Origin of the sequence: Pseudomonas sp. MG-9 (assembly GCF_018729515.1) — a bacterium.
Lineage (GTDB): Bacteria > Pseudomonadota > Gammaproteobacteria > Pseudomonadales > Pseudomonadaceae > Aquipseudomonas > Aquipseudomonas serboccidentalis.
Genome location: NZ_JAHHZH010000001.1, coordinates 853768 through 910161, shown reverse-complemented (window position 1 = coordinate 910161; position 56394 = coordinate 853768). Strand labels below are relative to the sequence as shown.

Genomic DNA, 56394 nt, shown 5'->3' with positions numbered 1-56394 from the left:
TCGTAGCATCAGCGGCATAGATAAGGAGCCTTCCATGCGTATCAATCCACCACTTGTCGCACTCGCCATCGGTGCCTTTGGCATCGGCGTAACAGAATTCGCCCCCATGGGCATGTTGCCGGGTATCGCTGCGGATCTGGGCGTTTCCATTCCCGCCGCCGGTTTGCTGGTCAGCGCTTACGCGCTGGGCGTATTGCTCGGCGCACCGCTGATGACCCTGACCACCGGCAGGATTCCCCGGCGCTATCTGCTGATCGGGCTCATGGCGATTTTCACCCTGGGTAATCTGATGTCAGCCCTGGCCACCGATTACTACAGCCTCATGGTCGCCAGGGTGGTGACCTCACTGAACCATGGTGCATTTTTTGGCGTTGGCTCTATCGTCGCCGCCAGCGTGGTCGCCCCGGAGAAACGTGCCGGGGCGGTTGCGGCGATGTTCATGGGCCTGACCCTGGCGACCATCGGCGGTGTGCCGCTGGCCGCCTGGTTTGGCGAACTGTTCGGTTGGCGCACCGCTTTCTGGGGTATTACCGGCCTCGGCGTGGTGACCATGGCCGCGCTGTGGTTCGCCCTGCCTAACCTGAAGACGCCGCAAAGCGTCGGAGCCATGGCGGAAATTCGGGTGTTGGGGCGTGGCCCGGTGCTGGGCGCGCTGGCCCTGACCGTCGTCGGTTCGAGTGCCATGTTCACCGTCTTCACCTACATCGCGCCGATCCTCAGCAGCGAGACCCATGCGTCCACCGCCTTCATCACCGCGATGCTGGTGCTATTCGGTGTCGGGTTGACGCTGGGCAACATGTGGGGCGGCAAGGCCGCCGACCGTTCGATAGATCGCACCTTGATTGTCTCGTTGAGCGTGCTGATTCTCGTCTTGTTGGCGTTCACCGTACTGATGCGTTGGCCGCTGCCGGCCGCCATAGCCATCCTGATTTGGGGTGTCGCCAGCTTTGCCCTGGTGCCGCCGCTACAAATGCGCGTCATGGAAGCAGCGAAGGACGCGCCCAATCTGGCCTCTGCGGTGAACATTGGCGCCTTCAATTTTGGCAATGCGATTGGCGCAGCACTGGGCGGAGCGGTGATCAACGCGGGTCTGGGTTATCCGGCGATTTCCCTGGCCGGAGCGGCGATGGCAGGCCTGGGGCTGCTGATGGTGTTGGCTTTTGCCTGGCGTTCCAGAACGATTGAAGCCGCAGCGGTGTGACGAAGATGAGGGGAGTCGTTCGTTGCCATCGATGAATGGCGGAGGCGATGGGATTCGAACTCACGAACCTGTTACAGACGACGGTTTTCAAAACCGCGATAGAAACCAGTAAATACGCGGCTTATAGCGATTTTTCGTTCCATTATTCTGATTTTCGAGCACCTTTACATGCCGCATTCTACAAGGGGCACGTTTCGAGTTATGGAACTCTTTTTAGTCTATTTTGACGGCTTCGCGATGGCGCCGACGCGGCAATGAACTCGCTCAGTAATGTCGCCTTTTGTGTGCTCAAGCAGCAGGCTGGTGTCACCCATATCGCTGATTTCCGAGGCCGCTTTCGGAGGTCCGGCCAGGTCTGTCGGCAGCGCTGGTGCGCCCGCTTGATTGATCGTTTCACTGAGGCCCCGGTAGGCACATGCTGTTCTTGCGAGTGATGACGCGGCGGCCAATTTCGGTGGGCACCTGATCGTGCTGTCGGACGTATGCGCGGGGGCTATTCAGGGATTTCTCCAGCCAGGCGCCGCCCTCCGTGACCGATGGTGGCAATTTGGTTTGGATTAGGGTATTTGTGTTCGGCCCGGCATGGAGCCGGAACGAGGAGAATTTATGGGTGATGTTGTCGCGGATGCGCGTGCCAAGGCACTGGTTTCGTTTATGGAAGCTGCAAAGGAGCTGGGTATTGATCTCTTTGCTTTAGCTGAGCAAGCGGAAAGAGACGTGATGAAGAACTACGATGGCGGTCAGGCCTTGTACATCATTAACGAGATCAGAATCGCGCAGGTGGAGGTAGTGGGGAGGGGTAAAAAGGATGCTTCTGTAGGTCTGGCCGTTTAGGCGTCGTTCCGTGACCGGTTGTGGCAAGGTTTGATAACGAAGGTGGGCGTTGTGTAAAATCGCGTCGTCGCCCAGGTCCCGCTGTAGTTCCGCCAGACTCGATCTTGAAATGCTCGTGACACTTTCTCGCCAGGTTCATATGGTGTCGCGACACGCCTGAGCATCCAATCCCGAGTTTCGAAATCGGCTCCGATCAGAATCATCGGCAACCGCTGGTGAATGTTTGAACACCTTGGCCAGGTGTGCAAAATCCCGCCGTCTTCCCGCCTGATCAGCCTACGTATCGAGAAAGTCGTCTTCCGGGATAGGCTTGCGTAGAGCTGACATGGTCGTCTCCAGAGTGGGGGGGATCCTACAACAGTCGGATGCACTCATCCGCTCCGCTGGTTGCCGTTAGGCACGGAGGGGAGTGTGTCGGGGATGGGTGACTAACTTTGCGTGGCTGCGTCTACGCAGTTCTGCGCAAAGAAGTAATAAGGACGTTACGTGATTCGAAAGGCGATTTTTCTGGTGCTGATTGCCAGCTTGAGCGGGTGCATGGCAACCGCTATGCGGATGGATTACGACAAGCACCGATGCCCCTACATCGGATTGCGGTTTGACTGGTGGCTGGTAGGCACATCCAAGGGAAAGCTGATTCCCTTTTTACTAATCGATGCGCCGTTTTCTTTGGTGGTCGACACCGTCTTTTTCCCTTTCGAATATCAATACAGCTGCAACCTTTAAGCTGCCGGGGCGGCCGCATTGGGGGAGGTGATTTGTCCGGGGCTCAACCGGCATTCGGCGGAAAGGGTAGCCCTATAGTCGACCTGTACGGAAGGCCATCGGAGGTCATTGTTTTCGGTGTGCCATGGCTCGATCGTACTCACCTGATCCTTAGGCACGGCAGTACAAATACGACAACTATCTGGACAACACGCCGATCCGCGATGCCAAGCCATATTTTAATCGGCGAATTGTATCGTCAGGCTTGTGTCTGAGCCGTAGAAACAAGGCTAAACGCCCCAATAGTTGCCCGCCACTGAGCGGGTATTTTTTTGCCTGGAGAAAAGTGATGGCTGTCACCGAAAAAGACCGCGACATCCTCGCTCGCGCAATCTGAGGTGAGGCTCGCGGTGAAGGGACGGCCGGCCAAGTGGCCGTGGCCTGGACGATCCGCAACCGTGTGTTTGATGGAAAGGAAAAGTCTTGGTGGGGCGAGGGCTACGCCGGCGTTTGCCAGAAGCCGTATCAGTTCAGTTGCTGGAACAAGACCGACCCGAACTACCAGTTCCTGATCGGCGTGAAGGAAATCCCGTTTCGCGAGCTGGTGCAATGTCGGATCGCTGCTGACCAGGTGATCGACGGCAAGGTGCCAGATCCCACCGGCGGCGCCACGCATTACTACGCCACCAGCATCGAGGCGCCAGCTTGGGCGGCGAAGGCGAAGCAGACCCTCAAGCTGGGCGGGCACGTCTTCTTCAAGGATGTGCCGTGATGGTCGTTCCGTGGAAGACGGTGGGCGCAGTGGTGCTGGTGCTGATCGGTGCCGGAAGCGCCTGGCAGTTTCAGGACTGGCGCTACGGGAAGCAATTGGCCCAGCAAGCCCAGCAGCACGCCGAAACCCTCAATCAACTGACCCAGACCGCCGCGACAGTGCAGCAGGTCGAGCAGGACAAGCGTTTGGCGCTTGAGCAGCGGCGGGCTGTCAGTGAGCAAACCCACTTCGAGAAAATGACCGATGCCCAACGTGACCAAGATCGCCTGCGCGATCGTCTTGCCACTTCTGATCTGCGGCTGTCAGTCCTACTCGACGCAACCGACACTGCCAAAGGCTGTGGGGTGTCAGCCACCGCTGGTGCCGGCGGCGTGGATCATGCAGCCGTACGCGCCCGACTTGACCCCGCGCATGCTCAACGAATTATCGCCATCACTGACGACGGTGACCAAGGACTGATCGCACTGGGCGCGTGCCAAGCCTATGTCAAAGAGGTTGCCACAGATAAGTAGTAGTTGTTTTCGAACATTATGCCAAATCTTAGCACTCAGCCGAAAAAACTCCTGCTGGGTAAGTCAGATGAGGGACTTCAGTGTTACTCCACACAGGAATGACCAACATCATGTACGATGTTGGTCATTTGGTATGTCTATTTATTGATTTTAAAGCTTTTCGATACTATTGAGCCTGCAAAGATAGTCGGGTAAGGGTTTCGCCGCGGTCCTTTACACGGTTGTCTTCTATGAGGATTTCGCTGTCAAAGGCAACGTAATATACACCTGCTTGGGATTGGCCTTTTATGGTCATCAAGTAACCTCTTGAGTCATTGCGTTTCCATCCTTCACCATCGCCGGGCTTCAGTGGGTAATAGGTATCACTGACGTCACTATCTGTATACCAAAAGCTGACTGCGACTTGAACCTCTCTGGTGGCCCCATTTGTGATTTTGATGCTCATATTCATATTCCTTTTTGAATTGAGTGTTCCATGAGTAGGCTCCCTATTTAAAATTCTGCAGACTTGCCATCTCCACTGATAATCAGTAGTTAGGTTGACTCGTCGAGGACTTTTATCTAGGGAAAAATGGAATGCATTTCTGTGGCTTTTTTAACCTGTAACTTTTATTGCATTGCACAGTTAAGACCATATACGAGTGAATGCAAGGCGCTCTGTGGTTTTCCCCGGTCTTGGTGTCTGCCGGCATGTTGAAGTGCGCCGATCAGGGCCGGCGCAGGGGCGTGACGTATCAGCAGGCCTGCGTGGCCTATGCACTGCTCAAGCCCCTACTGCAGCAATATCAGCCGTTATTCACGAATGCCCCGCCGTGAATTTCACCGACAGGGTCGATCAAGTGCGCCCCTTGGTTCCAAGGTCTCAGCGTTCGAGGGGCGACGATTGAGTTTCTCGGGATTTCGTACAGAACCTGGCATAGGTCGACACGAAGCACGCTCACGATCTGAGTATTAGCTAAAGCTTTGTATATTAATCCGTAGCTATGCGCAGAGGAGATGGGCGATGGTGATCGAAGTGTTTGTCGCCGCCGACGCAGCGCGAGGGTTGACGCTGTCGAGCATGTACGCTCGGAACTCGTTCGGGGGAGGGTCGTCGGGTGTTGCGTGGATCTCATGTGCTGCCGCGTGCGCAACGTCTTCCTGCTGACCTGATCTTCTGCGCAGCGATGCGCAAGCTGTAACATTTGGTCTATGGAGAGCTCAAGTCAGGCGTACCGTTTGACCCAAACTTCGCGCTTGCGCGATGAGAGAGTCAAGACGGTATCTACAGGTACAGCACTATTCCTATGGGAGCGAGCAGGGCCGCCGCAATCTACGCCCAGGTCGGCAGCGGCGAAGGCCGCGCTTCGCGTAAGCGCTCAAAGCTCGCGGTGGTGCCGCGATGGCAGGCGAAGCGCATGTCCATACTTACCCGCGTGACCTCGGTATGGTTGTGCACCGTGCCATGCGCCAGATACCCTCCATCGAAGATCAACGCCTGCCCATAACGCAGTGTTACCGGTGCGAAATCGCCCCGGCCATACCCAGTTTCGACATGCATCGCGCAACCCTCGTCAACATCGACAAAAGGCACCCACAGGGTCAACTGATCGCTGCGCCGGGTAACCTGGGCGTCGCAGTGCCAGGCACTGACACTGCAGGTATGCGCAAGGTGCACCCGCCATTTCGGCTGGTTCGCATAGGCGATCTTTCCGCCAAACGCGGCCGCAATCACGCTCCGGGCAAAACCATGGTAGGCCTGGTACAACTGGCAGTCCTCGGCCAGCCCCTTCATCCGCTCGCGCAGGCGCAGGTTGGCGTGATAGCCGGCGCGCTCATCTCCGCGCCACTGTTCACACTCAGCCTGCGCCCGATGCAGTAGGGCCAGTTCGCTCACGCCATAAATGTCCCGCGCGACGATCTGCTGAAACGGGAAGGCCACGGTGTCGTACTCTACCCTGGCCATCCACACCCCAGCCGGCCCGCCGGCCCGTTGGTGACGAAACAGGTCCATGGCCTGCCACCCTTTAGCGCAGCACGGCATGCAACTGACGGTTCATAACCGCCGTGCTGCACGCATACTTCTGCCACTTCTGCCAGAGCATCAACCCGCCGCCTTCCTTGTTGGCCGCGGCGCAAAGCCGGTACAGCCACTCCCAGGCCTGCGCGGACAGCCCTTGATCGGACCATGGATTAACCGTCGGCAGCCTCCGCGCGCCCAGCCGCGCGCCGATGCAGTTGACCTTGCCGTTGGCCGGTAAGCCGATGCTACCGAACAGCACCACGTCGAGGGTGATCGGGTCCCAGAGCAGCTCCAGCGTGCCACTGGCAGCCATCGCAGGGCCGCCGCTCCAACTCAGGCGATAGTCCGCGAAGCGGCTTTCCCCCACGACCAGGCTATTTACCGTCAGGCCCTGCTCCGACCAGTTGAGGACGACGGCCGGGCTGTCAGCGAGCTGGTTCCTCAGCACATAGCTGCCCCAGTATTCATCGGCGAGCGGCGCCTGCCGCTGGTAGAGCTGGCCCAGCTGCGGCGGCGCGCCCAGTGCCTGCAGGTCGAAGCGCGCGTCACCCACGCACAGCGACCAGCCGCTGATACTCAGCCCCGCACCTAGCGGCCGGCCATTGAGTTGGGCGACCACCTGCTGATCGCGCACGGCAATCTGCAGGCAGTCGCCCAACTGGTTGCGATGCGCGCCCACCAGATGCACCGGCGTCAGCCCGCCCGGATGCAGTTCGTTGGCGATCAGCGCATGCTCGGCCGGCAGGTTGTCCTGCTCGCCCCAGATCGAGCCGATCAGCCGGCGCTTGCGCCCAGGCCCGAGGTCGGTGCGCAGGAACCCGTTATGCGGGTTGCCGCTGGCCGCCGTCCACTTAAGAATGCCTTTCTCGTAGCGCGCCTGACACACCGGCTGGCCGTCGACGTATAGCAAGCACTGCTCGGGCTTGCCCAGGTCGCCGATGATCACGATCAGCCGCTGCGCCGCGGCGCTGAAATAGACTCCGGTCCAGGGCAGACTGTCGTGACGGTTGAGCAGGACGATGTCCTGCGCCAGGCTGCCGGCATCGAACTGCCAGCCCTGGAAGCGCGCGACTTCTTCCAGGTGCTGGCTGCCGGTGCTCTTGTCACAGGCCAGGCAGGCCTTGCGCACCTCGCCGGCGAGGCGTTTGCTGCGAAGCATCTGCAAGAGGAATGCCTTGTTGTTCGAGTCCTTGGCGAACACGCCCTTGGCGGCGATCTGCATGGCGCCGGGGTCGCCGGTGGCCAGCAGGCGTTTCTCGCGCCCGCTCAGACCGGGAAACACATCGCTGTCGACGGTGCCTCCCGGGTCGTCGGCAAAACGCTGGCGCAGGCCGATGTCGTTTTTAAGGGCGAGGATGAAATGGCTGGCGGGGGTAGACTCCTGCCAGTGATAGTCCAGCGGTACCTTGAAACTCTCGAACTGGCGGATCGCGGCCAGCTCGCGCGGGCCATAGCGGTCGACCTCGCGCTGCGGGTTGGTCGGGGTCTTGAGGATTTCGTGGTCCTTGAGCAGGCCCAGTCGAATTGCCATCTCGCGGTTGCTCGGCCGGCTGACCTTGGGTGCGATGTAGAAGGTGGAGATGCCGGTAAAGCGTACTTGCACTTGCGGGTCATGCAGGGCACTCAGCGGGAAATGCTCGACGATCGGCGCGACCCCCGGGTAGCGAGAGGCGATGTAATGGGTGATCGAGTAGTCGTCGCCATAATGCTGCTGCAGGTACTGCACCAGAATCGAGAAGTTCTCGTTGAGGTAGCCTTCACGGCGAAAGCCCATTTCTCCGATCAGCCCGACCTGCCACAGCACCACGTGCAGGCTAGTGTCCGGCACCCGATCGCGCACCAGCATGTCGGTGGCTTCGTGGGTTTGCAGGCCGGGATGACAGGGGTCGATGCCGAGGTCGGCGCACAGACAGTCAAGGGCGCAGATGCCGGCACGCATTACCGCCCCGTAACCCTCGCGGCGGGCGATGGCGATCGCCCGGTGGGTCGACAGCACGAAGATCCCCGGGTGGCCATAGAACACAGCCACCACGTTCTCGCCCTGGCGCACTGGGTGCAGCATCGCCTCGCTCATCTGCATGTAGGTGTGATAGCGCACCTTGTTGTCGTCATAGAGCACGTAGAGGTCGAAGGCGTCCGGGCGCAGATGTTTGAGCCAGACCGTGGTGGCCGGGTCGGCGACACAATAGAAGACCTTGTCGGCAGCCTTGAGCAGTGCTTCGTCGCCGACGCTGAAGCCCATGGCCTCGATACCCGAGCCGATGATGGTCAACTGCCCGGCAGCTTGGCGCGTGGTAGTGGCCGGCGGCGTTTCCGAGGCCGGAAGTTGGCGGGCGATGTCGCGGGCCAGAGCTTCCCAGGCCTGGGCGTGTTCCTGCTTACTGGCATAGGCGGGTGCCGCCTCGGCTGACGTTGCTGTAGAACGGATCATGGGAAATTCCTCTCCTAAGGCTTAGCCGGCAACCCGATTAAGGTATTTGAGCGCGACGCTGCAACCGACCTTGATCGGCAACACCTGGCCCTTGTAGGTGTTGCCACCGAGCAGGATGTAGGCCTGGTCGGCGCTGCTGCAGGCGGCCATCTGGCCGACTAACGCGTTCTCGTCATCACTCGACCAGCGCCAGGCCTGCTGGGCATTGTCGGCGGCAGCATTGGCGGTCATCAGCACAGTGGCGATGTTCATCTGCTGGGTGGTGTTGTCCGGCTCGGCTTCCTTGACGTACTGGGCGAAGGTGGTCCAGCGTATCTGCACCGAGTTGGCTTCGTTGAGCATGCTGTTGACCAGCAGGCCGACGCCGGTCGACTGCTGTGGCGCAAGCGAGGCCAGGTACTGCTCGGAGGAGCTTTTCCAGGCGTTGAGCAACTGCCCGGCGGTCTGGAAGGCGACCATGATGGTGAGGTTCTCGACCAGTGCCGGGAAGCCTTTGGTCATGATCCAGTTGCCGACCTTGTTGACCAGGCCCTGGACCATTCCCGGTTCGACGTTGACGTCGGTGTCGATGTCAACGTCGACATCGGTGTCGGTCACGTCAACGTTGTCCACCACGTTGTCGGTGTCGATGTCGATATCGATGTCCACGTCGATGTCCACCACCAGCACATCGATGTCGATGTCGATGTCGATATCCACGTCGATGTCCACGTCAACATCAATGTCCACGTCAATATCGATATCCACGTCGACGTCCACATCCACATCGACGTTGATTGGGTCGACCGGGTCGCCGATATCGCCCAGCGGGTTGGCGTTTTCGCCCACCGACTGCAGGCGCTGTGACACGTTCTGGTAAAGCGTCTGGGCATTCTGTCCCAGCCATTTCAGGCCACTGGCTGCGCCTTGCAGCACGTGCACGGCCATGTCCACGGTCATGGCGATCTGCACACCCTCGAAGGCGATGAAGGCCATGTCGTAGGCCGCCGCCCACCAGGGAATGGTCGGCTGCTGGTAGGGCTGGGCGATGAATACGTTGCCGTTGTAGGTACCGGACCAGCACATCGCCAACTGATCGGGTTTGCCTTCCCAACTGAGGTCGCGCAGGGTGCCGGTGACGATCAGTCCGGAGGTTTTACCGGCGCCGCTGGAACTGAGTTGCAGGTTATACAAGGTCACGCTGGTCTTGGCGCCGAGACTGTCGGTGAAGGTCGCGCTGCCGTCCTGGATTAGCAAGGTGCCGACCGTGGTTTGCGGGAGTACCAATTGCCCTCCATTGGTGGTCGGTTCGTAGCAGTAGTAGGTGCCGCTCCAGGCGTAGAGCGAGTTGCCGGCCCAGAACGAGACGATGTTGAAGGCGTCGTAGTCGGCGCCTTTGTATGGGCTGGTGGAGAGCAGCCCGGAGACTTGCTGGTCGAGCGTGAGCATGTTCGCCGGGTCGGTCACCAGCGCACTGAACTGCAGCGCCAGCGGCCCATAGGGCTGGCTGACATAGCTTTGGTAGAAGGCCCAGGCGGCGTTGGTCGAGGCGAGGTCGGTGCTGGTGACGGTGGTGCTGAAGTTCTCATGGACCAGATCTGGAACGAACAGCTGTACCGGGAAGTCATCGCTCTGCCGGGTCATTACCAGCCGCGGGAGGATTTCCGGGCTGGGGATCTGCGCGCTCTGCCCTGGGGCGACTGTGCCCAGTTGCTTGTACACCGGGTAGTAATCAGCGGGGTTGGTGCTTGGCGGATCGCCGACGGGTTGTGACATCGTGTCATAGACAACCAGGGTAAAATCCAGTTGGTTGACCACTGTGATCATTGTATTGGTCATGTTGGCGCTTCCATGTGCGCGACCAGCTACCCGACAGGTAGCCGATCTGGGGGAAATGAAGGGGGAGGGTCAGATTTCGATCGGCTTGAGGTCTTCATCGAACTCGCCGTCCTTGACGCCGTCTTTTTCCGCTTCGGTGTCTTCGTTCAGCTTCTGCGCGTCTTCGACCGCGATCTGTGCCTCGTCGAGTTGTTGCTTGAGTTCCTGGTTCAAGTGCTGGGCATTGGTCTCGATCGATTCGCCGATGGTCGTATGCGCGTCATTCACCGCGGTGGTGGCTTCGTTCAGTGCTTGCTGCATCTCGTCGGGAGTGAAGGCATCGTTCAGGTCGTCACGCGCCTGGGCGAGTTTGCTGGCCGCTTCGTTGAGCGCCGGGGTGTCGGAGATCCTCGCCAGATCCTCGATCTGCCCCAGTTGGGTATCGATGGAGTCGTTCAGACGATCGCGCTGCACGTCCGACAGTTCGGCAACCTGGTTGGCGCGCAGTTCCTCGATACTTGGGCCAAGCGCTGCGGGTTCTGGCACGTTCACTGGGTCCTGCGGGCCGAAGCGCTCGGCCATCTTGTCGAAGAATTCCTTCTGGTTGGCTTCCAGGCGGTCGGTGACCTCCTTGAGTTGCTGCTCCTGGGTTTTAGGCACTTCGCCGTTCCACTTGTTCTTGATGTATTTGCCCAGGGCGACGAGCTTGCTGCCGATCCATTCGGTGGCCATCAGCACGCCGACGATGAATGCGGTCGATTGCAGGAACTGGTAGAAATTCTTCGGGTGGAATAGCGCGTACCACTCGTTGCTGTCGTCGTTGGCCGGCAGCTGGAAGTTCAGACCGAGCACCGTGACACCGTTGATCGAACCGTGCAGGATCGGTAGCACCTCGGTGTCGTCGGTGTTGCCGCTGATCTGGCTCTTCACCGTGAACAGGCCCTTGAAGCACAGCGCTGGCACGTCGTCGGTGAGGCTGGAAACGAACTGTCCGTTGGAATAGAACAGTGGCGTGACCTGCTTGTGACTGTCGATGAAGCTGAGGATGTAGCCGCCGGAATGATCGGTGGGGTCGGCGGGTACTGGCAGGTTGCTCTTCTGCACCATGGTCAGGGTGCCGAGCTGGCTAGGCGAAGCGCTGTCACTACCACTACTGGCGGTACCGGGCGCGTATAAGAAATAGGTGTACTTGGCTTGACTCTGCGCCCAGCCGAAAGGGAAGGCGCTGAGGTAGGTCTGGGCGGTGGTCACTGTGACCACGTCGAGATCCTTGAACTTGCTGGTGCTGGCGAAGAACGCGCTCATCGCCGAGTCGATGCCCTGGTTCGAGGTGCTGTTGGAGGCGCTCTGCGCCGCCGCCGCGTAGTTCTGCGCCAGGCTCGAGGACGGGTAGGCGGAGAGGGTCTGGATGAAGGTAAATGCGTTGGTCATGGTGGCGGCGTTTTGCGCCGTCACTGTTAGCGCCTGGGGGGAGCTGCCGATGGCTAGTAGCGAGGCGTTACACACCGGATAGAGGTTGGCCGGGCGGGAATACAGCAGGTCGAAGATCACCTGGCCAGTTGCGCCGACCAGTACTACGTCGGCGGCCGCGGTGCTGGCGATGGTGCTATTGCCGCTGCTGGTTTTCAGCAGGCTCAAGGTCTGGTTGTAGACCTGCTGGGCGCTGGCGTCATCGTCGCTGTAGGCGCTGACTACGGCAAGGTCGCCGCCGCTCTGGTTGGTCACGGTGATAGTTGGGGTGTTGGTTCCGGATTTTTCGGCAACAGTCATTGCAGATCTCCTTTCCTTGGAAATGCTGAACCATCAGCACAGGAAAGGAAGTGTAGTGTGGCGTTTTGCCCGTATTGGGCCCGGATCAGACCGATTAGCGATTAGTTCGGCCGCTCCTTATTGCTGGCCCTGGGCGACACCTCACACATAGCGCTTAAAAGTGCGGAGCAGAACATCCGGGGCAGCAGCCAGTACGCAAAGCCGTCACCAGCGTCAATACCGAGGCAAACGCCAGATTGCGCATGGTGTTCCATTGGCGCGAGGCTGCAGCTTGGCGCGGATCGCGGCTTTCGTTGGCCCCAATGGTCAGGAGAGACCGTTTTCGACCCAAAGCTGACGGTCGGCTTGGCTCAGATTCAGATTCAGATTCACTTTGAGCAAGCCGGTCGCTCACCCAACCTCTCTACCAGCCTTACGAGATAACCGTCGGGATCTTGGACGATGAATTCGCGCTGGCCTACTTCTACATTGTCAGCCCGATACCAGGTGTCCTTGCATTCTCGATAGAGCGGACATCCAGCCTGATCAAGTTTTTGAATGATGGGTGCGACAGCCTCAACATCAATCTGCAGGTTGATGCCTCTTCCAAACGGCTTGGTCAACGTCGCAGTCAGCCATTGACCCGCGTCCGAATCAACTTGCTCAAGCATTACTTGAGCACCATTCAAATCAAGGTATGCAAATCCATCTTCCGGGCGTTGATAAGTTACTTTGAACCCCAAACGAGAAACCCAAAAAGCCAGGCTGCTATCCAGGTTGGTGACCATTAACTCCGGAACCAGTTTGTTACGTTCGAACATGAGATGACTTCCACTTCAAAAGGCTCGTTTTGGCGGGCGGGCAGGTTCTGCACTGATGGCTTCGATACCACGACGGGATCGTGGCGAGCGCGATGATGCACGCTCGGGTGGGAGTTATGGAGTCGTGTTGCGTCGACCGGTTGAATCCACAGCAGAAAGTAGCCTTGCGCCTCTCTCTAAACTCGTCCATCTCATCAAATCTGGCGCTTGAAAAATTGACGGGAAGAGGGCGGTCTGGAATGTAGGGTTGCGGAAATGCCCGAAAAGATGCGGAAACGATCCAGGAAGCGAGAACCCACAATCTCAAACCCCAGAAACGACAAAGCCCTGAATAATCAGGGCTTTGTCGTACATAAGATGGCGGAGGCGATGGGATTCGAACTCATGGACCTGTTACAGTCGACGGTTTTCAAGACCGTTGCCTTAAACCACTCGGCCACACCTCCGTTTGCGTTGCGGGCGCCATAATACCTGAATGAAACACACTGTCAAACTCTGTGCATGGCTTGTTACAGAGCGTCTGTTATGATCTTTGCGACTGAACGTTTCAAACCAACAGGAGTGTCGCCATGCGCGAACAGGATTACGCAGTTCACAACAGCGTGCAGGCTGAGCAGCTAGAGGTTAGCCGCGTCCTGCGCAACACATACGGCTTGCTCGCACTCACCCTCGCATTCAGCGGTGTGATGGCTTTCGTGGCCCAGCAGATGCGCGTCGGCTACCCGAACATTTTCGTGGTGCTGATCGGTTTCTACGGGCTGTTCTTTCTCACCAACAAACTCCGTGATTCCGCGTGGGGCCTGGTGTCCGCGTTCGCGCTGACCGGTTTCATGGGTTTCCTGCTCGGCCCGATCCTCAACCGTTACCTGGGCATGCAGGGCGGCGCTGAAGTGGTCAGCTCGGCATTCGCGATGACCGCGCTGGTGTTCGGCGGTCTGTCGGCTTACGTGTTGATCACCCGCAAGGACATGAGCTTCCTCGGTGGCTTCATCACCGCGGGTTTCTTCGTGTTGCTGGGTGCAACGCTGGCGAGCATGTTCTTCCAGATCAGCGGTCTGCAGCTGGCGATCAGCGCAGGTTTCGTGCTGTTCTCGTCGGTGTGCATCCTGTTCCAGACCAGCGCCATCATCCACGGTGGCGAGCGTAACTACATCATGGCGACCATCAGCCTGTACGTATCGATCTACAACCTGTTCATCAGCTTGTTGCAGATCTTCGGCATCATGAGCCGTGACGACTGATCGCTGTCCTGAAATAACGAAAAACCCGCTTAGGCGGGTTTTTTGTTGTCTGCGAAAAACAACAGGCGCGATCAGTTGATCACGATGCTGCCATCGGTCTGTTGCTTGTAAATCGTGTAGGGCAGCAACAAGGTATCGAGCACCCCCGACACCGCTGCATCGACCACCAGGCCGGGGGAGGCGTTGTTGTAGTTGAACGCATCGACGTCATCCGGTCGTTCTGCGTGCAGCATGCAAAAGTCGTAGGTTGCTCCGCTGTAGATTCGCGGTACGGCGCCGCAGTAGGTTTTTTTTGCCTTCAACTGGTCTACGGAGGCTTTGTCGCTGAATGCTACGGTCTGCACCGTCCCGCACCCGGTGAGCATCAATGCCGCCAGTAGCACTGTCTGAATGTTCATTACCGCCAATCCTTCGCCGGAAAAACCTCAATCTACGCCGAACATGCGTTAAAAGCACTCACGCCATCGGCGGCAACCGGCGTTTGACCGGGGTTTTCTTGACGATCGCGGTGTTGGTCTCTGCCAGGGTGTTGAGCCGGTCAAGCAGGGTGTCCAACTGCTCCATCGAACGCACGTGCAGACGGGCAATGAAGCAGTCTTCGCCCGTGACTTTGTCGCATTCGGTGAACTCCGGAATCGACATAATCTGCCGCTCCACTTCCTGTAATTGCCCAGGCAGTGGCCGTACCCGGACGATGGCCTGCAATTGATAACCGAAGCATTTGGGGTCGATTTCGACGGTATAGCCCTTGAGCACGCCGCGCTCTTCCAGGCGGCGTAACCGTTCGGCCACGCTGGGTGACGACAGGCCGCTGATCTGCGCCAAAGCCTTGAGCGAGCGGCGCGAGTCTTCCATCAAGGCACTGATGAGGATCTGGTCGATATCGTCGGTCATGGGGCAACTCCGGTATTAGGCATTTGAAGGAAACCACCCGCGATAAAAAAGGCAGAAATCGAGTTTAGCCTGCTTTTTGCGCTGGAGACGTGTGCTGTCGGCTTGGCATACTTTTGCCACGCTTTCGTCAAACGCTTAGGGAGAACGATGATGGACAACACAATCCGGCGCGGCTCGTTTGAAATGACCGCTGCCATGCTGATTTCCGGGACCATCGGCTGGTTCGTGCTGGTGTCCGGGCAACCGGTGCTGGACGTGGTGTTCTGGCGCTGTGTGTTTGGTGCCGGCACCTTGCTGCTGATTTGCGCCGCGTTCGGCTTCCTGCGCCCGGGCATTCTGACCCGCACCACGTTCCTGTTGGCGGTGCTCAGCGGCGTCGCGATTGTCGGCAACTGGGTGCTGTTGTTCGCCTCGTATTCCCGGGCTTCGATTGCCATCGGCACCGCGGTCTATAACGTGCAGCCGTTCATGCTGGTCGGCCTGGCGGCGCTGTTTCTCGGTGAGAAGATCACTCTGCAGAAGCTGTTCTGGCTGGCGATTTCCTTTCTCGGCATGTTGGCGATCGTCAGCGCCCACGGCGGGCAGGGCGAGAGTGGTGGCGACTATCTGTTGGGGATTGCGCTGGCGCTGGGGGCGGCGTTGCTCTATGCGATAGCGGCGCTGATCATCAAGCGCCTGACCGGCACACCGCCGCATCTGATCGCGCTGATTCAGGTCTGCACCGGGGTGTTGTTGCTCGCGCCATTTGCTCACTTCAATGGCTTGCCGCAAACGGGCGGCGCGTGGGCCAGCCTGGTGACGCTGGGCATCGTCCACACCGGCCTGATGTACGTGCTGCTGTACGGCGCGATCCAGAAACTGCCGACGGCCCTGACCGGTGCGCTGTCGTTCATCTACCCGATTGCGGCGATCTTCGTCGACTGGTTCGCCTTCGGCCATCGCCTGGAACCGCTGCAATGGCTGGGTGTGGCCGCGATTCTGCTGGCCGCCGCCGGGATGCAGCAAGGCTGGGGTCTGAAAGCCCGGCGTCAGCTCAAATCGGTTTGATCAGATCGCGGAACAGTCCTTTCAACTGCTGGTTGCCGGCATCCACCAGATGGTTGTCATCAAAGTACAGCGGCACGCCGTTCCTGGAACCCATGCAATTGCCGTCGGGGCACAGATACGGCGTCGGGTCGATTACCGTCGCGTGGCAGCGCCTGGCCGCCTCTTCAATTGTTGCGATGGCGATGCGGTTGCGCTTCTCATACGCCTGCAACGGCAGTGAAATGTCGCTGATTTGTCGAAACAATCGCTGATTCAGGTTCAAGCCCTTGTAGACGCTGAATGGCATTTCCGGGATCGGTTTGACGATATAGACCGGGTGGTTTTCTGCGATCGAGCAGACGGTGCTGACGTACTCTTCGGTGTAAGCCTCGGCAAACGGCACCGGCCGCTCGGGAAAGGAAATCCGATAGCTGTTTTCCCGACCCGAATCCGCATACAGCGCCGCACGACTGAACAGCACCACGGGAATGCCCGTGTAGGCGGTTTTGAGCTGCTGCAGCTTTTCCTGATTGAAGCCCCGGCATTGGCTTTCGACGGTTTTGTCGTGCATTGCAAAATGGGCCAGGGTCGGGCAACCGCCCCGCGACCATGACAGTGCCGCCTGAGGGTTTTCCATCTGCACCGCCGCCGCCGTGGATTGTGCATGACTGTCGCCGTACAGAATCACCGACACTTCGCCCGTGCCCAGTTTGCAATCCGCCGCCGCATAGGTGTTGGCGTAGCACTCCTGCGGATACAGTTTGCTGGTGTATTGCGGCTGGCCGAGTTCGACCAGCGCCGGGCGCCAATCGGGGTGTTGCTTGACCAGCGAAGACATCACTGCCGACAGGGCAACCACACCCACCGTCAGCGAAGCGAACTTGATTACCGTGCGTGTCGCTGTCGGACCTTTTCTCACCTTCGATTCAACCAGGTAGAAGGAGAGGGCGCCGAGAGCGAGCGACGCGATGACCGCGCCGATCACGTGCGGCCAACTGGTCAACAGCCCGCACAGGTACAGCAACACCACCAGCGGCCAATGCCACAGGTACACCGAGTAGGAAATGCTCCCGATAAATTGCAGCGCAGGATTGCTGCTGAACAGCGACCGGGTATTGCCGTGAATCACCAGCATCGTCCCGAGCACCGGAACCAGTGCCAGATAACCCGGCCATAGATCCTGTTCGGAGAAGCACAGCACACTGGCGGCAATCGCCGCCAGTCCAAGCACCTCGCCGATCAAACCGCCGCGCAGGCTGAGCCGCAGGGGAAACAGAAAGACCAGCCCGCCAGCGATCATTTCCCACGCCCGGGTGGGCAGCATGTAGAACGCGAAGGTCGGGTTGAGGCCGGTCACAACGATGGACGCACAGAGCGAGGTCAGCGCCAGGGCGATCAAGGCAAAGCGGGTTCTGTCGGCGCCGAAAAACCGGTGCAAGCCCATGATCAACACCGGATACAACATATAGAACTGCCACTCCACCGACAGCGACCAGGTGTGCAGCAACCAGTTTTCATGCAGCGGCGCCGCAAAATAGTTGCCGCTCTGGGCGAAGCTGAAGTTCGAGCTGAACAGCAGGCTGCTCTTGATCGTGCGGATCGTCTCGCGCAAGTCGTCCAGTGGCAGATACACGTAGCCGAAGATCAGCAGCGCAATGCACAGGGTCAGCAGGGCGGGAATGATGCGTCGGGCACGCGAGGCGTAGAAACCGAGGAGGGAAAAATTCTGTTGTTGCACGCCGTTGAAGATGATGCCGGTCATCAGGAAGCCGGAAATGACGAAGAACACGTCTACGCCAACGAACCCGCCCTCAAAACCTGGAATCCTGAAATGGAACAGCACGACCGCCAAAACGGCGAGCGCACGTAACGCATTGATATTCGTCCTGAACTGCATTTTGCATCCATGTACACATCCGTTGTGAGCCGCATTGTAGTGATGATGTCGGCTTTGTTACATGGGTTTTTTCCGAGAACTCAGATGTTCCAGCGCGGCGCGGTTTTCCCCAGGCGTTGGCGCAGTTCGCCGATGTTGGCCGCCAGTTGCCGGGTCAGCAGACGGTAGCCGTCCAGGGTGCTGTAGACCGGCGTGTCGCGGCTGGCGTCGGGCAGCTCGAGCGGGCGCTCCAGGCGTTGCGCCGCGCCGGACTTCAAGGCCCGGGCCATGCCGATCAGTTGCACGCGAATCACCCGGTGCTCGGCCCGCAGCGCCGATTGCAGGTGCGCCATGGCGTCGGGGTCATTGGCATCCGGTCGAGTGTTGCCGAGGATTTCCAGGGTGCTGACGCACATGCGCAGGTTGCGTTGAATCGCATCCAGCTCAGTCATGGAAATCTTCACTTCCTTGGACACCGAAGGCATCAGCGAGCGCAGTTGCACCATCACCGTGGTCACCCGGCCCATCAGCTTCAGGTGTTCATCGGCGCTGACCGGTTGGCCGCTGATGATCCGCCCGTACAGCGTGGCGCAGTCGCGCAAGGCATCGGCCAGGTTGTAGCGCCACGAATACACCGCGTACAGCGGCAGGGCGAAGGAGAATGCGAGGGCCAGGGCGATGCCGATCAGGATGTCGACCCCGCGCCACAAGCCGTCGGTGATCGGATTGTCGCCATGCCCGGCGACAATGAACACGGTGATCGCCGAGAGCAGGGCGGTATAACCACCCTTGCCGATGGCGTGATAGGAGAAAAATCCGCAGACCACTGCCATGGCAAAGTACGTCAGCCATGGCAGGCCCAGCCACGCCTGTTGCGCCACCAGCACCAGACCGACGCCGGCACCGATCAGCGTGCCGGTGGCGCGTTCGGCGGCTTTCTTGCCGATGTTGCCGTGGTGTTGCAGACCGCCGATCACCACCAGCATGGTCACCGAGGCCCACTCACCGTGGGGCAGGTTGATGCCGGTGGTCAGCAGGATGGTCGCCAGCAACCCCAAGGCCACGCGCACCGCGTGAATGAGCCGGGCGTGCTGGTAGCGGCGGTACGGGTCCAGCAGCGGACGCAGGATTCGCCGCAACAGCGGTGGCAGTCGGTGGGTGCTGAATATACTCAGTGCAAGGTCCTCGTCAGAAGATGTAGTCGGTGGTCAGGAAGCTCGAATCGCGGCCGCGAATGATCTCGCTGAGCAGATCCTTGTTGCTGTCCTGGAATTTGGTCGCCACCAGCGTGCGGATCGAAAACACCCGCAATGCATCATGTACCGACAGCGTGCCTTCGGCGGAGTTCTTGCGCCCGTTGAACGGGTAGGTGTCCGGGCCGCGCTGGCACTGGGCGTTGAGGTTGATCCGCCCGACCTGGTTGGCGAAGGTGTCGACCAGTCGGCCGATCGCCACCGGGTTGGTGCCGAACAGGCTCAGTTGCTGGCCGAAATCCGATTCCAGTACGTAGTCGATTACGGTATCGAGGTGACGGTACGGCACGATCGGCACCACCGGGCCAAATTGTTCCTCGTTGTACACGCGCATCTGCGGCGTCACCGGGTACAGCACGGCCGGGTAGAAGAACGATTCGCGACTTTCGCCGCCGTTCGGGTTGACCACTTGCGCGCCCTTGCTCTGCGCATCGGCCACCAGGCTGTGCAGGTAATCGACCTTGCCCGACTCCGGCAATGGCGTCAGTGCCACGCCGCTGTCCCACGGCATGCCTGGTTTCAGCGTCGCCAGCTTGGCGTTGAATTTCTCGATGAAGGTGTCGACCACGTCTTCATGCACGAAGAGGATCTTCAGCGCGGTGCAGCGCTGGCCGTTGAACGACAGCGAACCGGTCACCGCTTCACTGACGGCGTTGTCCAGATCGACTTCCGGCAACACGATGCCGGGGTTCTTCGCATCCAGCCCCAGCGCAGCGCGCAAACGGTGCGGTTTCGGGTGCAGCTTTTTCAGGTCGCTGGCGGCCTTGTTGGTGCCGATGAAGGCGAAGATGTCGATCTTGCCGCTGGCCATCAGTGCGCTGACCGTTTCGCGGCCGCTGCCGTAGATCACGTTGATCACACCAGTGGGGAAGCTGTCGCGGAACGCTTCGAGCAACGGGCGAATCAGCAGCACACCGAGCTTGGCCGGCTTGAACACCACGGTGTTGCCCATGATCAGCGCCGGAATCAGCGTGGTGAAGGTTTCGTTGAGTGGATAGTTGTAAGGCCCCATGCACAATGCCACGCCAAGCGGCACGCGGCGGATCTGGCCGAGGGTGTCCTGTTCCAGCTCGAAACGGCTGGAGCGGCGGTCGAGTTCTTTCAGTGCGTTGATGGTGTCGACGATGTAGTCGCAGGTGCGATCGAACTCTTTCTCCGAGTCCTTGAGGTTCTTGCCGATCTCCCACATCAGCAGCTTCACCACCGCATCGCGCTGCTGGCGCATGCGCCCGAGAAACGCTTCAACGTGCTGGATGCGTTCGGCCACACGCATGGTCGGCCACAGGCCCTGACCACGATCGTAGGCCCGCACGGCGGCGTCGAGGGCGGTGAGGGCCGTGTCGGCGTCGAGCAGCGGCGTGCTGCCGAGGATCACTTGTTCAGCGCCATTTTCGCCGTGCAGGTACACAGGGCTGCGCACCTGGGCGAGCGGGCCGTCCCAGCGCCGCAACTGACCATCGACGAGGTATTCGCGTTGCTCGACCTGACCGTCGAGGCGGTATTTTTCCGGGATGTCGCTGACAGAAGGGAACAGGTTGCCAAGGATGTTTGCTGTGGTCATGTCGCTACCCCGTGTTGATGTCCGCATACAGATCAAAAAGTCTTTACAGGTTATACGCCTGAATACGTTGAAATTTAAACCCGCGAATGTCACGCGAATGTCACGCGAAGGCCCGGAACAGAGCGGCAATGCCCACACCCAACCCTGTAGGAGCTGCCGAAGGCTGCGATCTTTTGATCTTGCTCCTGAAAAACAAAGTCAAAAGATCGCAGCCTTCGGCAGCTCCTACTGGGGGATGTCCCCGGATGGCCCCCTCGTTGTCCCGCAATGCCCTCAACCCGCTGACGTCGCTGCCTTAAGGTGTGATCACAACAATAAGCGATGCCACCCTTGAGGATCGTTATGCGGGCCATCCGATTCACTTTACTGCTGGCGCTGTCCATGACGCTGTGCGGCTGCGGCGAAAAAGCCGAGCCGCCAGCGACCACTCGCAACGCCACACCGTCCGACCCGGCACTGGCGCAGATCTACACCAACAGCTGCCAGCTGTGCCACGCCAACCCGGCCGCCAACGCACCGCTCACTGGCGATCGCAAAGCCTGGGAACCGCGAATTCGGCAGGGCGTCGACACGCTGCTCGACCACGCCATCAATGGCTACAACGGCATGCCGCCGATGGGGCAGTGCATCGAATGTTCGGAAGAACAATTCCTGCAACTGATCGGCTTCATGGCCGACCAGCCCCTCCCACAGTAAGGGCCCGCGCATGACCATGGATCTGACACGGCGTCAGTTGTTGCAACGGGCAAGCATCGTTGGCGCGTTCAGTGCGCTGGCGGCGAACCCGGCATTGGGCCAGTTGATGCGCGCACCGCGACTGATCCCCTGGCGTAACTGGTCAGGCGGGCAGAGTTGCCTGCCGGCAGCGCGACTGGCGCCGAAAAATCTCGATGAACTGACGACGGTAATTCGCCAGGCCCAGGGCAAGATTCGCCCGGTCGGTTCGGCGCATTCCTTCAGCGCCCTGGTGCCCACCGACGGCACGCTGTTGTCGCTGAGCTACTTCACCGGCCTGCTTGATCACGACGCGAAAACCCTGCAAGCCGAATTCGCCGCCGGCACGCCGATGTCGCGCATGGGCGTGCCGTTGAAGGGCGTCGGTCAGGCGCTGCAAAACATGGCCGACATCGATTACCAGACCCTCGCCGGAGCCATCGCCACGTCCACCCATGGCACCGGCAAAACCTTTCAGTCTTACTCGGCGCACGTCTGCGGCATGCAACTGGTGACGGCCAGCGGCGAGGTGCTCGACTGCGACAGCCAGCGCCATCCCGAGGTATTCAACGCCGCGCGCGTCTCCCTCGGTGCACTGGGCGTGGCGACGAAAATCCGCCTGCAAAATCGCCCGGCCTATCGTCTGCGTGAACGGCAGTGGATCTCCAAGACCGAAGAATTGCTGGAAGACCTCGACAAGAACACCCGGGAAAACCAGCACTGGGAAATGCTTGTGGTCACCCATTCCGACTACGCACTGTCCATCGCCCTCAACGAAACCAGCGACCCGGCCACACCGCCGATTCCGCCCGAAGAGGAGGGCGGCAACGAGTTCGTGACCCTGATCGAGAAGATCGACAAATACGGCAGCGACTTCCCTGACATGCGCCGCACGCTGCTCAACAGCCTGCGCCATCTGGCCAGCTTCGATGATCGGGTGGGCGACTCGTTCGACATCTACGCCAACGTGCGCACCGTGCGTTTCAATGAGATGGAGTACTCGGTGCCCGCCGAACACGGCCCGGCCTGCCTGCGCGAAATCCTCAAGCTGATTCAGGACAAGGACCTGCGCACCTGGTTTCCCATCGAGTACCGCTACGTCAAGGCCGACGACATACCGCTGAGCATGTTCGAGGGCCGCGACAGCTGTTCGATCTCGGTGCACCAGCATTACCAGATGGATCATCACAACTTCTTCGCGGCGGTCGAGCCGATCTTCTGGAAGTACAACGGCCGGCCGCACTGGGGCAAGTTGCACACGCTCAATGCAAAAAACCTGCAGCCGCTGTATCCGCGCTGGCGCGAGTTTATCGATGTGCGTCAGGCGCTCGATCCAAGCGGGCGCTTTCTCAATGCGCATCTGTCGTCGATTCTGGGGGTGAACTGATGGCGGTCAATCGACGCAATTTTCTCCTTGGCACGTTGGGTGTCGGTGCGTTGCTGGCAGGCGTTGGCGCATGGCTGAGGCCGGGCGATCATGGCGCGCCGTACAGCGATTATTTTCGTGCGCTGAACAATGAGTTGAAGGACAAAGGGCCGATGCGCCCGGTGTTGCTGATCGACCTGGATCGCCTCGATCACAACATTGATGTGGTGATGCAGTCGGTCAGACGCGGCGGCAAGCAACTGCGTCTGGTGGAAAAGTCGCTGCCATCGCCGGGGCTGTTGAACTACATCGCGCAGCGTGCCGGGACGCAGAAACTGATGTCGTTTCATCAGCCGTTTCTCAATCACGATGCGCAGGTGTTCCCGCAGTCCGACATTTTGCTGGGCAAGCCATTGCCGGTGCGCTCGGCCGAGCTGTTCTATCAAACCCACAAAGGCCCGTTCGATCCCGCGAAACAGCTGCAATGGCTGCTCGACGGCCCCGAACGATTGCAGCAATACCTCGCGCTGGCTCAGGGTTTGGGCACGCGGATGCGCATCAACATCGAACTGGGCGTCGGCCTGCACCGCGGCGGGATCAGTGATGTGATGGTGCTTGGGCAGATGCTCACGCTGATCAGCGCCAACCCGCAGCATCTGGAATTCTCCGGGTTCATGGGCTACGACCCGTTCGTGGGCATGGGCGTGCCGGGGATTCTCGGCTCGCCCGACGAACTGTTTGCCAAGGTCATGGTGATTTACCAAAACTGCGTTGATTACACCCGGCAGCAGTTTCCCGCGTTGTGGCATGACGGTTTGTGTCTGAACACCGCTGGCAGCCCGAGTTATCGTATCCATGAAAACGAAAAGCTCAGCAGCGAGGTTTCAGTCGGAACCGCGATGCTCAAACCGACGCACTATGACCTGCCGTCGCTGAGCGAGCATGTGCCCGCGGTCTACATCGCCACGCCCGTTCTAAAAAGCACCGGCCCAGTGAACATCCCGGCGCTGGACAACAAGTCCAAGCTGTTCTCGTGGTGGGACACCAACCAGCGCCAGACCTTTTTCATCTACGGCGGCAACTGGATGGCCGAGTTCGAATCGCCGCCGGGATTGCAGAGCAACGGCGTGTACGGGCGCAGTTCCAATCAGGAGATGGTCAACGGATCCAGCGCCGTCGGACTCACTGTGGAAGACCAGGTCTTCCTGCGCCCGACCCAGACCGAAGCCGTACTTCTGCAATTCGGCGATCTGCTCGCCGTGCGCAACGGCAAGATCGTCGACACCTGGCCGGTCTACACCTGAACAGCAAAGATCAAAAGATCGCAGCCTGCGGCAGCTCCTACATTGAAATGCGATCCATGTAGGAGCTGCCGCAGGCTGCGATCTTTTGATCTTGATCCCCATTCAGTAATGAAGCTTTTATGACAAAAGTTCGGTAGCACATAGCCAGTCCGGTCATGCCTATGTAACGCGCTTGAGGGGCCCAACGGGGCGCTTTTCACAAGCCGAGGCGGGACGCCGGGAGTGAGGCAATGGGGACTATGGAACGCTACTCGAAAGTGGGTATGCAGGAGCTTGATCAGCGCCTGTCGAAGATCGTCGAAGCGGCGCGCAAGAAGCCGGTGTCGGTGTATCGCTACGGTGCGCCGTGGGTCTGGATCGTGTCGCAGGATGACTGGCAGGGCGCCTTGAAAGAGGTTTCCAGCTACATTCCGCCAGGCCATTCGCTGGTACTGCTGCGCCCGCAGATCGACGACCTGCTCGACGCCCACCAAGGCCTTCTGCACGACCTCAATGCCGAGCCCGGCATGCTCATTCCCGCGCAAACGGTCATGCACATTCTGCTCCTGCAACTGCTGTATTCGGTGCCCAGCGAGCAGCAGTTGTATGAACAGCTCAATTACAACCTGCTGTTCCGCTGGTTCGTCGGCCTCGGTCTGAACCAGAAAGTCTGGAGCTTCAACGTCCTCAGTCGCGACATCGCCACGCTGCTCAACGAGCCGCGTGCGGTGCTGCTCATTCAAAAAATCATCGGCGAAGTGTTCTGCGGTGCCTTGCTGCAAATGCCCGAGTTCTCCTTGAACTTCGCGTTGCTGCACACCTGGCTTGGCAGGCACAGCGGTGCCGCGCACATCAGCAACTAGCCGCGCCAGCCATTGACGCAACACACAAGGCGCGCGACAGCGCCAACAGGTCATCGCGAATTCAGGGGGTAGTGTGGATCAGATTTTCACGTCACGGCTGGCGCTGTGCGGCTGGCTGCTGGTGACGGCCGGCGCTCAGCCAGCGTTCGCCGATGAGGCTACCGAAAACGCCGCGCCGCAGCGTCTGGTGGACGTCAACGAATACTTCGTGCGCGGCAACACCGTGCTCGATGCCCGGGCGATTGAAGAGGCGGTGTACCCGTTTCTCGGCCCGCAAAAGGCCATGAGCGACATCGAAGGCGCTCGCGATGCGTTGCAGAAGGCCTATCAGGAACGCGGCTACCAATCGGTGTTCGTCGAACTGCCGGAGCAAGCGGTGGCCGACGGCATCGTCTACCTGCAAGTCAGCGAAACCAAGGTCGGACGGGTGCGCGTGGTCGGCGCCAAACACTATTCACCGCTGGACATCCGCGACAACGTCCCGGCGCTGAAAGAGGGCGAGGTGCCGGACTTCGCCAAGGTCCAGGGCGAACTGGCGCAACTGAACAAGACCCCGGGCCGCCAGGTCATGCCGCTGGTGCGCGAAGGCCAGCGCCCCGGCACCATGGACGTCGATTTGCAGGTCGAGGACCAGAACCCGTGGAGCGCCAGCGTCGGCCTCAACAACGACTACAGCGCCGACACCGAAAAACTGCGCGCCGTAACCAGCCTCGGCTACAACAACCTCTGGCAGCTCGGCCACAGCATCAACCTGACGTACTTCACCGCGCCGCAGGACACCGACAACGCCAAGGTCTGGTCGGGCTCCTACACCGCGCCCCTGACCGATCGCTGGAGCGTGCAGTTCTCCGGTTACCAGTCCGACAGCAACGTCGCCACCATCGGCGGCAGCAACGTGTTGGGCAAGGGCCATTCCTACGGCGTGTCGGCGATCTACACGCTGCCGTCCAGCGGCAGTTGGTCGAACTCGTTGTCGGCCGGCATCGACTTCAAGGACTTCGACGAACGCCTGACCCTGTCTGGCGAGAGCGACAAGGTGCCGCTGAAATACGCACCGTTCACCTTCGCCTACAACGGCTTCCGCTACACCGAAAAGAGCCAGCTGGGCCTCGGTCTGAGCCTGGTGGCGGCCACCCGCAGCCTCTTCGGCTACGGCAGCTCCGACGAAGATTTCGACTACAAGCGCTACCGCGCCAAGCCCAGTTTTGCCGTGCTCAAGGGCGACAGCAACTTCACCTGGACCTTCGACAACGACTGGCAGAGCGCGAGCAAAGGCGCGTTCCAGCTGGCGTCGGGGCCACTGGTCTCCAACGAGCAATTCTCCGCCGGCGGCGCGACCTCGGTGCGCGGTTATCTGGCCGCCGAACGCACCGCTGACGACGGCGTGCTGCTCAGCCAGGAACTGCGCACCCCGTCGCTGGCCAGGTTCGCCGGCAGCTGGATGCAGGAGTGGCGCTTCTACGCCTTTGCCGAAGGCGCGCAACTGTACCTGCGCGACGAACTGCCGGACCAGGACGCCAGTTACGCCCTGGCCAGCGTCGGCCTCGGCACCCGCGCCAACCTCAGCAAATGGCTGTCCGGCAGCGTCGACTGGGGCTATCCGCTGCTCGAAGGGCCGAACACCTCGAAGCAGGAATCGCGCCTGCACTTCAACCTTCAAGCCACTTTCTAAAGGAGCACGTTCATGCAGCGCCTCATTCTTTCGTTGTTGATCTGCCTGGGCTTCGTGCTCCCGGCCACGGCTCAGGCCTGGTGGCAGGACGACTGGCACTACCGCAAACAGATCGCCGTCGACACCACGCCACAAGGCGCCGGGATCAATCAGGCCCTGGGCCGCACCGCGCTGCTAGTGCGTCTGCACACCGGCAACTTCACCTTCGATGGCGTCAAGGAAGACGGCTCGGACCTGCGCTTTGTCGCCGCCGATGACAAAACCGTGCTCAACCACCAGATCGAAAGCTTCGATGCGCTGATGGGCATGGCGCTGATCTGGGTCGATGTGCCGAATGTCGAGGGCGGGCAACGTCAGGACATCTGGATGTATTACGGCAATCAGAAAGCCCCGGCTACCGGCAACGGTCAACTGACGTTCGATCCGAATTACACCGCGCTGTATCACTTTGAAGGCGCCACCGGCACCCCGGCCAAAGACACCACCGCCTACGGCAACACCGCGCAAAGTGCCACCGGCGCGGCGATTGACGGTGTCGTCGGGCGCGCCTTGCAGTTCAGCGGTCAGCCGTTGCTGCTGCCGGCCAGCCCGTCGTTGCAGCACAGCGCTGGCAGCGCGTTCACCTTCAGCGCCTGGTTGCGGCTGGATCAGGCCAATGGCGAGCAACTGATCCTCGCCCGTCGTGAAGGCGCCAGCAGCCTGTTGGTCGGTGTGAATCAGGGCGTGCCGTTCGTGGAAATCGACGGCCAGCGCGCGGTTGCCACTCAGGCGCTGAATCCCGGCCAATGGCAACACGTCGCGCTGACCGCCGAGGGGGCGAAAGTCAGCCTGTTCATCAATGGTCGTGAAGGCGCGACGCTCGCTCAGGCGATGCCGGCGTTCAACTCGGTGATGGCCATGGGGGCGGATCTGCACGAAGGTCCGTTCCAGCCGTTCGTGGGCGCCATCGACGAACTGCGCCTGTCGAAAGTCGCCCGTCCGGCGGCGTTACTGCTGGCTGATGCCACCTCGCAAGGCGCCGAGTCGAAACTGGTGACCTACGGCGTTGACGAAGAGCAGTCCGGTTTCGGCTTCGGCAGCCTCGGTTTCCTGCTCAATGCGGTGCCGGTGGATGCCTGGGTGATCATCGCCGTGCTGGTGCTGATGATGTTCCAGTCGTGGATCATCATGCTGCGCAAGAACCACACCCTCAGCCGTGTCAGCAAGGCCAACGAAGACTTCCGCGAACAGTTCGCCAAGGTCGGCACGCGCCTGGAAATGTTCGCCGACGACGCGCAACTGGCCCAGCGCCTGCAGCATTCGCCGCTGTGGCGTCTGTACTCGGTGGCGGTCAAGGAGATCCGCACCCGCCGCGAGCAGGGCGCTGATACCTCTTCTGTGTCTGCCGCAACCATCGAAGCCATCCGCTGCTCGATGGACGGCGTGCGCACCCGCGAGAACCAGGCCCTCAGCTCGAAACTCTCGACCCTGTCCAACGCGATCGCCGGCGGCCCGTACATCGGCCTTCTCGGCACCGTGCTGGGGATCATGGTGGTGTTCCTCGGCACCGCCATGGCCGGTGACGTCAACATCAACGCCATCGCTCCGGGTATGGCCGCAGCGTTGCTCGCCACCGCGATGGGCCTGTTCGTCGCGATCCCGGCGCTGTTTGGCTACAACCGCCTGATCACCCGCAACAAGGAAGTCAGCGCCGACATGCGCGTGTTCGTCGACGAGTTCATCACGCGCCTGGCGGAGATGCACGGCGAAGGCCAGTCCAGTGAAGCGGCGCATCAGCGCGGTCATCACGCCAACCACTCCGTACCGGCCTGAGGAGCACTGACATGGCGTCTGTAAATGCCTCCCACGACGATGACGAAGATGCAGCGGTGGACAGCATCAACATCACCCCGCTGGTGGATGTGCTGATGGTGGTGCTGGTGATGTTCATCCTCACCGCCACCGCGCAGGTCTCGGGGATCCAGATCAACCTGCCCAAGGCCAGCGCTTCGGTGTCGCTGTCCGAAGCCAAGACCAAAGCGATTTCAGTCAACGACGGCGGTCAGGTGTTCCTCGATGCCTACCCGGTGACCCTGGCCGAGCTGGAAGAACGCCTGCGCATCGAGAAGGCGCAGAACCCTGACTTCCCGGTGATCGTGCGCGGTGACGCCACGGTGCAATACCAGAAAGTCATCGAAGTGCTGGATCTGCTGCGCCGGCTCGAACTGTCCCAGGTCGGTCTGGTGACCGGCAAACCGACGCAGGGCTGAGTGATGACCGCACAACTTCCGATCGAGCCACTGCCGGTGAAACGCTCGCCGCTGCGTTACGTGAAGTGGGGCGCCGGGCTGCTGCTCGGCGCGCTGGCCGCGTACTGGCTGTGGCAGTGGGCTAACGACATGAGCGGCATCCGCCGTGAAGCGCCGAAGGTGCCGACGATCATTCCGTTGCCGCCACCACCGCCGCCGCCCCCGGAAAAGCCACCGGAACCGGAAACCCCGGTGGAAGAAAAAATCGTCGAGCCCGAGCCCACACCCGAGCCGCAAGAGGTCAAGCCCGAAGAGGAAGTACCGCCATCGCCGGCGGACGATCTGGCCAACCCGATGCAAATGGACGGCGACGCCCAGAGCGGCAACGACGCGTTCAACATCGGCGCGGGCAAGGGCGGCGGCATGGCCGGTGCCGGAGGCGGGCGGTTGGGCACCGGCACCTACAGCCAGTTCCTCGCGTTCACCTTTCAGAAGCTGCTGCGTGAGAACCCGGACCTGCGCAACCTCGCGTTTTCGCTGCAGGCCGATGTGTGGCTGAGCAGCGTTGGCGAGATCACTCGCGTGGAGCTGATCAAGTCCAGCGGCAACCCCGAGATCGACACCCAGGTGCTGGCGGCGCTGCGCAACGCGCCGCATTTAAGCGAACGGCCTCCGGCCTCCATGACCTTGCCCGTGCGCCTGTCCCTGCAAGGGCGGCGTCCGGGTTAACCCACTTTAATTCATTGCCAAGCATTCAAGCTTTGCCAAAAGGAGTTGTGTGCAGATGATTTCCAATGTGAATCGATTGTCCCTGGCGGTCGGCATGGTCATCGCGACCCTGGTCGGTCAGGCCGGGGCAGCGCCTGCGCCCTCGGAGAACGCCACGATCAATCTGATCCGCTTGCTGGTCGAGCAGGGCATTTTGAAACAGGACAAGGCCGACGCGCTGATCGCCCAGGCCCAGAACGAAGCCGCGCAGGCCAAACAGGCCGCAGCGTCCACAGCGGTCGCAGCCGGTCCGGTGGCCGCACCGGGCGATGTGCGTGTGCAGTACGTGCCAGCCGCTGTGCGTGATCAGATTCGCGATCAGGTCAAGGCTGAGGTCATGGCTACCGCCAAACAGGAAAACTGGGCGGCGCCCAACACCTTCCCGGACTGGGCGTCGCGCATCAGCTTCGACGGCGACATCCGCCTGCGTGACGAATCACGCTACTACTCGGGCAGCAACAGCAACGAAATCGTCGACTTCGCCAAACTCAACAACAACGGCCCGTACGACGTGAACCCCAACAGCAGCACCAGCCTGCCGCCGTTGCTCAACACCCGCGAAGATCGCACCAATCAGTTCCGCATTCGTGCGCGGCTGGGCATGAAAGCGGTGATTTCGCCGGACTGGACCGCCGGCATTCGTATCGGCACCGGTTCGGACAACAACCCGGTGTCGACTACCCAGAACCTCGGTGGTGGTTTCGCCAAGAAAGACATCTGGCTCGATCAGGGCTACCTGAACTGGAAGCCCACGGATGAGTTGACCCTGACCGGCGGGCGTTTCGCCAACCCGTTCATGTCCACCGACATGCTCTATTCCAACGACCTGAATTTCGACGGCGTGGCAGCGATTTTCGACCATAAGCTCAACCGCGATTGGGGCGTGTTCGGCACCGTCGGCGCGTTCCCGGTGGATTACACCAACGACACCACCACCAGCAACGGCTTCGACAAGGAAGAAAGCGACAACAAGTGGCTGTATGGCGCGCAGCTCGGCGCCAAATGGGCAATCAACAGCAACAACCGCCTCAAAGGTGCGTTGGCCTACTACCGATTCGACGACATTCAGGGGCAGCGTTCCAGCCCCTGCACACCGTGGGCCGGCGCCCCGGGCTGCGATACCGACGGCACCCGCGCAGCGTTCATGCAGAAGGGCAACAGCGTGTTCCTGCTGCGCGACATCACGCCGAACCCGGCCAACCCGACCACCACGCCGCAGCCGCAATTCGTCGGCCTCGCGTCGGAGTTCAACCTGCTCGACCTTAACCTGGTGTGGGACGCCGATCTGCCGCAAGACTTCAAATTGCGCAGCCAGGGCAACTACATCCACAACCTCGGTTACGACGAAGGCGACATGCGCAAGCGCTCCGAGGGGCAGATCGTCAACAACCTCAACAGCAATGGCGAGATCGAAAGCGGCGCCAACGCGTGGATGGTGCAGTTCACCCTCGGCAACGCGCTGGACCTGCACAAGCAGGGTGACTGGAACCTGTTCGCCGGCTACAAGTACATCCAGCCGGACGCCTTGCCGGACGGCTTCAACGATTCCTCGTTCCACCTCGGCGGCACCAACGCCAAGGGCTATTTCCTCGGCGGCAATTACGGTCTGGCGAAGAACGTCTACGCCACCGGCCGCTGGATGAGTACCGAGGCGGTGTACGGCGCGCCGTTCGACATCGACGTCTTGCAGCTTGAGATCAATACGCGCTTCTAAGGCGCCGGGAGTACGGTCATGCACGCACGAGTTTTACTGTTGGGGCTGAGTCTGTTCATCGCGCAGGGGGCCAGTGCCGAAGGCATGGAGGAGCGTCTGCGCACCCAGTTGCGCAGCACCACCCAGCAATTGCAGGCCCTGCAAAGCCAGCAGGCCCAGGCCAGCGCCGCGCAACTGGCGGCGCAGAACGAGGCCCGGGCCGCGCAGGCGCAGATCAAGCAATTGACCGCCGAGCTGGCCAAGGCCAAGGGCGTTGCCGAGCAGTTGGTCGACCAGCAGCAGAACCAGCACAGCCAGGCCCAGGCGCAAGTCGCGGCGAGCAACGAGCAGGTCGGCAAGTTCAAGAAGGCCTACGACGAGTTGCTGGTCATGGCCCGTGCCAAAGAGACAGAACGGTCTAAGCTTCAGGCGCAATTGGCTGAACGTGACACACAAGTGCAGCAATGTTCAGTCAAGAATCAGCAGATGTACGGCGTCGCCAAGCAGATCCTCACCGCCTACGAAAACATCGATGTGGCCGAGGTGATGAAAATCCGCCAGCCCTTTGCGGGCAGCGCCCGGGTCAAGTTCGAGGAACTGGCCCAGGGCTTTGGTGACGAGCTCTACAAGACTCAATTCGACGCGCCGCAAGCCGCGCTCGCGCACTGATTTAAAAGACTGATAAACAAGGAAGAAGTCATGACTCAATTGATCACCCACGTTTCCCCGCAATCGCTGACCGAAGTCCTGCAAGCGGCCGGTTATCGCGTCAACCAGACCGAACAGAACGGCATCGTGCAGTTGCTCAGCGCCAGCCAGGGCATCGGCTATGCCGTGCGTTTCGGCAACCCGGCGGTGGAGCAGGGCAGCTACGTCGATTTCACTTTCAGCTGCGCGCTGCGGGTGCAAGGTGAGTTGCCACAGGGTGTGGCCGAGCAGTGGAACGCCACTCGGCGTTTTGCGCGATTATCGTTGCAGGGCGAGTTTCTGGTGATGGAAATGGACGTGGTGGTGGCGGCCGGTGTGAGCAACGATCACCTGCGTGGCAATCTGGAATTGTGGGATCGCCTGCTGCAGGAGTTCATCGTCTATCTGCGTGATTTCAGCCAGGCCGCGCAAACCTCGACGGCCAAGGTCGCTGTCGCCGAGCAAGAGGAAGTCGCGCTGTGAAAAAGCCTGCCATGGTGATCGGCGCCGGAGCAGTGGCGCTGTTGGTGGTAGCCGTCGCGCTGGTGCTGCGACCGGGCACAGACCCGGTCGCCGCGCAGCAATCGTCGCCTTTGGCGGCGGTTGCTGCGGGTCCGGCAGTGGCGCGGTTGGGCAATCAGCAGGTAACGCCGCAGGAGTTGCAGGCGTTGCTGGCGACCGTCCCGCCGGCAACCCGCGAGCAACTGCGCGGCAACCGTGAAGCACTGGAGCGCTGGTTGCGCACACGTCTGGCGGAGAAGGCCGTGCTGGAGCAGGCTGATGCCCAAGGCTGGGCGCAGCGTCCTGACGTGGTGCGGCAAACCCGAGCGGCCACCGAGCAGATCGTCTTCCGTGATTACCTGCGCTCGGTCAGCGAAGTGCCGTCGGACTACCCGAATGCGGCCGAGTTGCAACAGGCCTACGACGCCGGCAAGGCCGAATGGCAAACCCCGGCGTTGTTCCGGGTGAGCCAGATTTTCCTCGCCGTGAATGACCCGCAGAACCTCGAAGCGGTGCGCAAACAGGCGATGGAGCTGAGCAAAAAGGCTCAGGCCGCGCCGGGGGATTTTGCCGCGCTGGCGAGCCAATATTCGCAGGACCGACTGACCGCCGAGCGCGGCGGCGATACCGGCCTGCAACCGTTGCAGCAACTGGTGCCGCAGGTGCGGGGCGCGGTGGCGCGGCTCAAGGTCGGCGGTGTTTCCGAGCCGCTGCAGAGTGGCGCCGGGTTCCATGTGATCAAACTCACCGAACAGCAACCGGCGCGCACCGCGACCCTCGACGAGCTGCGTGACCCACTGACCCAGGCCTTGCGCGCCCAGCGTCAGGAGCAGATTGCCCAAGCGTATCTGGATGGCATGCTTGACACGGCGACGCTGAGTATTGATGGGGCCGAGCTGAACAAAGTCATGGAAACCAAGCTCTAGAAAACCGGCACACCACAACCCCCTGTAGGAGTGAGCCTGCTCGCGATAGCGGTGTGTCAGCAAAGAGATGTCAGCTGTGCCGACGCTATCGCGAGCAGGCTCACTCCTACAAGGGATCTGCGCAATGTCTAAATACAAAGATCGACAGGGAGTCATCGATGTCATTCACCGAACCCGCAGGACGACAGGGTAGCCCCGATTACCGCTGGGCACAGGACGAGCGCGAGCCGTGGCTGGCGCAAGCCGCGACCATCGATGCCGATGTCGCACAATACTTTCTGGTCAGTGCCCGCTGTGGCTGTTTCATGCAGGCGGCGCGCAGCCTTAACGTGCGTTCGACCTTGCTGCGCAAACAACTGGCGCAACTGGAGCAAGCGCTGCAGCACTCGCTGTTCACCTTTCAGGGCAGCGCCCTGAGCCTGACCCGCGAGGGCCAGCAACTTCAGGCGCAACTGGTGGCGCTGGCCCACGAACGCAAACTGCCGGTGGTCGAGCAGCCACTGATTCGGCTGGCCGTCGCCGAGTCGATCCTGCATGACATCCTCGGTCGTGACCTGATCGCGCTGTTGCGCCGCAACGCCAGCGTGCGCCTGGAAATCATCGCACTGGACAGCGAACTGTCGTTGCGCGCGGTGAGTGCCGACGTGGTGCTGTGGCTGGCCCATGGCGAAAGCCCAAGCCCTGGCCCGACCTTCGCCACCAGCCAACCGCAAGCCCTGGCGCGCCTGGATTACCTGCCGCACATCGCCAAACGCTATTCCCGCGTCACCGCACGCCCCGCCAGCGCTGGCGACCTGAGTGATTTCATGCTGGTGCAATGGCAACACGACAGGCAGATCGACGGCTTCCGGCCGTGGAATGAGCTGGTCGAACAACGTCTGGCCGGCGTGGTGCAGATGCAGTCCTATGAGCTGATGCTGGAAATGATCCGCTGCAGCGCCTGTATCGGTTTGCTGCCGGCGTACATGAGCCGCTTCGATCGCGGGCTGATCGCGCTGCCGGGGCTTTTTGCTGAGGCGATGCAGCTACAGGCATGGCTGGCAGTCAACGTTGAATCCCGAGACGTGGCCGAAGTGCAAACGCTGGTCGAACTCATCCAGCACACCTTCAACGAACGCCACGAATGGTTCCAGACCTGACCCAGTCTCCCGGTACCCCTCATTTCCTGTAGGAGCTGCCGCAGGCTGCGATCTTTTGATTTTAAGAAGCAAGATCAAAAGATCGCAGCCTGCGGCAGCTCCTACAGTTTGTATGCGTCGGACTTTGCGGTTTAGAGTCATTGACCACACAACGATCCAGGAAGGATCCGCCATGCCCGACCACACTCCCGCCATCAAAATCGAACGCTTCAACGAATCGCACATCGACGGCGTTACCGCGCTGTACAACGACCCGGCCGTGACCCGGCAGGTGTTGCAAATGCCGTTTCAGTCCACGGAAGTCTGGCGCCAACGGCTAATGGCGGACAACGAGCGGGCGGTGAAGCTGGTGGCGCTGCATCAGGGGCAGGTGATCGGCAATCTGGGCCTGGAAGGCTACTCGCGGATTCGCCGCAGCCACGCCGGCAGCATTGGCATGGGCGTCGCCGTGGCGTGGCAGGGCAAGGGTGTCGGCTCGACGCTGCTGGCGGCGGCGCTGGACGTCGCCGACAACTGGATGAACTTGCACCGCGTCGAGCTCACGGTCTACGCCGACAATGAAGCGGCCATCGGTTTGTACCGCAAGTTCGGCTTCGAGGACGAAGGCCTGTTTCGCGACTATGCGGTGCGCGACGGGCAATGGGTCGACACCCTGAGCATGGCCCGCCTGCGCACGCGCGGCAAAACCTGACTCAGCCGCGCCAGCCCCAGACTCAGTCGTCTAAGGCGAACGCCACCGCCGACTGCGCATGCAGTTCGGTGGTGTCGAGCAGGGGCAGAGCGCTGTGTTCGGGTTTGACCAGCAGGCCGATTTCCGTGCAACCGAGGATGATCGCCTGGGCGCCGCGTGCGGTCAGTGATTCGATCACCCGTTGATAGATTTTGCGCGACTCGTCGCTGATTACCCCGACGCACAATTCGTCGTAGATGATCCGGTGCACGTCGTTGCGCTCGGCGGCGTCCGGCACCAGCACCGTTAAGCCCCTGGCAGTCAGGCGCTGCTTGAGAAAATCCTGCTCCATGGTGAACGCGGTGCCGAGCAGGCCGACCGTGTGCGCATCGATATCCAGCGCGGCCTGTGCTGCCGGTTCGGCGATGTGCAGAAACGGGAGGCTGATCGCTGCCTGAATCTGCTCCGCCACCTTGTGCATGGTGTTGGTACACAGCACCACGCATTGCGCCCCGCCGGCCTCCAGCTTGCGCGCCGCATCCACCAGAATCGCCGCCGCATCGTCCCAGCGCCCGGCGTGCTGGGCCTGTTCCACCGGGCCGAAGTCGACGCTGTGCATCAGCAGTTGCGCCGAACGCAGCGGGCCAAGCCGATCGCGAATCTGTTGATTGATCAGACGATAGTATTCAGCGCTGGACTCCCAGCTCATGCCGCCGATCAGGCCGATGGTGCGCATTGAAACTCCTCAGGCAATGGCCCGGGCCGGAAAGTCGGGCTCCGGCTGAGTGTCCATCGGTTCAAAGACGGATGCCAGCGCAAAGCAACTGTACCGTTGATCCTTTTGCCAAGTGTCACGGTGCCGGCGTTCGAGGATTAACGTACGCCGGCGCCTCGATCTGTCACTATCGACTATCGCAGGCTCTCCCGAGGAACGTACCGATGAACGACGTACAACAACTGGGCGAAATGCTTCGTCACTATGCCGAGAGTGAAGCGCACAAGAAGCAACTGTTCGAAACGCAGTCGCAGGCGTGGGCCAGCCGGATCACCGAGCTGTTCGGCCATATTCAGCAATGGCTGGAGCCGGTGCAGGCGCCGAACCTGCTGGAGGTGAGCCGCGAGGCTTACGTCGCGTTCGGGCCGAGCACACCGGTGGAAACCTCGACCTTCAAGACCGAGAAACTGAGCATCGTGATTGCCGGCAAACCGGTGGAATTCGTGCCGGACGTGATGGGCAGCGCCGGGCAGATTTCCCTGGCGGTGATGGGCCTGACGGCGGCGCGCTATGGCAGCATTTCGCTGGTGGGGCTGCCGAGCGGCGAGTGGCAGTGGCGCAAGACCAACGGCTTGAAGGATCCCGACACGTTTGTGTTCGATGCGGACTTTTTGGCGCAGCAGCTGCAGAGCCTGATTCCCCGCGATCGCAACTAGATCCCGAAAACACCCTCAACCCTGTAGGAGCTGCCGCAGGCTGCGATCTTTTGATCTTGTTTTTAAAAAATCAAAGGCAAAAGATCGCAGCCTGCGGCAGCTCCTACAGCGGCCGTGGTGGTTCTACATGTCGAGGTTGATCCAGCCCGGTTTTGCCTCTTCCGGCGCCACCGCGTTCACGGTTTTCCCGGTCGCCAGCTCCACGCGCCGCGCCACCTCCGGATCATCGGCAAACGGCACCATGCTCGCATCATCCAGGCTTTGCGCCGTTTGATGGCGCAGGCAGTATTCGACCGCCAACCACAGAAACACCACCCCCAGCACATTCAAGAAAAGTTCGAACATCATCAGCTCCCTGACTCAGGCGATCTGCGCTTGACTGCGCGCCAGCGCCACGTCGGCCACCCGCACCGTGCGCCAGACGTTGTAGGCCATCAGCAGCATGCCGCTGAGGAAGAACACCCCGCCGGCAAAGCGCACGATGAACCCCGGATGACTGGCCTGCAGTGCTTCGACGAACGAATAGGTCAGCGTGCCGTCCTCGTTGATCGCACGCCACATCAGGCCCTGGGTGATGCCGTTGACCCACATCGAAGCGATGTACAGCACCGTGCCGATGGTCGCCAGCCAGAAGTGCAGGTTGATCAGCGGCGTGCTGTACATCTGCTCGCGGCCAAAGACCTTCGGCACCATGTGATAGGTCGCGCCGAAGGTGATCATCGCCACCCAGCCCAACGCCCCGGCGTGGACGTGGCCGATGGTCCAGTCGGTGTAGTGGGAGAGGGCGTTGACGGTCTTGATCGCCATCATCGGGCCCTCGAAGGTCGACATGCCGTAGAACGCCAGGGACAGCACCAGAAAGCGCAGGATCGGGTCGGTGCGCAACTTATGCCAGGCGCCGGACAAGGTCATCATGCCGTTGATCATCCCGCCCCAGCTCGGCGCCAGCAGAATCAGTGACATTGCCATGCCGAGTGACTGTGCCCAGTCCGGCAGCGCGGTGTAGTGCAGGTGGTGCGGGCCGGCCCAGATGTACAGGGTGATCAGCGCCCAGAAGTGCACGATCGACAACCGGTACGAATACACCGGGCGGTTGACCTGTTTCGGCACGAAGTAATACATCATCCCGAGGAACCCGGTGGTCAGGAAGAACCCCACCGCGTTGTGCCCGTACCACCACTGCACCATGGCGTCAGTGGCCCCCGAATACACCGGATAGGACTTGAACCAGTCCACCGGGATCGACAGGTGATTGACCACGTGCAGCATGGCGATCACCAGAATGAACGCGCCAAAGAACCAATTGCCGACGTAGATGTGCTTGGTCTTGCGCTGCACCACGGTGGTGAAAAACACGATGGCGTAGGCGACCCAGACCACCGCCATCCACACCGCGCCGGAGAATTCGATTTCGGCGTATTCCTTGGTGGTGGTGTAGCCCATCGGCAGGGTGATCAGCATGATCACGATCACCGATTGCCAGCCCCAGAAGGTGAAGGCCGCGAGCTTGTCGGAGTACAGCCGCACCTGGCAGGTGCGCTGTACGGCGTAGTAGCTGGCAGCGAATTGTGCGCTGCCGGCAAAGCCGAAAATCACCAGACTGGTGTGCAATGGCCGCAAGCGCCCGAAGGTGGTCCACGGCAGGTCGAGGTTCATCTGCGGCCACACCAGTTGCGAGGCGATCCATACGCCCATCGCCATGCCGACGACACCCCAGAAAACTGTCGCGATAACGAATTGGCGGACGACCTTGTAGTTATAAGCCTGTCCGATTGTTGCTGTGCTCATGGTCAGTTCATCCACGGTTGCAAAGTCTTGCCAGGCCACCCTGGTCTGGCACGAGTTGCACTGTAGGAACACCGCCAGAAACAAAACAGGCTCAGGAATCCTTCATTTGTACGGATCAGATTGAAGTGCTGCCTGCGGCGTTCTGCCGCGCCCTGATACGGTTTTTATCGTTTCAGGTGAATCTGTAACGTGCTGCGCTGTTCCGCCATAGTGCTTTTAAAATCTGTAGGAGTGAGCCTGCTCGCGATTGCGGTGTGTCAGCCAACATCCCCGTTGCCTGACACACCGCAATCGCGAGCAGGCTCACTCCTACAGCAATTGCGCACAATTTCTGATGGGGTAGCCGCTGCATGTATCAATACGATGATTACGACCGGGCGCTGGTGTTCGAGCGCGTTGCGCAATTCCGCGATCAGGTCGAGCGCTTCATGGCCGGGGAGTTGAGCGAAGAAGAGTTCCTGCCGTTGCGCCTGCAGAACGGCCTGTATATGCAAAAGCACGCGTACATGCTGCGGGTGGCGATTCCCTACGGCACCCTGAGCGCCGAACAGATGCGCACCCTGGCGAGCATCGCCGCCGACTACGATCGCGGCTACGGCCACTTCACCACCCGGCAGAACCTGCAATTCAACTGGATCGAACTGAGCGAAGTGCCGGACATTCTCGAACGCCTGGCGCAGGTCAACATGCATGCGATCCAGACCTCCGGCAACTGCGTGCGCAACATCACTACCGAGGCGTTCGCCGGGGTCGCGGCGGACGAGATGATCGACCCGCGTCCGTTGGCGGAAATCCTCCGCCAGTGGTCGACGATCAACCCGGAATTCCTCTTTCTGCCGCGCAAGTTCAAGATCGCCATTTGCTCGGCGAAGCAGGATCGCGCGGCGATCATGATGCATGACATCGGCCTCTATCTTTACCCCGGGCGCGACGGACAAATGCTGCTGCGGGTGATCGTCGGCGGCGGACTGGGGCGCACACCGATTCTGGGTCTGCAGATCCGGGAAGGGTTGCCGTGGCAGCATCTGTTGTCCTACGTCGAGGCGATCTTGCGGGTCTACAATCGCCATGGCCGGCGTGACAACAAGTACAAGGCGCGGATCAAGATTCTGGTCAAGGCGCTGGGCATCGAAGCGTTCGCCCGGGAAGTCGAAGAAGAATGGCAACACCTCAAGGACGGCCCGGCGCAGTTGACCGACGCTGAGTACGAGCGGGTCGCCAGTGCGTTCGTGCCGCCGATCTACCACACCCTGGCCGACACCGATCTGGACTTCGGCACGCGTCTGGCCGAGAGCCCGGCGTTCGCCCGTTGGGTCGCGCGCAACGTGCAACCGCACAAGAAACCCGGTTACACCAGCGTGGTGCTGTCGACCAAACCGGGCCTGGCTGCGCCGCCGGGGGATGTCAGCGGGGTGCAGATGCTGGCCGTCGCCGACTGGTCGGAGCGCTTTGGTTTTGGCGAGATCCGCATTGCTCATGAGCAGAATATCGTCCTGCCCGATGTGCAAAAATCCGACCTGTACGCCCTCTGGCAACTGGCTTGTGAGCAGGATCTGGGCAGCGCCAACGTCGGCCTGCTGACCGACATCATCGCCTGCCCGGGCGGCGACTTCTGCGCGCTGGCCAACGCCAAGTCGATCCCGATCGCCCAGGCGATTCAGGCGCGTTTCGACAACCTTGATTACCTGCACGATCTGGGCGACATCAGCCTGAACATCTCCGGCTGCATGAATGCCTGCGGGCACCACCACATCGGTAATATCGGCATCCTCGGCGTCGATAAGAACGGCAGCGAGTGGTACCAGATCACCCTCGGTGGCGCCCAGGGCAAAAACAGCGCACTGGGCAAAGTCATCGGCCCGTCGTTCAGCGCCGCCGAAGTGCCGCAGGTGATCGAGCGGATCATCGGCACGTTCGTGCGTTACCGCGAAAGCGAGGAGCTGTTTGTCGACACCCTGGCGCGCATTGGCCTGGAACCGTTCAAGGAACGGGTCTACCCGAAAGCACTGGAGGGGACGGCATGAACAATCTGTTGCGGTTGGAGCAGGGTGTGGCGCGGCTGGTCGAGAACGATCCATGGTCGCTCATTCGCGAGCCGGAGCAGGGCAGGCCGCAAGGATTGCTGATTCTGCCGCTGGTGCACTGGCTGCAATCGCCGTCGACCCACGCGGTGTGGCTGGGGCCGGACGATGAGGTCGAAAGCGTGGTGCCGTGGCTGGCTTCGCTGCCGTTGATTGCCCTGGACTTCCCGAGCTTTCGCGACGGCCGCGCCTACAGCCAGGCGTATCTGCTGCGCAGCCGTTTTGGCTGGGCAGGCGAGTTACGCGCGATTGGCGATGTGTTGCGTGATCAACTCAGCCACATGCGCCAATGCGGGTTCGACAGCTTTGCAGTGCGTGAGGACAAATCGGCTGAGGATGCGCTCAAGGGTTTGGCGGGGATGAGCGTGCTGTACGGCCGCTCCGTCATTGAGCCGCGCCCACTGTTCCGCCGCCGCTGAGCTATTCAATGCCTGACAAATAACTTTGTGGTGAGGGGGCTTGCCCCCGTTCGGCTGCGCAGCAGTCGCAATTCTGTGCATGCTGTCTGTCTGACCTGGCGCGACAGCCTTTGTGGGGGCCGCTTCGCTGCCCAACGGGGGCGAGCCCCCTCACCACAGTATTGCGCACCGGCGTTTCAATACAGGGGAAACCCTTACATCGCACGCCATCCCCGGATTTTCCCTTGGGTCGATGCTGGCCTTTTGGTAGAGTCCCCGACGCCAGCGGGTTTTCGGCTGGACGACGGAACGAAGAAGGGAGTCTGGGTAGTGAATGCGGGCAAAAAGATTTTGGGCCTCACGGCGATGCTGTTGATGCTGACGCTGTGGGCCAGTTACTTCTATGTGATCAAGGAAAACCGCGACGGCCAGTTGGGCGGCGCCGGCGAAAGCACCGCGTGGTGCGGCACGCCGCCGTCCACTGAAGCGGCGCTGTTGGGCAAGGATCAACTGACCTTGCGCGTGACCAACAACCTGCGCGGCGAGTTCATGCTCAGCGGCTCGCTGGTGGTGTCCGAACGCACCTTCAACCGCTACGACCTCGGTCGCAATGAACTGCGTCTGCGCCTGGAACCCTTGCAGTGGTCGTACGGCGTCACGCCGATCCTCCTGGAACAGGTCAAGGTCCAGCCCCTGAGTCGCAACCTCGCGTCGCCGACCAAGAGCGCTTACGCCGAACTCGAGCCACGGCCGATCGGAGTACAGGGCCAGGTCACCGAATTCCCCTTCGACACCTATCGCTACGGCTATAAACCGGTGCTGTATTACCTCAAGGGCAGCGAGCGCATCGACCTGCGCTTCAAGAACATCACCACGCTGATGGACATGTCCAACACCTTCACGCCGATCCAGAAGTACAACCGCGTCGAGTACATCAACGAGAAAAACTCGATGATCCGCGACGAGGACTACAAGGCCTACGGCCCGCACGAATGTGCGTTCAGCGTCGAGCGCAAAGGCTCGTTCAAGGTCGTGGTGCTGTTGTTGCTGCTGGTGCTGTGCCTGCCGTTGCTGCATGTGTTCTATCGTGACGAACCGGGGGTCGACTTCCTCGCCACACTGGTCGCGATTGCCGTGGTGCGCGTGGTGCTGGTGGGCCCGGTGCAGGACTTCCAGCTGTACAACATCGACTTCCTGTTCGGCGCGGCGATCCTGCTGGTGGGCTCGGTGTCGCTGGTCAAGGCGATGCGCGCCAACAGTCGGCGGGAGATGGCGTTGAAGAGCGGGGCGACATCGTCCTGGTGATACCCGGCGCTTGAGTTCAACACTGACCCTGTGAGAGCGAGCCTGCTCGCTCTCACAAGGGATCAACGACTTTCTGGACCGGCCAACGCCGCGCCAATAATCTCCGCTGAATTTGTCTCTGCGAATCGCAATTGCCGAAGTTTTAGCTATACCTGTAGCTCCCCCTATACAAAAGTGTTCGGCCTTCTGACAGGAGTTACAGCATGAAGCTTGCAGTGATGATGGGCACACTGTGTATTGCCACCCTTGGCGTGGTCGGTTGTTCCAGCAAAACCGTCGCTCCCGATGAGTATTCCGGCTTTCTCAAGGACTACAGCCAGCTCAAGGAGGCCAAGTCCCCATCCGGTGCCGAAGTGATGCGCTGGATCGATCCGAAGGTGGACATCAACAAATTCACCAGTGTCTACATCGAGCCGACTCAGCTCTATCCGAAACCACAAGCGACCGCGAAGATCTCCCAGCAAACCCTCAATGGCATCACCTCCTACTACGATCAGGCGCTCAAGCGTGAAATCGGCAAAGAATTGCCGTTGGCCACCGGCCCCGGCCCGGGTGTGATTGTGGTGCGTGCGGCGATCACCGCCGTGAGCAGCAAGACCGAAGGTCTGCATGGGTATGAAGTGATCCCGATTGCTCTGGTAGCTGCTGCGGTCAGCACCGCGAGCGGTATCCGCGATCAGGAAACCACTCTGGCCACCGAAGCGGTATTCCTCGATGGCGCGAGCAACAAGGTCGTGGCGCAAGTGGTGCGCAAAGGCACTGGCAAACCCTTGGAAAACGACGCGCAGGCAATGAAGGCAAGCGACGTCAAGCCAGTGATTGACGGCTGGGCCAATGACTTGATGCAGATGTATCGCAAGCTGAAGTCCGAATCCCGGTAGTCCGACGGGGCTTACAGCAAGTCCGGGGTGAACTGGATCGGCTCATCTTCGCATCGAGGTGTTTGGCCAGGGCCTTGACCGTGCGGGTCTTGGCCAGCCCCGGCAGGCTTTCCAGCAGCAAGTGCCCGTTGGCCAACAGGCCGAGGTGGATCTGCCAAATGACCCGAGCCTGGCCAGGTACCGCTTCGGCGATGCTGGCTTGCAGGCGTTGAGACCGGTGAGAGCGGTCATGGGACAGCCCTTTGTTGGCCGGTCTAGAAAAACGCCAGGGTCAGGTTGACGGCGAAACCATTGCCTTCGGGGCGATTGCTGGTGTCGAACTCCGGCACCCAACGCGCGCTGATGTTGGCCTGGGCGTCGGCGAACTTGCCGGCCCAGCCGATCACCGGACCGGCGCCCACCGAGCGGCCACGGAAGCCATTCAGTGCGTCGGCGGTCTGGCCCTTGTCGTCGGTAACCTGCTGGATATAACCGGCCGCGAGACCTGCGCTCCAGCCATTGCCAAAACCGTGGGTCCACAACGCATCGAGGGTGAAGATGTTGCCGTTGCGATAATCCGTGGTGGTGTTTTCGGTATAGAACTCCAGACCGCTGGACAGGGTGAACTCGCCACCCTTGCCATCCAGGTGGGTGAAGGCCACGGTCGGCATGAATGTGTAGTTGTTCTGCCCCGGGTTGGCCAGGCGGTTCTCGTTGTAGGCACCGGTCGGCACGTAGATCGGCAGGGAAAACGCGATGTGATTCAGTTCATCGAAGTGGTAACCGGCGGCAATCGGCGTCACCAGTGCATCGGCAAACTGAGTGCCGGAATCGCCGGTGCCGAGGGTCCGCCCACGCGGGCCGGTGATGGCCGCGTCGATGTCGGTGTACTGCAGCGGAATGCCGATCGCCGAGGCGAAGTTCCACGGACCTTTGCCGGTGTCCCAGATGCGGGTCAGATTGGTCATGGTGTAGGAGACTTTCATGTCGATCCCGGCACTGATTTCACCGGAAATCGGCGCGCCACGATTGCCTTTCAGCGAGCCGTCGTACCAGATGCTCGTCACCGATACCACCCAGCCTGGCTCCGGCGGGATGATCCCGGCGTTGGAGTAGACCTGTTGCCCGGTGATCGGCCGGCCAACACCTCCCTCGGTTGCGTAGAGTTGAGTACTGCCGATCATGCACAGCGCCAACAGCGGACGCACAACACAAGGCTTGACCATCAATGGCTCCGCTTATTGTTTTGAGCTGACGGGGGTGAGCTGCGGCATCTTCCATTCGCCGTTGGTCACTTCCGGTTTGGGCAGATAGAGCCGCAAGATCCCGTAGAACGGCCCGTTCGGCGCCGGCAGCCAATTGGCCTGCTGGTCCTTGCCCGGGTTCTTGTGCTGCACATACAGGGTCAGGCCGCCGTCAGCATCGAGCGTCAGCCCGGGCAGCATCCGCGAGTTGATCAGGTAGCGGTTGAGCGGGTTGGCTACCAGCAATTTGCTCTTGCCGTCGTACATCGTCAGCGACCAGAACGCATCGGCCGGGGGCAGGGCACCCTTGTCGAAATGCAGGGTGTAATCGTGTTTCGAGGCGTCGACCGGTTGCCCGTCCTTGTCAACGAAGTAGCCGATGTAGTTCGCCTCTTCGGCGGAGTTGCCGAAGATACCCATATTGGCCCCGGCGTAGCGGTACAGGTAGTTGCCCTTGAGGTGATCGCGGGTGCCGAACAGGTCACCGCTGCTGAGCTTGTGCGCGTCGACCTGGTCTTTCTTGAACGCGGCGAACTCGGCCTTGGCGTCGCTGATGCCGTCTTCCAGCGCCTTGCGTTGTTCGGCGCTGAGTTTGCCCGGATCAAAGGGCTGGCCGGCACCGATGCCGATTTTGGCGAAACGCGCGAGCAGGTCTTTCTCGACGTCCTGCGGTGGCGTGAAGGCGAGCAGGAAGTTCAGGTAACGGAACAGGTCCGGGGTCTCACTCATGGTCGGCGTGGGTTTCGGCCAACTGACTTTTGGTGCCGGTGCCGGGGCTTTCTGTTTCAGGTAATGGCTGAGGGGTTCGACCTTGTAGCCTTTCTGGATCTGCTTGACCTTGCCCAGATCCTTTTCATCGAACAGCTGCGTGCGGTACAGCGCGTAAGTGATGTTGCTTTCGCTGCGCAGCAGGCGATCGATATTCACCGGTTGCTGGCCCTGCCATTCCGGCCCGGCAATCATGAAATGGCCGCCATTGTTGCCGGTACTGCGGGTGCCCAGATAAGCGAAGTTCTGCGTGTAGGCGTCGATCAACTGCACCGAGTAGTAACGGTGTTCCTCGATCGGCGGCAGGGTCAGGATCAGCGGCTCGGCGCGCAGGTCCATCCAGACGAACGAGTAGGGCGTGTCGGCATTCGGCGTGACGAAGGCGGTGTCCTTGGCGGTGAAGGCTTTGGCAGTGTTGCCGATCTGGTTGAACGGCGCCTTGAAGTTCGGGCTCTTGCGGTCGACGGCCTGGGTGTAGAGGGTCTTGTACATCTCCACCACCGGGAAGCCATACAGATAGGCCTCTTTGGCAATGCCCCGGGCTTCTTCAGGGCTGGCGCTGAAATCGGCCCAGGCGCTGCAGCTCAGAGTCAGGGCAAGGCTGGTCAGTAACAGATTGCGTGTGTGCATGGCGCTTCCTTGTCATTGTGCGAGCGTGATGTCGTCGAGTTTCCAGCTCTTGTCGAAATACGCTTCGGTCGGCGCGTACAGACGGAAATAACTGAACCAGTGTTTGCCGGGCAGGGTTTGCACCCAGTTGTTTTCAAAGCCCTTGGGCGCGGTCGGGCCGAAGTACAGATCCACCGAGCCGTCGGGGTTTTTCTTCAGGTCCTGACGCGAGGACAGGTCGGCCTTGCGCTGCGGGTTATCGATCAGACAGCGGCTGGCGATGTCGTAAACGGTCATTGACCAGAACTGTTTGGCCGGCGGGTTGGCGCCAACGTGCAGGCGATAGTGCTTGCCGCCGTCGAGCCAGTCGCCCTTGGCGTCGGTGTAGGCGCCGAGATAGGTCTGGCCCAGCCCTGGTGTTTTGGAAACCATGCCCTTGGTGTTGGTGACCGCCTCGTAGAACCATGCGCTGCGTTCCCACAGCTGGTCGTAATAGGCCACGCGTTGTGACGGCTCGGCGATGTTCAGCACTGTGTCCCAATGCCGGTCGGGCCAGTACTGGGCGTCGGGGAAACGCTTGGCGAAGGTGTTGGCCTTGGCGATCAACTCGCCGACCTCGACCCCTTGCTCCAATGCCTTGCGTTGCCGGGTGTTGGGGTTGAAGGGTTTGTCCTTTTCGATGCCCAGACTGGCAAGCATCGCCATGTAGAACCGGTCACGTTCATTGACCGGTTCTTTCTGGATGATCTGGTGCAGGCGTTCCCAGTAGGCAATGCCCCCCGGCTGTGTGCCCGACCACGGCTTGCCTTGCGGCGAGAGCAGGCGGGTGTCGCCCGGATTACTGCGCTGGGCGTACGGGTACATCTTGAATTTCCCGACCAGCGCCTTGCCCTTGGCCGGGTCCGGATCGAGCACGCGCAAACCTACCAGCACATTCATGGTTTCCGATTTGGCCAGGTAGTACTGGCCGGCATCCGCCGGTGGTTCGGCGCCCGGTGGCAGTACCAGGTATTTGCCGCCCTGGCCCTTGTCGGGGCCGGTCTGGCCCATGTCGATGATCGCCCGCTGCCAGAAATCACCGATGCCGCCAGCGGTAGGCCCCGGCGGCAACTCGATCACCAGCGGCCCGGTTTCACTCAGATCGACGAACCCGAGAATGTAAGGGGTGGTGGCATTGGCGGTGATCACCCCGAGCTTGTCTTCGTAGCTGTTGAGGATCATCAGATCGCCGCTGCGTGCGCCGAGCTTGTCGCGAAACGCTTCCTGCCACTGGGCGTAGGACACCAGCGGCAAGGCCCACAGATAACTCTGGGTCGCCTGCTGGAAATCCAGTTCGGCGTACAGTTTGGCAATCGAGTCATGGGTCGGCAGCTCGCCCTCCATGGCGATCTTGCCGATGCGTGTATCGAGGTCCTGGGCGCCGACACCACAACTGGCGAACAACGTCATCAGGCTGAAACCGGCGGCGCGAAGTGCAATGTGCATTGCAATATCCTTATTTTCCAAACGTCACGTTGATGCCCGTGTACAGGGTGAATTGCGGCAGACCGTCACCCTTGCGGTCCACTGCGGCTCGATGAAGGCGTTGAGGATGTGGCTGCCGGACTTCCAGACCTTGCCCACGCCCGGGCCGATGGGGATGTAGTGGGTATTGCTGTAGCCATTATGCGGATCGGGGCGGGGGCTGATCGGCAGGGTGGCGCGCGGCAACACGTCGTTGGTGTGGGCGTTGGAGTCGTAGAGTCGGGGCGGGTAGTTGTCCTGCAGGTTCGCACCGGGTGCGATATTGCTTTTATTGGAGTCTTCGGCGTTATTCGCCTGCGCACACGTTGCGGCCAGCGAACCGGTCAGAAAAAGAGTCTTCCCCACTCGATTGAACGTCATCCCCGATTCTCTGGTGGCTCATAGACAACTCGGCACTTGGCGGCCGTTAGGGCGTAATCCCTTCCTTATCAAGAAGGTAGGACATGTCCGATTGACGCTAGCAGCTAATGGGGCGTTAGCCAGTCGAATGAATTAATTCTTTGGTTCTGTGTAAGGCTTTGCAGGAAGTTGTGTACTGAAGCGTTAATGCCAAGACAACGCCCCTCTGTAGGAGCTGCCGCAGGCTGCGATCTTTTGATCTTGTTCTGAAGGTCAACATCAAAAGATCGCAGCCTGCGGCAGCTCCTACAGAGGATAGTGGGGGCAGGCGTTTTTCTTCGCCTGCTCGCGAATTCGCTCTCAATTCGAAAACACCCGGGATCACGGTTTTCCACACCGTTCCAGCGTTCGGAAGCGAAGAGCGGGCCGCCGGCCATGACCGTTGATTCCGTGCAGAAGTCCAGAAATCCAGAAGTCGATCGGAGACCAGTGCTCCAATATTCCATATAAGTAAGTATTGGCAGAAATCAAAGCATTGATCGAGGGAGTGCAGCGCAAGCACGAAGCAAGGCGTTTGGCTAGGATGGGGCTTTGATCGTTCTGGAGTCATCAAAGATCAGGTAACATCTGCAAATCGTGATATTCAAAGGAGAGAAACGATGGCAGGAAAGCCAGTCGCAAAGCTCGGAGATCCAGGGAGTCACGGCGGAAATATCACCACTGGATCAAGTCCTATTTTTGTTAATTCAACTCCTGTGGCTTTGGTAGGAGATATCTATTCCTGCCCGGTTCACGGCAGCAATCCCATAACGACGGGCGCTCCCCATGTTTTCGGGTTGGGGAAAGACGTTGCCCATGTTGGCTCGCAAACGGCATGCGGAGCGACGATTACCGCCGGTTCACCCGACACCTTCGTCGGCGAGTCAGGTGGTGGCGCCTCCACCAGTTTCTTCTCGCAGTTTCTGAAAGAAAAGACTTTTGTCGAGTTTCAGTTGCTTAACGAAAGAGATGAGCCCATGGCGAACGAGGCTTATGAATTGACGCTTCCGGATGGAACCTTGATGACAGGCGTCCTTGACGAAAATGGCTTTGTGCATGTTGCAAATATTCCCAGGGGAGTTGCAGCATAAAGTTTCCGAAACTTGAAGATGCGGAACATCTTTAATGGTTCAGCCTACTAAAACTACCAGCACAACACAGGCAGCAAAAAATACAGGCGCATCAGGGAAAACCACAAAGACCAACCAGATAGTCGTGTCCGGTGCCTACATGGAAGTACTGGTGGGTGGTCCTTACACCCGCGATAAAGAAGAGCATCCTTTCGGACACGCGGCTTTACACGTGGTGGTCGGCAGCAAAGACATTACCTATGACTTTGGCCGCTATGGTAAGACGTGGGGACATTCGATAGTGAGGGGGAGGGCGTGCTGAACGTTTGGACTTCCTTCAAAGCCTATATCTCTGGCGAGAACAGTTTGGGGCGTACAACAACAGGTTTTGTTTATTCTTTGGCTAATGCAAAGGCGGAGGCTGTGATCGCTCATTTCGATGGCATTATCGCTCAGCAAAAAGAGCAGAGAAAAAAGACTACGACATCAGCACGGTATGTCTTGCCGTCCAACTATCATCCGACTACGAACAACTGCACAACCGTGACAATTGCAGGGGCAAAGGTTTCGGGTAAGTCAATTGTGCAGAACCCGGCGAAATATAATGAGATGAGAGGTCTCTCTTTCATCGAGAGACAGGCAGCGCGTACGCAAAGTAGTCCGAAGGACGGGATCTTCATGCCTGCGGATTTACAAGCCATGCTCGAAGCAAATACCGAGGCTCCTTATGATAAGAAAAACGTTTAAAAATAGGCGCCTGGGCCTATGGTTGGTGGCAGCTTTATCCGTAAATGCGATTTTTTTTGCTTTTCTGATTTTTGGCGATATTGCGAAGGGGCACGATATGAAAATGATCAAAACCAAAGAACCGTTGCTGATTGAAGGGCCCGATGGCGACGAGAACTACTATGTCCTGCCTTTGGGTACTACGCTATATCACGATAAAAGTTTTCCTGAGGGACATGATCGTTATGTGGTGTATCTCAACCATAAAGGTGCGATTGCACACGAAGAAGTAGCGATGAAGCCTGAGTATGGTGGTTCCTTTATCGACCCGCTTTGGTTGGCCAATGTTGATGCGGAAGTTTTGAAAGAAATGTTCAAGCGTTTCCCTCTTTCCAAAACAGATATCGCCGCTGCTATCAAAGCCAATGAAATAACCAAGGATGATCTGGCGGACATAATCCGCTCGATGCCCGACTGACCGATTCAGTAGCTGTCGCTGCGATCTTTTGATCTTGTTTTAGTCGATCAACATCAAAAGATCGCAGCCTGCGGCAGCTCCTACAGAGGATAGTGGGGTCAGGCGTTTTTCTTCGCCTGCTCGCGAATTCGCTCCTCCTGCGCACGCGCTTCCGGGGTGAACTCGGCACCGAAGTCCTCGGCGGAAAATATCTGTCGAATCTCGATTTCTGCCTCGGTGCCCGGCATCGGGTTCGGGCAGCGCTTGACCCACTCGATGGCTTCCTCCTTCGACTTCACTTCCCAGATCCAGTAACCGGCCACCAGCTCCTTGGTCTCGATGAACGGGCCGTCGATGACCGTGCGTTTATCTCCGGAAAACCGCACGCGCGCGCCTTTGCTGCTGGGGTGCAGGCCGTCGGCGTCGATGAGGATGCCGGCCTTGACCAGTTCTTCGTTGAAATTGCCCATGGCGGTGATCAGCTCTTCGCTGGGCATGATGCCGGCTTCGGAGTCGGCGCTGGCTTTGACAAGGATCATGAATCGCATGGTGGTTGCTCCAGGGAATGGGGTGGATTCATGGTTTAGTCGAACGGGCCGCGCATGAATCGACAGGTCTTCTAAATAAAGATGCAGACCTGCGCTTTAACCAGCATCAACCCTTACGAGATGTGTCCGCCATGGGAACATGCTGCAACTATTTGTAGGAGTGAGCCTGCTCGCGATGGCGCTGTATGAGGCAACATGACGCAATCGCGAGCAGGCTCACTCCTACAGGGGGAACGACGGCGGCTTTGTATACAATTCTCTGTTCGCTCCCCTGACAATTTCAATCAGGGCATAGGTCGTCGGACAATTTCGTGGTTAACTTCGGCCTCTTGCATGCTTTCCAACCAAAAACGCTAGAAGGACTCAAGTCATGGCTCAAGTCACCCTTAAAGGCAACCCGGTTCAAGTCAACGGCCAGTTGCCACAAGCCGGTTCCAAGGCGCCAGCCTTTTCCCTGGTTGCCGGCAATCTGTCCGACGTCACCCTGAAAGACTACGCCGGCAAGCGCAAAGTGCTGAACATCTTCCCAAGCGTCGATACCCCGACCTGCGCGACTTCGGTACGCAAGTTCAACGCTCAGGCCAACGACCTCGCCAACACCGTGGTGCTGTGCATCTCGGCTGACCTGCCATTCGCCCAGGCCCGTTTCTGCGGCGCTGAAGGCCTGGAAAACGTACAAAACCTGTCGACCCTGCGCGGCACCGAGTTCATCGAGAACTACGGTGTGGCCATCGCAGACGGCCCGCTCAAAGGCCTGACCGCCCGTGCGGTGGTGGTTCTGGACGAGAACGACAACGTTCTGCACAGCGAGCTGGTCAAGGAAATCGCTGAAGAACCCAACTACGAAGCAGCACTCGCCGTACTGAAATAAGCGCTTTTACAATTGTTAACGGCCTGGCTCTGTCCAGGCCGTTTTCATTTGTGTATCAGTGTTTTGCCTCATACCTTGAAACGTAAGTTGAAGGTAAATTGCCGGTAAAGCTGCTTTGCTTAAATCCTGCCAGTGCTTATCGTTCAGCCTCCCGTAAAAGAAGCCCACGCGCCCAATGGTTAATCACTCCATGCAATCGTCCCCTCGCAACTCCCGTCGCTGGCTGATCAGCCTGCTCGTCCTGTTGGTCATCGCCGTGCTCTGCTGGAAATTCTGGCCCGCCGGTTCGGCCCTCAAGGAGGGCGGCGAGAAAGCCGCGACCGGCCATGCCGGACGTTCGGGAGTGATGCGCCCAGGCTTCGGCGGCGCGGCCGGGCCGATTCCGGTGCGTGTGGCTGCGGCGGTCACCGGTGACTTCCCGCTGTACTACAAGGCGCTGGGCACGGTGACCGCGCTCAACACCATCAATGTGCGCAGCCGGGTCGGCGGGGAGCTGGTGAAGATCAATTTCGAGGAAGGGCAGATGGTCAAGGCCGGCGACCTGCTGGCAGAGATCGATCCGCGTCCGTACCAGAACGCCTTGCTGCAGGCTGAAGGCACCTTGCTGCAGAATCAGGCACAGCTGAAAAACGCACAGGTCGATGTCGAGCGTTATCGCGGCCTGTACAAGGAAGACAGTATCGCCAAGCAGACCCTGGACACCGCCGAAGCGCTGGTCGGCCAGTACCTGGGCACGGTCAAGACCAATCAGGCGGCGGTCAACGACGCCAAGCTCAATCTCGAATTCACCAAAATCCGCGCACCGATTGCCGGACGCGTCGGCCTGCGTCAGCTCGACGTCGGTAACCTGGTGGCGGCCAACGACACCACCTTCCTCGCGGTGATCACCCAGACCCAGCCGATCAGCGTGGTATTCACCCTGCCGGAAAACAACCTCGAAACCGTGCTCGCCCGCTACCACAGCGGCGCCAGACTGCCGGCCGAAGCGTGGGACCGTGGCGACACGAAAATCCAGGCCAGCGGCGTGCTGCAAAGCCTCGACAACCAGATCGACGTCGCCACCGGCACCCTGAAATTCAAGGCCCGTTACGACAACCGCGATCAAGCGCTGTTTCCCAACCAGTTCGTCAACGTCCACCTGCTGGCCGACACGCTCAAAGGCGTCGTGCTGGCCCCGTCGGCGGCGATTCAGTTTGGCACCAACGGCACCTTCGTCTACGCCCTGGACGGCGACAAGAAAGTCACCATCCGCCAATTGAAGATCGGCGCGAGCGACGGCAACAACACCGTGGTTACCGAAGGTCTGGCTGCAGGCGACCGCGTGGTGCTCGAAGGGACTGATCGTCTGAAAGAGGGCAGTGAGGTGGAAGTGGTCAACGACAGCAATGACGTGCCGACCACCCCGACCGGGCACCTGCAGGGCAAGCCTGCCGCCAATACGCCGGACGCCGCCGTGACTGACAAGGCCAAGAAGGGCGCATGAACATTTCGCGGCTGTTCATCCTCCGTCCGGTAGCTACCACCCTGAGTATGCTGGCCATTGTCCTGGCCGGCCTGATTGCCTATCGCCTGCTGCCGGTCTCGGCCTTGCCGCAGGTCGATTACCCGACCATCCGCGTCATGACCCTGTACCCCGGCGCCAGTCCGGACGTGATGACCAGCGCCGTGACCGCGCCGCTCGAGCGTCAGTTCGGGCAGATGCCGGGCCTGACGCAAATGGCCTCGACCAGTTCCGGTGGCGCGTCGGTGTTGACCCTGCGTTTCAGCCTCGACATCAACATGGACGTCGCCGAGCAGCAGGTGCAGGCCGCGATCAACGCTGCGACCAACCTGTTGCCGACCGACTTGCCGGCGCCGCCGGTGTACAACAAGGTCAACCCGGCGGACACCCCGGTGCTGACCCTGGCGATCACCTCGAAAACCATGCTGCTGCCCAAACTCAATGATCTGGTCGACACGCGCATGGCGCAGAAAATCGCCCAGATCAGCGGCGTCGGCATGGTCAGCATTGCCGGCGGTCAGCGTCAGGCGGTGCGGATCAAGGTCAACCCGGAAGCGCTGGCGGCCAACAGCCTGAACCTGGAAGACGTGCGCACCCTGATCGGCGCGTCCAACGTCAACCAGCCCAAGGGTAACTTCGACGGCCCGACCCGGGTCTCGATGCTCGATGCCAACGACCAGCTGACCTCGCCCAAGGACTACGCCAACCTGATTCTCGCCTACAAGAACGGCGCGCCGTTACGGCTCAAGGACGTGGCGGAAATTGTCGACGGCGCCGAAAACGAGCGTCTGGCCGCGTGGGCCAACCAGAATCAGGCGGTGCTGCTGAATATCCAGCGTCAGCCGGGCGCCAACGTGATTGAAGTGGTCGACCGGATCAAGGCGCTGCTGCCGAGCATCACCGACAACCTGCCGGCCGGCCTCGACGTCACCGTACTCACCGACCGGACCCAGACCATCCGCGCCTCGGTCACCGACGTGCAGCACGAACTGCTGATCGCCATCGCCCTGGTGGTGATGGTGACGTTCCTGTTTCTGCGTCGCGCCAGTGCGACGATCATTCCGTCCGTGGCGGTGCCGCTGTCGCTGATCGGCACCTTCGGCGTGATGTACCTGGCCGGGTTTTCGGTCAACAACCTGACATTGATGGCATTGACCATCGCCACCGGTTTCGTGGTCGACGATGCGATCGTGATGCTGGAGAACATTGCGCGCTTCATCGAGGAGGGCGACAGCCCGATGCAGGCCGCGCTCAAGGGCGCCAAGCAGATCGGCTTCACCCTGATTTCCCTGACCCTGTCGCTGATCGCCGTACTGATTCCGCTGCTGTTCATGGCCGATGTGGTCGGGCGGCTGTTCCGCGAGTTCGCCATCACCCTGGCGGTGGCGATCCTGATTTCTCTGGTGGTCTCGCTGACGTTGACCCCGATGATGTGCGCGCGCCTGCTCAAACGAGAGCCGCAAGCCCACGAACAGGGCCGTTTCTACCGGGCCAGCGGCGCCTTCATCGACTGGATGATCGCTGCCTACGGGCGCAAGTTGCAGTGGGTGCTCAAGCACCAGCCGCTGACCCTGCTGGTGGCCATTGGCACGCTGGCGCTGACCGTGTTCCTGTACATGGTGGTGCCCAAGGGCTTCTTCCCGGTGCAGGACACCGGGGTGATCCAGGGCATTTCCGAGGCGCCGCAGTCGATTTCCTTTGCCGCCATGGGTGAGCGTCAGCAGGCGCTGGCGAAAGTGATTCTGCAAGATCCGGCGGTGGAGAGTCTGTCGTCCTACATCGGTGTCGACGGCGACAACGCTACGCTCAACAGTGGCCGTCTGCTGATCAACCTCAAATCCCACGGCGAGCGTGACCTCAGCGCCACCGAAGTGATCGCGCGCCTGCAGCCGCAACTGGACAAGCTGGTCGGTATCCGCCTGTTCATGCAACCGGTGCAGGACCTGACCATCGAGGACCGGGTCAGTCGTACCCAGTATCAATTCAGCATGTCGTCGCCGGACGCCGAACTGCTCAGCCAGTGGAGCGGGCGTCTGGTCGAGGCGCTGGCGCAGCGTCCGGAACTGACCGACGTAGCCAGCGACTTGCAGGACAAGGGTTTGCAGGTCTATCTGGTGATTGATCGCGATGCGGCCTCGCGCCTCGGCGTTTCGGTGCAGAACATTACCGACGCGCTGTATGACGCGTTCGGTCAGCGGCAGATTTCCACCATCTACACCCAGGCCAGCCAGTACCGCGTGGTGCTGCAGGCGCAGGCCGGGGAGAAGATCGGCCCGCAGGCGCTGGACCAGATTCACGTCAAGACCACTGACGGCGCGCAGGTGCGTCTGTCGAGTCTGGCCCACGTCGAGGAGCGTCAGGCGCAACTGGCGATCACCCACATTGGCCAGTTCCCGGCGGTAATGATGTCGTTCAACCTCGCCCCCGGCGTGGCGCTGGGGCACGCGGTGGACATCATCGATCAGGTGCAGAAGGACATCGGCATGCCGATTGGCGTGCAGACCCAGTTCCAGGGCGCGGCCGAAGCATTCCAGGCCTCGCTGTCGAGCACCTTGCTGCTGATTCTGGCGGCGGTGGTGACCATGTACATCGTGCTCGGCGTGCTCTACGAGAGTTACATCCACCCGATCACCATTCTCTCGACCTTGCCCTCGGCGGCCGTGGGTGCCTTGCTGGCCTTGCTGCTCAGCGGCAATGACCTGGGCATGATCGCGATCATTGGCATCATCCTGCTGATCGGTATCGTCAAGAAGAACGCGATCATGATGATCGACTTCGCCCTCGATGCCGAACGCACCCAGGGCATGGCGCCGGAGCAGGCGATCTACCAGGCAGCGCTGCTGCGCTTCCGGCCGATCCTGATGACGACGCTGGCGGCATTGTTCGGTGCGGTGCCGTTGATGCTGGCCACCGGTTCCGGGGCTGAATTGCGTCAGCCACTGGGTCTGGTGATGGTTGGTGGCCTGCTGGTCAGCCAGGTGCTGACCCTGTTCACCACGCCAGTGATCTACCTGTACTTCGACCGCCTGGGCCGGCGCTTCGGCAAGACCAATGCCGATAGCGATGAGGTGCCGGTATGACAGTTCGTACACATAACCCCTGTAGGAGTGAGCCTGCTCGCGATGAGGCCGGCACATTCAATATCAGTGGAGGCATACACACCGCTATCGCGAGCAGGCTCACTCCTACAGGGGATTGCGGTGAAGTCGGGGATCGTGGTCAATGAACCTCTCCGGTCCTTTCATCAAGCGCCCGGTCGCGACCATGCTCCTGAGCCTGGCGATCATGCTGCTCGGCGGTGTCAGCTTCGGTTTGCTGCCGGTGTCGCCGCTGCCGCAAATGGATTTCCCGGTGATCGTGGTCCAGGCTAGTCTGCCCGGCGCCAGTCCCGAGGTGATGGCGTCCACGGTGGCGACGCCGCTGGAACGCTCGTTCGGCGCGATTGCCGGCGTCAACACCATGAGCAGCCGCTCCAGCCAGGGCTCGACCCGGGTCATTCTGCAGTTTGACCTCGACCGCGACATCAACGGCGCGGCACGCGAGGTGCAGGCGGCGATCAACGCTTCGCGCAATCTGTTGCCGAGCGGGATGCGCAGCATGCCGACCTACAAGAAGGTCAATCCGTCGCAGGCGCCGATCATGGTGCTGTC

The 56394-nt window shown here is 60.4% G+C and carries 51 protein-coding genes, 1 tRNA gene and 4 pseudogenes (1 of these 56 only partly in view); 34 read left to right on the top strand and 22 right to left on the bottom strand.

Annotation, left to right across the window (positions count from 1 at the left end; genetic code table 11):
* Positions 1-34: 34 nt before the first annotated feature.
* Positions 35-1201, top strand: a complete 1167-nt coding sequence (locus tag KKQ10_RS04115; RefSeq protein ID WP_215500288.1) for an MFS transporter — start codon at positions 35-37, stop codon at positions 1199-1201.
* Positions 1202-1419: 218 nt separating this feature from the next.
* Here the strand turns inward: KKQ10_RS04115 and KKQ10_RS28360 are convergent.
* Positions 1420-1542: pseudogene (locus KKQ10_RS28360) on the bottom strand (integrase); the annotation flags it as partial.
* Between the two features lie 265 nt (positions 1543-1807).
* Between KKQ10_RS28360 and KKQ10_RS04110 the strand changes: the two are divergent.
* The 4 genes and pseudogenes from KKQ10_RS04110 to KKQ10_RS04095 all read left to right on the top strand — a co-directional run bounded on the left by KKQ10_RS04110 (position 1808) and on the right by KKQ10_RS04095 (position 4024).
* Positions 1808-2035 carry a hypothetical protein gene (locus KKQ10_RS04110; protein ID WP_215500287.1) on the top strand — a complete coding sequence of 76 codons (228 nt, stop codon included), beginning with the start codon at positions 1808-1810 and terminating at the stop codon, positions 2033-2035.
* Positions 2036-2521: 486 nt separating this feature from the next.
* Positions 2522-2761, top strand: coding sequence for a YceK/YidQ family lipoprotein (locus KKQ10_RS04105; RefSeq protein ID WP_215500286.1), 240 nt, complete (start codon positions 2522-2524; stop codon positions 2759-2761).
* Positions 2762-3089: 328 nt separating this feature from the next.
* Positions 3090-3512 (top strand): annotated as a pseudogene (locus KKQ10_RS04100) (cell wall hydrolase).
* The gene (locus KKQ10_RS04095) at positions 3512-4024 is read left to right on the top strand and encodes a lysis system spanin subunit (protein WP_215500285.1); all 513 of its coding nucleotides are present in this window, start codon (positions 3512-3514) and stop codon (positions 4022-4024) included. Before KKQ10_RS04100 ends, KKQ10_RS04095 begins: the two are co-directional and overlap by 1 nt.
* A gap of 166 nt (positions 4025-4190) precedes the next feature.
* Here KKQ10_RS04095 and KKQ10_RS04090 read toward each other — a convergent pair whose 3' ends face one another.
* The 7 genes from KKQ10_RS04090 to KKQ10_RS04060 all read right to left on the bottom strand — a co-directional run bounded on the left by KKQ10_RS04090 (position 4191) and on the right by KKQ10_RS04060 (position 13270).
* Positions 4191-4469, bottom strand: coding sequence for a hypothetical protein (locus tag KKQ10_RS04090; RefSeq protein WP_215500284.1), 279 nt, complete (start codon positions 4467-4469; stop codon positions 4191-4193).
* 867 nt (positions 4470-5336) lie between these two features.
* Positions 5337-6017 carry a phytanoyl-CoA dioxygenase family protein gene (locus KKQ10_RS04085; protein ID WP_215500283.1) on the bottom strand — a complete coding sequence of 227 codons (681 nt, stop codon included), beginning with the start codon at positions 6015-6017 and terminating at the stop codon, positions 5337-5339.
* A 13-nt stretch (positions 6018-6030) separates the two neighbouring features.
* On the bottom strand, positions 6031-8457 hold the full coding sequence (locus KKQ10_RS04080; protein ID WP_215500282.1) for an SAM-dependent methyltransferase: 2427 nt from the start codon (positions 8455-8457) through the stop codon (positions 6031-6033).
* A gap of 21 nt (positions 8458-8478) precedes the next feature.
* Complete coding sequence (locus KKQ10_RS04075) at positions 8479-10275, bottom strand: DUF748 domain-containing protein (protein WP_164747808.1); 1797 nt, start codon at positions 10273-10275, stop codon at positions 8479-8481.
* Between the two features lie 69 nt (positions 10276-10344).
* A complete protein-coding gene (locus KKQ10_RS04070; RefSeq protein ID WP_215500281.1) occupies positions 10345-12024 on the bottom strand; it encodes an apolipoprotein A1/A4/E family protein in 1680 nt (559 codons plus the stop codon).
* 368 nt (positions 12025-12392) lie between these two features.
* Positions 12393-12824 (bottom strand): bleomycin resistance protein, encoded by a 432-nt coding sequence (locus KKQ10_RS04065; protein WP_215500280.1) that lies wholly within the window; start codon positions 12822-12824, stop codon positions 12393-12395.
* Between the two features lie 358 nt (positions 12825-13182).
* Positions 13183-13270 (bottom strand) — tRNA-Ser (locus tag KKQ10_RS04060).
* 123 nt (positions 13271-13393) lie between these two features.
* Here KKQ10_RS04060 and KKQ10_RS04055 point away from each other — a divergent pair.
* Positions 13394-14065, top strand: a complete 672-nt coding sequence (locus KKQ10_RS04055) for a Bax inhibitor-1/YccA family protein (protein WP_027613775.1) — start codon at positions 13394-13396, stop codon at positions 14063-14065.
* Positions 14066-14136: 71 nt separating this feature from the next.
* Here the strand turns inward: KKQ10_RS04055 and KKQ10_RS04050 are convergent, their stop codons facing one another.
* Entirely contained in the window at positions 14137-14463 is a 327-nt protein-coding gene (locus KKQ10_RS04050; protein WP_215500279.1) for a YceK/YidQ family lipoprotein, read from the bottom strand.
* 58 nt (positions 14464-14521) lie between these two features.
* Positions 14522-14959: an Lrp/AsnC family transcriptional regulator gene (locus KKQ10_RS04045; RefSeq protein ID WP_038368669.1), complete on the bottom strand. Its 438-nt coding sequence runs from the start codon at positions 14957-14959 to the stop codon at positions 14522-14524.
* 150 nt (positions 14960-15109) lie between these two features.
* Between KKQ10_RS04045 and KKQ10_RS04040 the strand changes: the two genes are divergently transcribed.
* Positions 15110-16006, top strand: a complete 897-nt coding sequence (locus KKQ10_RS04040; RefSeq protein WP_215500278.1) for a DMT family transporter — start codon at positions 15110-15112, stop codon at positions 16004-16006.
* Here the strand turns inward: KKQ10_RS04040 and KKQ10_RS04035 are convergent.
* The 3 genes from KKQ10_RS04035 to KKQ10_RS04025 form a co-directional block, all read right to left on the bottom strand.
* On the bottom strand, positions 15993-17882 hold the full coding sequence (locus KKQ10_RS04035) for an acyltransferase family protein (RefSeq protein ID WP_215500277.1): 1890 nt from the start codon (positions 17880-17882) through the stop codon (positions 15993-15995). The genes KKQ10_RS04040 and KKQ10_RS04035 overlap by 14 nt on opposite strands.
* 80 nt (positions 17883-17962) lie before the next feature.
* The gene (locus KKQ10_RS04030; RefSeq protein ID WP_215500390.1) at positions 17963-19003 is read right to left on the bottom strand and encodes an FUSC family protein; all 1041 of its coding nucleotides are present in this window, start codon (positions 19001-19003) and stop codon (positions 17963-17965) included.
* A gap of 46 nt (positions 19004-19049) precedes the next feature.
* Positions 19050-20675 carry an NADP-dependent glyceraldehyde-3-phosphate dehydrogenase gene (locus KKQ10_RS04025; protein WP_215500276.1) on the bottom strand — a complete coding sequence of 542 codons (1626 nt, stop codon included), beginning with the start codon at positions 20673-20675 and terminating at the stop codon, positions 19050-19052.
* A 342-nt stretch (positions 20676-21017) separates the two neighbouring features.
* Here KKQ10_RS04025 and KKQ10_RS04020 point away from each other — a divergent pair, with 342 nt between their 5' ends.
* The 14 genes from KKQ10_RS04020 (at position 21018) to KKQ10_RS03955 (ending at position 35206) form a co-directional block, all read left to right on the top strand.
* Entirely contained in the window at positions 21018-21371 is a 354-nt protein-coding gene (locus tag KKQ10_RS04020; protein WP_215500275.1) for a c-type cytochrome, read from the top strand.
* A 76-nt stretch (positions 21372-21447) separates the two neighbouring features.
* A complete protein-coding gene (locus tag KKQ10_RS04015) occupies positions 21448-22776 on the top strand; it encodes a D-arabinono-1,4-lactone oxidase (protein ID WP_215500389.1) in 1329 nt (442 codons plus the stop codon).
* A 74-nt stretch (positions 22777-22850) separates the two neighbouring features.
* Positions 22851-24059, top strand: coding sequence for a DSD1 family PLP-dependent enzyme (locus KKQ10_RS04010; protein ID WP_215500388.1), 1209 nt, complete (start codon positions 22851-22853; stop codon positions 24057-24059).
* Between the two features lie 230 nt (positions 24060-24289).
* A complete protein-coding gene (locus KKQ10_RS04005) occupies positions 24290-24901 on the top strand; it encodes a transposase (protein WP_127646949.1) in 612 nt (203 codons plus the stop codon).
* A gap of 73 nt (positions 24902-24974) precedes the next feature.
* A complete protein-coding gene (locus KKQ10_RS04000; protein WP_215500274.1) occupies positions 24975-26573 on the top strand; it encodes a ShlB/FhaC/HecB family hemolysin secretion/activation protein in 1599 nt (532 codons plus the stop codon).
* A 12-nt stretch (positions 26574-26585) separates the two neighbouring features.
* On the top strand, positions 26586-28385 hold the full coding sequence (locus tag KKQ10_RS03995; RefSeq protein ID WP_215500273.1) for a DUF2341 domain-containing protein: 1800 nt from the start codon (positions 26586-26588) through the stop codon (positions 28383-28385).
* A gap of 11 nt (positions 28386-28396) precedes the next feature.
* Positions 28397-28822, top strand: coding sequence for an ExbD/TolR family protein (locus KKQ10_RS03990; protein WP_127646955.1), 426 nt, complete (start codon positions 28397-28399; stop codon positions 28820-28822).
* Between the two features lie 3 nt (positions 28823-28825).
* Positions 28826-29530 carry an energy transducer TonB family protein gene (locus KKQ10_RS03985; protein ID WP_215500272.1) on the top strand — a complete coding sequence of 235 codons (705 nt, stop codon included), beginning with the start codon at positions 28826-28828 and terminating at the stop codon, positions 29528-29530.
* Positions 29531-29585: 55 nt separating this feature from the next.
* On the top strand, positions 29586-31283 hold the full coding sequence (locus KKQ10_RS03980; protein ID WP_215500271.1) for a putative porin: 1698 nt from the start codon (positions 29586-29588) through the stop codon (positions 31281-31283).
* A gap of 18 nt (positions 31284-31301) precedes the next feature.
* Positions 31302-31931: a DNA repair protein gene (locus tag KKQ10_RS03975; RefSeq protein WP_215500270.1), complete on the top strand. Its 630-nt coding sequence runs from the start codon at positions 31302-31304 to the stop codon at positions 31929-31931.
* Positions 31932-31961: 30 nt separating this feature from the next.
* Complete coding sequence (locus tag KKQ10_RS03970) at positions 31962-32432, top strand: YbjN domain-containing protein (RefSeq protein ID WP_127646963.1); 471 nt, start codon at positions 31962-31964, stop codon at positions 32430-32432.
* The gene (locus KKQ10_RS03965) at positions 32429-33376 is read left to right on the top strand and encodes a peptidylprolyl isomerase (RefSeq protein ID WP_215500269.1); all 948 of its coding nucleotides are present in this window, start codon (positions 32429-32431) and stop codon (positions 33374-33376) included. The genes KKQ10_RS03970 and KKQ10_RS03965 overlap by 4 nt, the downstream gene beginning before the upstream one ends.
* A gap of 158 nt (positions 33377-33534) precedes the next feature.
* A complete protein-coding gene (locus KKQ10_RS03960; protein WP_215500268.1) occupies positions 33535-34515 on the top strand; it encodes a LysR family transcriptional regulator in 981 nt (326 codons plus the stop codon).
* Positions 34516-34687: 172 nt separating this feature from the next.
* Entirely contained in the window at positions 34688-35206 is a 519-nt protein-coding gene (locus KKQ10_RS03955; RefSeq protein ID WP_215500267.1) for a GNAT family N-acetyltransferase, read from the top strand.
* A 22-nt stretch (positions 35207-35228) separates the two neighbouring features.
* Here the strand turns inward: KKQ10_RS03955 and KKQ10_RS03950 are convergent, their stop codons facing one another.
* Positions 35229-35921 carry an aspartate/glutamate racemase family protein gene (locus tag KKQ10_RS03950; RefSeq protein ID WP_215500266.1) on the bottom strand — a complete coding sequence of 231 codons (693 nt, stop codon included), beginning with the start codon at positions 35919-35921 and terminating at the stop codon, positions 35229-35231.
* A gap of 203 nt (positions 35922-36124) precedes the next feature.
* On the opposite strand from KKQ10_RS03950, the gene KKQ10_RS03945 reads away from it, so the two are divergent.
* Positions 36125-36616: a hypothetical protein gene (locus KKQ10_RS03945; RefSeq protein ID WP_215500265.1), complete on the top strand. Its 492-nt coding sequence runs from the start codon at positions 36125-36127 to the stop codon at positions 36614-36616.
* A 123-nt stretch (positions 36617-36739) separates the two neighbouring features.
* Here KKQ10_RS03945 and KKQ10_RS03940 read toward each other — a convergent pair whose 3' ends face one another.
* On the bottom strand, positions 36740-36961 hold the full coding sequence (locus KKQ10_RS03940; protein WP_127646983.1) for a cbb3-type cytochrome c oxidase subunit 3: 222 nt from the start codon (positions 36959-36961) through the stop codon (positions 36740-36742).
* Between the two features lie 15 nt (positions 36962-36976).
* Entirely contained in the window at positions 36977-38404 is a 1428-nt protein-coding gene (ccoN, locus tag KKQ10_RS03935) for a cytochrome-c oxidase, cbb3-type subunit I (protein ID WP_127646985.1), read from the bottom strand.
* Between the two features lie 350 nt (positions 38405-38754).
* Here ccoN and nirA point away from each other — a divergent pair, with 350 nt between their 5' ends.
* The 4 genes from nirA to KKQ10_RS03915 all read left to right on the top strand — a co-directional run bounded on the left by nirA (position 38755) and on the right by KKQ10_RS03915 (position 43069).
* Positions 38755-40428 carry a nitrite reductase NirA gene (gene nirA / locus KKQ10_RS03930; RefSeq protein ID WP_215500264.1) on the top strand — a complete coding sequence of 558 codons (1674 nt, stop codon included), beginning with the start codon at positions 38755-38757 and terminating at the stop codon, positions 40426-40428.
* A complete protein-coding gene (locus KKQ10_RS03925; protein WP_215500263.1) occupies positions 40425-40904 on the top strand; it encodes a DUF934 domain-containing protein in 480 nt (159 codons plus the stop codon). The genes nirA and KKQ10_RS03925 overlap by 4 nt, the downstream gene beginning before the upstream one ends.
* Positions 40905-41213: 309 nt before the next feature.
* The gene (locus KKQ10_RS03920; protein ID WP_215500262.1) at positions 41214-42188 is read left to right on the top strand and encodes a hypothetical protein; all 975 of its coding nucleotides are present in this window, start codon (positions 41214-41216) and stop codon (positions 42186-42188) included.
* A 203-nt stretch (positions 42189-42391) separates the two neighbouring features.
* The gene (locus KKQ10_RS03915; RefSeq protein WP_215500261.1) at positions 42392-43069 is read left to right on the top strand and encodes a DUF3313 domain-containing protein; all 678 of its coding nucleotides are present in this window, start codon (positions 42392-42394) and stop codon (positions 43067-43069) included.
* 14 nt (positions 43070-43083) lie between these two features.
* Here the strand turns inward: KKQ10_RS03915 and KKQ10_RS03910 are convergent.
* The 5 genes and pseudogenes from KKQ10_RS03910 to KKQ10_RS03890 form a co-directional block, all read right to left on the bottom strand.
* Positions 43084-43300: pseudogene (locus tag KKQ10_RS03910) on the bottom strand (AAA family ATPase); the annotation flags it as partial.
* A 23-nt stretch (positions 43301-43323) separates the two neighbouring features.
* Positions 43324-44274, bottom strand: coding sequence for a SphA family protein (locus KKQ10_RS03905; RefSeq protein ID WP_215500260.1), 951 nt, complete (start codon positions 44272-44274; stop codon positions 43324-43326).
* A 12-nt stretch (positions 44275-44286) separates the two neighbouring features.
* Positions 44287-45690, bottom strand: coding sequence for a DUF1254 domain-containing protein (locus tag KKQ10_RS03900; RefSeq protein WP_215500259.1), 1404 nt, complete (start codon positions 45688-45690; stop codon positions 44287-44289).
* A 12-nt stretch (positions 45691-45702) separates the two neighbouring features.
* Positions 45703-47154 (bottom strand): DUF1254 domain-containing protein, encoded by a 1452-nt coding sequence (locus KKQ10_RS03895; RefSeq protein ID WP_127647001.1) that lies wholly within the window; start codon positions 47152-47154, stop codon positions 45703-45705.
* Between the two features lie 10 nt (positions 47155-47164).
* Positions 47165-47553: pseudogene (locus KKQ10_RS03890) on the bottom strand (hypothetical protein).
* A gap of 638 nt (positions 47554-48191) precedes the next feature.
* On the opposite strand from KKQ10_RS03890, the gene KKQ10_RS03885 reads away from it, so the two are divergent.
* The 4 genes from KKQ10_RS03885 to KKQ10_RS03870 all read left to right on the top strand — a co-directional run bounded on the left by KKQ10_RS03885 (position 48192) and on the right by KKQ10_RS03870 (position 49845).
* Entirely contained in the window at positions 48192-48662 is a 471-nt protein-coding gene (locus KKQ10_RS03885) for a PAAR domain-containing protein (RefSeq protein WP_215500258.1), read from the top strand.
* A gap of 34 nt (positions 48663-48696) precedes the next feature.
* Positions 48697-48963, top strand: a complete 267-nt coding sequence (locus KKQ10_RS03880; protein ID WP_215500257.1) for a hypothetical protein — start codon at positions 48697-48699, stop codon at positions 48961-48963.
* Complete coding sequence (locus KKQ10_RS03875; protein WP_215500256.1) at positions 48957-49388, top strand: hypothetical protein; 432 nt, start codon at positions 48957-48959, stop codon at positions 49386-49388. Before KKQ10_RS03880 ends, KKQ10_RS03875 begins: the two co-directional genes overlap by 7 nt.
* A gap of 97 nt (positions 49389-49485) precedes the next feature.
* Entirely contained in the window at positions 49486-49845 is a 360-nt protein-coding gene (locus KKQ10_RS03870; RefSeq protein ID WP_252191451.1) for a hypothetical protein, read from the top strand.
* Positions 49846-49943: 98 nt separating this feature from the next.
* On the opposite strand, the gene KKQ10_RS03865 is transcribed toward KKQ10_RS03870, so the two are convergent.
* Positions 49944-50372 (bottom strand): YciI family protein, encoded by a 429-nt coding sequence (locus tag KKQ10_RS03865; RefSeq protein WP_127647003.1) that lies wholly within the window; start codon positions 50370-50372, stop codon positions 49944-49946.
* A 370-nt stretch (positions 50373-50742) separates the two neighbouring features.
* Between KKQ10_RS03865 and tpx the strand changes: the two genes are divergently transcribed.
* The 4 genes from tpx to KKQ10_RS03845 all read left to right on the top strand — a co-directional run.
* Positions 50743-51243, top strand: coding sequence for a thiol peroxidase (gene tpx, locus KKQ10_RS03860; protein WP_127647005.1), 501 nt, complete (start codon positions 50743-50745; stop codon positions 51241-51243).
* Positions 51244-51418: 175 nt separating this feature from the next.
* Entirely contained in the window at positions 51419-52726 is a 1308-nt protein-coding gene (locus KKQ10_RS03855; protein ID WP_215500254.1) for an MdtA/MuxA family multidrug efflux RND transporter periplasmic adaptor subunit, read from the top strand.
* Positions 52723-55824: an MdtB/MuxB family multidrug efflux RND transporter permease subunit gene (locus KKQ10_RS03850; RefSeq protein ID WP_215500253.1), complete on the top strand. Its 3102-nt coding sequence runs from the start codon at positions 52723-52725 to the stop codon at positions 55822-55824. The genes KKQ10_RS03855 and KKQ10_RS03850 overlap by 4 nt, the downstream gene beginning before the upstream one ends.
* Positions 55825-55966: 142 nt before the next feature.
* Positions 55967-56394, top strand: partial view of an efflux RND transporter permease subunit gene (locus KKQ10_RS03845; protein WP_127647011.1) — the beginning only. 2680 nt of this gene lie beyond the right edge of the window; 428 of the gene's 3108 nt are visible here — the first part of the coding sequence; it begins with the start codon at positions 55967-55969; its stop codon lies off the right edge, out of view.

What these genes read in the sequence shown, in the direction of transcription:
- KKQ10_RS04115 (WP_215500288.1), top strand. Translation starts at nt 35, where the DNA reads ATGCGTATCAATCCACCACTTGTCGCACTCGCCATCGGTGCCTTTGGC.
- KKQ10_RS04110 (WP_215500287.1), top strand. Translation starts at nt 1,808, where the DNA reads ATGGGTGATGTTGTCGCGGATGCGCGTGCCAAGGCACTGGTTTCGTTT.
- KKQ10_RS04095 (WP_215500285.1), top strand. Translation starts at nt 3,512, where the DNA reads ATGGTCGTTCCGTGGAAGACGGTGGGCGCAGTGGTGCTGGTGCTGATC.
- KKQ10_RS04090 (WP_215500284.1), bottom strand. Translation starts at nt 4,469, where the DNA reads ATGAGCATCAAAATCACAAATGGGGCCACCAGAGAGGTTCAAGTCGCA.
- KKQ10_RS04085 (WP_215500283.1), bottom strand. Translation starts at nt 6,017, where the DNA reads ATGGACCTGTTTCGTCACCAACGGGCCGGCGGGCCGGCTGGGGTGTGG.
- KKQ10_RS04080 (WP_215500282.1), bottom strand. Translation starts at nt 8,457, where the DNA reads ATGATCCGTTCTACAGCAACGTCAGCCGAGGCGGCACCCGCCTATGCC.
- KKQ10_RS04075 (WP_164747808.1), bottom strand. Translation starts at nt 10,275, where the DNA reads ATGACCAATACAATGATCACAGTGGTCAACCAACTGGATTTTACCCTG.
- KKQ10_RS04070 (WP_215500281.1), bottom strand. Translation starts at nt 12,024, where the DNA reads ATGACTGTTGCCGAAAAATCCGGAACCAACACCCCAACTATCACCGTG.
- KKQ10_RS04065 (WP_215500280.1), bottom strand. Translation starts at nt 12,824, where the DNA reads ATGTTCGAACGTAACAAACTGGTTCCGGAGTTAATGGTCACCAACCTG.
- KKQ10_RS04055 (WP_027613775.1), top strand. Translation starts at nt 13,394, where the DNA reads ATGCGCGAACAGGATTACGCAGTTCACAACAGCGTGCAGGCTGAGCAG.
- KKQ10_RS04050 (WP_215500279.1), bottom strand. Translation starts at nt 14,463, where the DNA reads ATGAACATTCAGACAGTGCTACTGGCGGCATTGATGCTCACCGGGTGC.
- KKQ10_RS04045 (WP_038368669.1), bottom strand. Translation starts at nt 14,959, where the DNA reads ATGACCGACGATATCGACCAGATCCTCATCAGTGCCTTGATGGAAGAC.
- KKQ10_RS04040 (WP_215500278.1), top strand. Translation starts at nt 15,110, where the DNA reads ATGGACAACACAATCCGGCGCGGCTCGTTTGAAATGACCGCTGCCATG.
- KKQ10_RS04035 (WP_215500277.1), bottom strand. Translation starts at nt 17,882, where the DNA reads ATGCAGTTCAGGACGAATATCAATGCGTTACGTGCGCTCGCCGTTTTG.
- KKQ10_RS04025 (WP_215500276.1), bottom strand. Translation starts at nt 20,675, where the DNA reads ATGACCACAGCAAACATCCTTGGCAACCTGTTCCCTTCTGTCAGCGAC.
- KKQ10_RS04020 (WP_215500275.1), top strand. Translation starts at nt 21,018, where the DNA reads ATGCGGGCCATCCGATTCACTTTACTGCTGGCGCTGTCCATGACGCTG.
- KKQ10_RS04005 (WP_127646949.1), top strand. Translation starts at nt 24,290, where the DNA reads ATGGGGACTATGGAACGCTACTCGAAAGTGGGTATGCAGGAGCTTGAT.
- KKQ10_RS03995 (WP_215500273.1), top strand. Translation starts at nt 26,586, where the DNA reads ATGCAGCGCCTCATTCTTTCGTTGTTGATCTGCCTGGGCTTCGTGCTC.
- KKQ10_RS03990 (WP_127646955.1), top strand. Translation starts at nt 28,397, where the DNA reads ATGGCGTCTGTAAATGCCTCCCACGACGATGACGAAGATGCAGCGGTG.
- KKQ10_RS03985 (WP_215500272.1), top strand. Translation starts at nt 28,826, where the DNA reads ATGACCGCACAACTTCCGATCGAGCCACTGCCGGTGAAACGCTCGCCG.
- KKQ10_RS03980 (WP_215500271.1), top strand. Translation starts at nt 29,586, where the DNA reads ATGATTTCCAATGTGAATCGATTGTCCCTGGCGGTCGGCATGGTCATC.
- KKQ10_RS03975 (WP_215500270.1), top strand. Translation starts at nt 31,302, where the DNA reads ATGCACGCACGAGTTTTACTGTTGGGGCTGAGTCTGTTCATCGCGCAG.
- KKQ10_RS03970 (WP_127646963.1), top strand. Translation starts at nt 31,962, where the DNA reads ATGACTCAATTGATCACCCACGTTTCCCCGCAATCGCTGACCGAAGTC.
- KKQ10_RS03960 (WP_215500268.1), top strand. Translation starts at nt 33,535, where the DNA reads ATGTCATTCACCGAACCCGCAGGACGACAGGGTAGCCCCGATTACCGC.
- KKQ10_RS03955 (WP_215500267.1), top strand. Translation starts at nt 34,688, where the DNA reads ATGCCCGACCACACTCCCGCCATCAAAATCGAACGCTTCAACGAATCG.
- KKQ10_RS03950 (WP_215500266.1), bottom strand. Translation starts at nt 35,921, where the DNA reads ATGCGCACCATCGGCCTGATCGGCGGCATGAGCTGGGAGTCCAGCGCT.
- KKQ10_RS03945 (WP_215500265.1), top strand. Translation starts at nt 36,125, where the DNA reads ATGAACGACGTACAACAACTGGGCGAAATGCTTCGTCACTATGCCGAG.
- KKQ10_RS03940 (WP_127646983.1), bottom strand. Translation starts at nt 36,961, where the DNA reads ATGTTCGAACTTTTCTTGAATGTGCTGGGGGTGGTGTTTCTGTGGTTG.
- ccoN (WP_127646985.1), bottom strand. Translation starts at nt 38,404, where the DNA reads ATGAGCACAGCAACAATCGGACAGGCTTATAACTACAAGGTCGTCCGC.
- nirA (WP_215500264.1), top strand. Translation starts at nt 38,755, where the DNA reads ATGTATCAATACGATGATTACGACCGGGCGCTGGTGTTCGAGCGCGTT.
- KKQ10_RS03925 (WP_215500263.1), top strand. Translation starts at nt 40,425, where the DNA reads ATGAACAATCTGTTGCGGTTGGAGCAGGGTGTGGCGCGGCTGGTCGAG.
- KKQ10_RS03915 (WP_215500261.1), top strand. Translation starts at nt 42,392, where the DNA reads ATGAAGCTTGCAGTGATGATGGGCACACTGTGTATTGCCACCCTTGGC.
- KKQ10_RS03905 (WP_215500260.1), bottom strand. Translation starts at nt 44,274, where the DNA reads ATGGTCAAGCCTTGTGTTGTGCGTCCGCTGTTGGCGCTGTGCATGATC.
- KKQ10_RS03900 (WP_215500259.1), bottom strand. Translation starts at nt 45,690, where the DNA reads ATGCACACACGCAATCTGTTACTGACCAGCCTTGCCCTGACTCTGAGC.
- KKQ10_RS03895 (WP_127647001.1), bottom strand. Translation starts at nt 47,154, where the DNA reads ATGCACATTGCACTTCGCGCCGCCGGTTTCAGCCTGATGACGTTGTTC.
- KKQ10_RS03885 (WP_215500258.1), top strand. Translation starts at nt 48,192, where the DNA reads ATGGCAGGAAAGCCAGTCGCAAAGCTCGGAGATCCAGGGAGTCACGGC.
- KKQ10_RS03880 (WP_215500257.1), top strand. Translation starts at nt 48,697, where the DNA reads ATGGTTCAGCCTACTAAAACTACCAGCACAACACAGGCAGCAAAAAAT.
- KKQ10_RS03870 (WP_252191451.1), top strand. Translation starts at nt 49,486, where the DNA reads ATGAAAATGATCAAAACCAAAGAACCGTTGCTGATTGAAGGGCCCGAT.
- KKQ10_RS03865 (WP_127647003.1), bottom strand. Translation starts at nt 50,372, where the DNA reads ATGCGATTCATGATCCTTGTCAAAGCCAGCGCCGACTCCGAAGCCGGC.
- tpx (WP_127647005.1), top strand. Translation starts at nt 50,743, where the DNA reads ATGGCTCAAGTCACCCTTAAAGGCAACCCGGTTCAAGTCAACGGCCAG.
- KKQ10_RS03855 (WP_215500254.1), top strand. Translation starts at nt 51,419, where the DNA reads ATGGTTAATCACTCCATGCAATCGTCCCCTCGCAACTCCCGTCGCTGG.
- KKQ10_RS03850 (WP_215500253.1), top strand. Translation starts at nt 52,723, where the DNA reads ATGAACATTTCGCGGCTGTTCATCCTCCGTCCGGTAGCTACCACCCTG.